At 74.0% G+C, this 55484-nt stretch carries 53 protein-coding genes and 1 riboswitch (2 of these 54 cut by a window edge); of the genes, 31 read left to right on the forward strand and 22 right to left on the reverse strand.

Features of this window, described 5'->3' with window-relative positions:
• The 5 genes from D1350_RS02985 to D1350_RS03005 form a co-directional block, all read left to right on the forward strand.
• Window positions 1-1174 carry the 3' portion of a bifunctional ADP-dependent NAD(P)H-hydrate dehydratase/NAD(P)H-hydrate epimerase gene (locus D1350_RS02985; protein WP_125773646.1) on the forward strand. The gene continues 542 nt to the left of window position 1, outside the view, so 1174 of the gene's 1716 nt are visible here — the last part of the coding sequence; its start codon lies beyond the left edge, outside the window; the stop codon is at window positions 1172-1174.
• Between the two features lie 114 nt (window positions 1175-1288).
• Window positions 1289-2392 carry a hypothetical protein gene (locus D1350_RS02990; protein ID WP_125773648.1) on the forward strand — a complete coding sequence of 368 codons (1104 nt, stop codon included), beginning with the start codon at window positions 1289-1291 and terminating at the stop codon, window positions 2390-2392.
• A 24-nt stretch (window positions 2393-2416) separates the two neighbouring features.
• Window positions 2417-3688, forward strand: coding sequence for a sensor histidine kinase (locus D1350_RS02995; RefSeq protein WP_125773649.1), 1272 nt, complete (start codon window positions 2417-2419; stop codon window positions 3686-3688).
• On the forward strand, window positions 3685-4341 hold the full coding sequence (locus tag D1350_RS03000) for a response regulator transcription factor (protein ID WP_125773651.1): 657 nt from the start codon (window positions 3685-3687) through the stop codon (window positions 4339-4341). The genes D1350_RS02995 and D1350_RS03000 overlap by 4 nt, the downstream gene beginning before the upstream one ends.
• A 25-nt stretch (window positions 4342-4366) precedes the next feature.
• Window positions 4367-4831 carry a hemerythrin domain-containing protein gene (locus tag D1350_RS03005; RefSeq protein WP_125773653.1) on the forward strand — a complete coding sequence of 155 codons (465 nt, stop codon included), beginning with the start codon at window positions 4367-4369 and terminating at the stop codon, window positions 4829-4831.
• Window positions 4832-4850: 19 nt separating this feature from the next.
• Here D1350_RS03005 and D1350_RS24275 read toward each other — a convergent pair whose 3' ends face one another.
• Window positions 4851-5111 (reverse strand): hypothetical protein, encoded by a 261-nt coding sequence (locus D1350_RS24275; protein WP_240643834.1) that lies wholly within the window; start codon window positions 5109-5111, stop codon window positions 4851-4853.
• On the reverse strand, window positions 5030-5881 hold the full coding sequence (locus D1350_RS03010; RefSeq protein WP_240643835.1) for an NAD-dependent epimerase/dehydratase family protein: 852 nt from the start codon (window positions 5879-5881) through the stop codon (window positions 5030-5032). The genes D1350_RS24275 and D1350_RS03010 overlap by 82 nt, the downstream gene beginning before the upstream one ends.
• Window positions 5882-6093: 212 nt before the next feature.
• On the opposite strand from D1350_RS03010, the gene D1350_RS03015 reads away from it, so the two are divergent.
• Entirely contained in the window at window positions 6094-6438 is a 345-nt protein-coding gene (locus tag D1350_RS03015) for a hypothetical protein (RefSeq protein WP_125773655.1), read from the forward strand.
• A 3-nt stretch (window positions 6439-6441) separates the two neighbouring features.
• On the opposite strand, the gene D1350_RS03020 is transcribed toward D1350_RS03015, so the two are convergent.
• Window positions 6442-6924: a glutathione peroxidase gene (locus tag D1350_RS03020; protein ID WP_125773657.1), complete on the reverse strand. Its 483-nt coding sequence runs from the start codon at window positions 6922-6924 to the stop codon at window positions 6442-6444.
• A gap of 74 nt (window positions 6925-6998) precedes the next feature.
• Between D1350_RS03020 and D1350_RS03025 the strand changes: the two genes are divergently transcribed.
• The 8 genes from D1350_RS03025 to D1350_RS23550 all read left to right on the forward strand — a co-directional run bounded on the left by D1350_RS03025 (window position 6999) and on the right by D1350_RS23550 (window position 13199).
• A complete protein-coding gene (locus tag D1350_RS03025; protein ID WP_125773659.1) occupies window positions 6999-7955 on the forward strand; it encodes a pseudouridine synthase in 957 nt (318 codons plus the stop codon).
• 9 nt (window positions 7956-7964) lie between these two features.
• Window positions 7965-9284, forward strand: a complete 1320-nt coding sequence (gene alr, locus D1350_RS03030; RefSeq protein ID WP_125773661.1) for an alanine racemase — start codon at window positions 7965-7967, stop codon at window positions 9282-9284.
• Complete coding sequence (gene tsaE / locus D1350_RS03035) at window positions 9281-9874, forward strand: tRNA (adenosine(37)-N6)-threonylcarbamoyltransferase complex ATPase subunit type 1 TsaE (RefSeq protein WP_125773663.1); 594 nt, start codon at window positions 9281-9283, stop codon at window positions 9872-9874. Before alr ends, tsaE begins: the two co-directional genes overlap by 4 nt.
• A gap of 9 nt (window positions 9875-9883) precedes the next feature.
• Window positions 9884-10627, forward strand: a complete 744-nt coding sequence (gene tsaB / locus D1350_RS03040; RefSeq protein WP_125773665.1) for a tRNA (adenosine(37)-N6)-threonylcarbamoyltransferase complex dimerization subunit type 1 TsaB — start codon at window positions 9884-9886, stop codon at window positions 10625-10627.
• Entirely contained in the window at window positions 10624-11271 is a 648-nt protein-coding gene (gene rimI, locus D1350_RS03045; RefSeq protein ID WP_125773667.1) for a ribosomal protein S18-alanine N-acetyltransferase, read from the forward strand. The genes tsaB and rimI overlap by 4 nt, the downstream gene beginning before the upstream one ends.
• Window positions 11268-12146: a sulfurtransferase gene (locus D1350_RS03050; RefSeq protein ID WP_125773669.1), complete on the forward strand. Its 879-nt coding sequence runs from the start codon at window positions 11268-11270 to the stop codon at window positions 12144-12146. Before rimI ends, D1350_RS03050 begins: the two co-directional genes overlap by 4 nt.
• 144 nt (window positions 12147-12290) lie before the next feature.
• Window positions 12291-12641, forward strand: coding sequence for a PadR family transcriptional regulator (locus D1350_RS03055; protein ID WP_206074394.1), 351 nt, complete (start codon window positions 12291-12293; stop codon window positions 12639-12641).
• Between the two features lie 27 nt (window positions 12642-12668).
• Window positions 12669-13199: an HAAS signaling domain-containing protein gene (locus D1350_RS23550; protein ID WP_164544999.1), complete on the forward strand. Its 531-nt coding sequence runs from the start codon at window positions 12669-12671 to the stop codon at window positions 13197-13199.
• 4 nt (window positions 13200-13203) lie between these two features.
• Here the strand turns inward: D1350_RS23550 and tsaD are convergent, their stop codons facing one another.
• The 3 genes from tsaD to D1350_RS03075 are packed head-to-tail and all read right to left on the reverse strand — an operon-like array spanning window position 13204 to window position 16703.
• Window positions 13204-14247, reverse strand: a complete 1044-nt coding sequence (tsaD, locus tag D1350_RS03065; RefSeq protein WP_125773671.1) for a tRNA (adenosine(37)-N6)-threonylcarbamoyltransferase complex transferase subunit TsaD — start codon at window positions 14245-14247, stop codon at window positions 13204-13206.
• A 36-nt stretch (window positions 14248-14283) separates the two neighbouring features.
• The gene (locus D1350_RS03070; protein WP_125773673.1) at window positions 14284-15429 is read right to left on the reverse strand and encodes a glutamate--cysteine ligase; all 1146 of its coding nucleotides are present in this window, start codon (window positions 15427-15429) and stop codon (window positions 14284-14286) included.
• Complete coding sequence (locus tag D1350_RS03075; protein ID WP_125773675.1) at window positions 15426-16703, reverse strand: class I SAM-dependent methyltransferase; 1278 nt, start codon at window positions 16701-16703, stop codon at window positions 15426-15428. The genes D1350_RS03070 and D1350_RS03075 overlap by 4 nt, the downstream gene beginning before the upstream one ends.
• A gap of 444 nt (window positions 16704-17147) precedes the next feature.
• On the opposite strand from D1350_RS03075, the gene groES reads away from it, so the two are divergent.
• A complete protein-coding gene (groES, locus tag D1350_RS03080; protein ID WP_125773677.1) occupies window positions 17148-17444 on the forward strand; it encodes a co-chaperone GroES in 297 nt (98 codons plus the stop codon).
• Between the two features lie 184 nt (window positions 17445-17628).
• Here groES and D1350_RS03085 read toward each other — a convergent pair whose 3' ends face one another.
• Entirely contained in the window at window positions 17629-17916 is a 288-nt protein-coding gene (locus D1350_RS03085; RefSeq protein WP_125773679.1) for a WhiB family transcriptional regulator, read from the reverse strand.
• A gap of 202 nt (window positions 17917-18118) precedes the next feature.
• Here D1350_RS03085 and D1350_RS03090 point away from each other — a divergent pair, with 202 nt between their 5' ends.
• Both D1350_RS03090 and guaB read left to right on the forward strand, forming a co-directional pair.
• Entirely contained in the window at window positions 18119-19312 is a 1194-nt protein-coding gene (locus D1350_RS03090; protein WP_125773681.1) for a MerR family transcriptional regulator, read from the forward strand.
• A 72-nt stretch (window positions 19313-19384) separates the two neighbouring features.
• Window positions 19385-20908: an IMP dehydrogenase gene (gene guaB / locus D1350_RS03095; protein ID WP_125773683.1), complete on the forward strand. Its 1524-nt coding sequence runs from the start codon at window positions 19385-19387 to the stop codon at window positions 20906-20908.
• Window positions 20909-20977: 69 nt separating this feature from the next.
• On the opposite strand, the gene D1350_RS03100 is transcribed toward guaB, so the two are convergent.
• Window positions 20978-22531, reverse strand: a complete 1554-nt coding sequence (locus tag D1350_RS03100) for a helix-turn-helix domain-containing protein (RefSeq protein WP_125773685.1) — start codon at window positions 22529-22531, stop codon at window positions 20978-20980.
• A 73-nt stretch (window positions 22532-22604) separates the two neighbouring features.
• The gene (locus D1350_RS03105) at window positions 22605-23327 is read right to left on the reverse strand and encodes an exonuclease domain-containing protein (RefSeq protein WP_125773687.1); all 723 of its coding nucleotides are present in this window, start codon (window positions 23325-23327) and stop codon (window positions 22605-22607) included.
• 160 nt (window positions 23328-23487) lie between these two features.
• On the opposite strand from D1350_RS03105, the gene D1350_RS03110 reads away from it, so the two are divergent.
• The 3 genes from D1350_RS03110 to D1350_RS03120 all read left to right on the forward strand — a co-directional run bounded on the left by D1350_RS03110 (window position 23488) and on the right by D1350_RS03120 (window position 26762).
• Entirely contained in the window at window positions 23488-24612 is a 1125-nt protein-coding gene (locus D1350_RS03110; RefSeq protein WP_125773689.1) for a GuaB3 family IMP dehydrogenase-related protein, read from the forward strand.
• A complete protein-coding gene (locus tag D1350_RS03115; protein WP_125773691.1) occupies window positions 24609-25064 on the forward strand; it encodes a GNAT family acetyltransferase in 456 nt (151 codons plus the stop codon). The genes D1350_RS03110 and D1350_RS03115 overlap by 4 nt, the downstream gene beginning before the upstream one ends.
• A gap of 87 nt (window positions 25065-25151) precedes the next feature.
• A complete protein-coding gene (locus D1350_RS03120; protein WP_125773693.1) occupies window positions 25152-26762 on the forward strand; it encodes a succinic semialdehyde dehydrogenase in 1611 nt (536 codons plus the stop codon).
• Between the two features lie 42 nt (window positions 26763-26804).
• On the opposite strand, the gene D1350_RS03125 is transcribed toward D1350_RS03120, so the two are convergent.
• The 5 genes from D1350_RS03125 to D1350_RS03145 form a co-directional block, all read right to left on the reverse strand.
• A complete protein-coding gene (locus tag D1350_RS03125; protein ID WP_164545000.1) occupies window positions 26805-27404 on the reverse strand; it encodes a SanA/YdcF family protein in 600 nt (199 codons plus the stop codon).
• Between the two features lie 135 nt (window positions 27405-27539).
• A complete protein-coding gene (locus tag D1350_RS03130) occupies window positions 27540-28562 on the reverse strand; it encodes a DUF4031 domain-containing protein (protein WP_125773696.1) in 1023 nt (340 codons plus the stop codon).
• Window positions 28559-29758 (reverse strand): acetate/propionate family kinase, encoded by a 1200-nt coding sequence (locus tag D1350_RS03135; protein ID WP_125773698.1) that lies wholly within the window; start codon window positions 29756-29758, stop codon window positions 28559-28561. Before D1350_RS03135 ends, D1350_RS03130 begins: the two co-directional genes overlap by 4 nt.
• On the reverse strand, window positions 29755-31875 hold the full coding sequence (gene pta / locus D1350_RS03140) for a phosphate acetyltransferase (protein ID WP_125773700.1): 2121 nt from the start codon (window positions 31873-31875) through the stop codon (window positions 29755-29757). Before pta ends, D1350_RS03135 begins: the two co-directional genes overlap by 4 nt.
• 10 nt (window positions 31876-31885) lie before the next feature.
• Complete coding sequence (locus tag D1350_RS03145; RefSeq protein WP_125773702.1) at window positions 31886-34387, reverse strand: phosphoketolase family protein; 2502 nt, start codon at window positions 34385-34387, stop codon at window positions 31886-31888.
• A gap of 208 nt (window positions 34388-34595) precedes the next feature.
• Here D1350_RS03145 and D1350_RS03150 point away from each other — a divergent pair, with 208 nt between their 5' ends.
• A complete protein-coding gene (locus tag D1350_RS03150; protein WP_125773704.1) occupies window positions 34596-35489 on the forward strand; it encodes an SURF1 family protein in 894 nt (297 codons plus the stop codon).
• A gap of 117 nt (window positions 35490-35606) precedes the next feature.
• On the opposite strand, the gene D1350_RS03155 is transcribed toward D1350_RS03150, so the two are convergent.
• A complete protein-coding gene (locus tag D1350_RS03155; RefSeq protein WP_125773706.1) occupies window positions 35607-36251 on the reverse strand; it encodes a YceI family protein in 645 nt (214 codons plus the stop codon).
• Window positions 36252-36447: 196 nt separating this feature from the next.
• A complete protein-coding gene (gene thiE, locus D1350_RS03160; protein ID WP_240643857.1) occupies window positions 36448-37059 on the reverse strand; it encodes a thiamine phosphate synthase in 612 nt (203 codons plus the stop codon).
• A gap of 164 nt (window positions 37060-37223) precedes the next feature.
• A riboswitch (TPP riboswitch) is annotated at window positions 37224-37328 on the forward strand.
• On the opposite strand from thiE, the gene thiO reads away from it, so the two are divergent.
• The 3 genes from thiO (at window position 37320) to D1350_RS03175 (ending at window position 39786) form a co-directional block, all read left to right on the forward strand.
• On the forward strand, window positions 37320-38717 hold the full coding sequence (gene thiO, locus D1350_RS03165) for a glycine oxidase ThiO (protein ID WP_240643836.1): 1398 nt from the start codon (window positions 37320-37322) through the stop codon (window positions 38715-38717). It overlaps the preceding riboswitch by 9 nt.
• Window positions 38714-38962 (forward strand): sulfur carrier protein ThiS, encoded by a 249-nt coding sequence (thiS, locus tag D1350_RS03170; RefSeq protein WP_125773708.1) that lies wholly within the window; start codon window positions 38714-38716, stop codon window positions 38960-38962. Before thiO ends, thiS begins: the two co-directional genes overlap by 4 nt.
• A gap of 5 nt (window positions 38963-38967) precedes the next feature.
• Window positions 38968-39786, forward strand: a complete 819-nt coding sequence (locus tag D1350_RS03175; RefSeq protein ID WP_125774017.1) for a thiazole synthase — start codon at window positions 38968-38970, stop codon at window positions 39784-39786.
• A 112-nt stretch (window positions 39787-39898) separates the two neighbouring features.
• Here the strand turns inward: D1350_RS03175 and D1350_RS03180 are convergent, their stop codons facing one another.
• The gene (locus D1350_RS03180) at window positions 39899-41188 is read right to left on the reverse strand and encodes a ThiF family adenylyltransferase (protein ID WP_125773710.1); all 1290 of its coding nucleotides are present in this window, start codon (window positions 41186-41188) and stop codon (window positions 39899-39901) included.
• Window positions 41185-41577, reverse strand: coding sequence for a DUF3817 domain-containing protein (locus tag D1350_RS03185; RefSeq protein WP_125773712.1), 393 nt, complete (start codon window positions 41575-41577; stop codon window positions 41185-41187). Before D1350_RS03185 ends, D1350_RS03180 begins: the two co-directional genes overlap by 4 nt.
• Window positions 41578-41696: 119 nt before the next feature.
• On the opposite strand from D1350_RS03185, the gene D1350_RS03190 reads away from it, so the two are divergent.
• From D1350_RS03190 to guaA, 3 genes are read left to right on the forward strand one after another with little or no spacing between them, the layout of a single operon-like run.
• Window positions 41697-43481, forward strand: a complete 1785-nt coding sequence (locus tag D1350_RS03190) for an ABC transporter ATP-binding protein (RefSeq protein WP_125773714.1) — start codon at window positions 41697-41699, stop codon at window positions 43479-43481.
• Window positions 43478-45256 (forward strand): ABC transporter ATP-binding protein, encoded by a 1779-nt coding sequence (locus tag D1350_RS03195; RefSeq protein WP_125773716.1) that lies wholly within the window; start codon window positions 43478-43480, stop codon window positions 45254-45256. Before D1350_RS03190 ends, D1350_RS03195 begins: the two co-directional genes overlap by 4 nt.
• Window positions 45257-45278: 22 nt before the next feature.
• On the forward strand, window positions 45279-46889 hold the full coding sequence (gene guaA / locus D1350_RS03200) for a glutamine-hydrolyzing GMP synthase (RefSeq protein WP_420807793.1): 1611 nt from the start codon (window positions 45279-45281) through the stop codon (window positions 46887-46889).
• 77 nt (window positions 46890-46966) lie between these two features.
• On the opposite strand, the gene D1350_RS03205 is transcribed toward guaA, so the two are convergent.
• Window positions 46967-47545: a prepilin peptidase gene (locus tag D1350_RS03205; protein WP_125773718.1), complete on the reverse strand. Its 579-nt coding sequence runs from the start codon at window positions 47543-47545 to the stop codon at window positions 46967-46969.
• Between the two features lie 134 nt (window positions 47546-47679).
• Between D1350_RS03205 and D1350_RS03210 the strand changes: the two genes are divergently transcribed.
• The gene (locus D1350_RS03210; protein WP_125773720.1) at window positions 47680-49209 is read left to right on the forward strand and encodes an alpha-N-arabinofuranosidase; all 1530 of its coding nucleotides are present in this window, start codon (window positions 47680-47682) and stop codon (window positions 49207-49209) included.
• Window positions 49210-49342: 133 nt separating this feature from the next.
• Here the strand turns inward: D1350_RS03210 and D1350_RS03215 are convergent, their stop codons facing one another.
• Window positions 49343-50512: a glycosyltransferase family 4 protein gene (locus D1350_RS03215; protein ID WP_125773722.1), complete on the reverse strand. Its 1170-nt coding sequence runs from the start codon at window positions 50510-50512 to the stop codon at window positions 49343-49345.
• Window positions 50513-50573: 61 nt separating this feature from the next.
• On the opposite strand from D1350_RS03215, the gene D1350_RS03220 reads away from it, so the two are divergent.
• The gene (locus D1350_RS03220) at window positions 50574-51029 is read left to right on the forward strand and encodes an aromatic ring-opening dioxygenase LigA (protein WP_125773723.1); all 456 of its coding nucleotides are present in this window, start codon (window positions 50574-50576) and stop codon (window positions 51027-51029) included.
• Window positions 51030-51082: 53 nt separating this feature from the next.
• Here D1350_RS03220 and D1350_RS24280 read toward each other — a convergent pair whose 3' ends face one another.
• Entirely contained in the window at window positions 51083-51727 is a 645-nt protein-coding gene (locus D1350_RS24280; RefSeq protein WP_125773725.1) for a hypothetical protein, read from the reverse strand.
• Entirely contained in the window at window positions 51727-53322 is a 1596-nt protein-coding gene (locus D1350_RS03230) for a PspC domain-containing protein (RefSeq protein WP_164545001.1), read from the reverse strand. The genes D1350_RS24280 and D1350_RS03230 overlap by 1 nt, the downstream gene beginning before the upstream one ends.
• A gap of 137 nt (window positions 53323-53459) precedes the next feature.
• Here D1350_RS03230 and D1350_RS03235 point away from each other — a divergent pair, with 137 nt between their 5' ends.
• Together D1350_RS03235 and D1350_RS03240 are read left to right on the forward strand one after the other, a co-directional pair.
• Entirely contained in the window at window positions 53460-54851 is a 1392-nt protein-coding gene (locus D1350_RS03235) for an ATP-binding protein (protein ID WP_125773729.1), read from the forward strand.
• On the forward strand, window positions 54848-55484 hold the 5' portion of the coding sequence (locus tag D1350_RS03240) for a response regulator (RefSeq protein WP_125773731.1). Its footprint extends 50 nt past the window's final position; the window shows 637 of its 687 coding nt (coding positions 1-637); it begins with the start codon at window positions 54848-54850; the stop codon falls past the right edge of the window. Before D1350_RS03235 ends, D1350_RS03240 begins: the two co-directional genes overlap by 4 nt.

Here is a 55484-nt window from a genome sequence, read left to right on the forward strand (position 1 = left end):
TGCGCTCGCCGACGCGCGGCGGGAGGCCGAGTCGTCCGGCGCCGGCTGGCCCTGGGTCGTCGCGGTGGACATCCCCAGCGGCATCGGGGTCGACGACGGCACTCTGCCCGGCCCGGTGCTGCCCGCTGACCGGACGGTGACCTTCGGCGCGCTCAAGCCGGGCCTCGTGCTGCCGCCCGCGGTGCACCTCGCGGGCGAGGTGGAGGTCGTCGACCTGGGCCTGCGCCTGGGTGCGCGCCGCCCCGGAACGGCCGGTGCGCCCGGGCGGGGCGCGTCGTCGTCGGGCAGCGTGAAGACGCTCGATGGTGGCGACGCCGCCGCCCTGCTGCGGGTCCCGGGGCCGCGCGACCACAAGTACACGCGGGGTGTGGTGGGCGTCGTCGCCGGGACGGCGGCCTACCCGGGCGCGGGCGTCCTCGCCACGTCCGCCGCGGTGCGCGCCGGGGCGGGCATGGTGCGCTACCTCGGGCCCGCACCGGTGAGCGACCTCGTGCTCGCCCGCCGACCCGAGGTCGTGACCGCCGGAGGCCGCGTCCAGTCGTGGGTGCTCGGCCCGGGCATCCCGGCCGAGGGCGACGACGACGGTCAGCACCGGCGCGTCTTCGGGGCGCTCGCGGCCGTCACCGGTGTGCTGTCCGCGGACGTGACCGGCGGAGCGGTCCCCGCCGTGCTCGACGCCGGGGCGATCGACCTGCTCGAGCACCGGTGCCCCGCCTTCGTCGTGCTGACCCCGCACGCGGGCGAGCTCGCGGCGCTGCTCACGCGGGTGGGCCACGACGCCGACCGGGCCGCCGTCGAGGCGGAGCCGCTGCGCTGGGTGCGCGTCGCGCACGAGGCGACCGGGGCGACGGTGCTCCTCAAGGGGTCGGTCACCGTCGTGGTCGGCCCGGGCGGCACCTTCGCCCAGGCCGACGGGCCCGCGTGGCTCGCCACCGCGGGCACGGGCGACGTGTTCGCCGGTCTCCTCGGGACCCTCCTGGCCGCACGCTGCGACGAGGTGCTGGCCCGGCCGGCGCTCGCGGCCGAGCTCGCCGCCGCCGCGGCCCTCGTGCACGGGCGCGCCGGGTGGATCGCGGCGCGGAAGGCGGGCGGCGGAGGAGAAGGCCCCATCGTGGCGCTCGACGTCGCCGAGGCGCTCCCGACGGCGATCGCCGAGGTGCTCGCAGGGGTCTGACCAGGGGTGGAAGATCCCCCGAGCGGGGTGCGGGTTCCCCCGCACGGGGGAGGGGCGGGAGGCGGCGTTCCAGGAGGGTTGGAGACACCAGCCCCTGTGACGAAAGGATCTCTCATGGACCGCCCCAACCGCCTCGCGCTGATCGGCGCGACAGCGCTCAGCGGAGTCGCCGCCGTGCTCGGCGTCGTCTGGCTCCTCGGCTCCTTGGCCGGCTACTACGCCGACCCGATGCACTCCGTCGTCGGCACCCTCGCGGGGGCCACCGCCGCGAACGTGCTGCACACCGTCGCCGCCCTCGTCGGTCTGGCCGCCGGCGTCGCGGCCCTGGCCGGTGCCCTGCCCCGCCGAGCGGTCGTCGTCACGGCCGTTGCCGAGGTGCTCGTGTTCGGGTTCGCCCTGGCGGGCCTCAGCACCCTCTCTACCGTCGGCTACCTGGTCGCGATGGCCATGCCGGTGGCGGTCGTCGTCATGCTGGTCCAGGTGGTGCGCCGGTACCCGGTGGCACGCTGGACGGCCGGTGTGCCGGCCCTCCTGCTCCTCGTGGTCGGCGTGGTCGTCGGGCGCGACTCGCTCGTGGGACTCTTCGGGGAGCTCACTCCGGCGCTCGTCCGCGAGCTGCCCAACATTGGTGCCACCCTCCTGCTGGTCGGTGTCGGGGCCGCCTGGGCGGCCACCGCGTCGACGGCGCTCTCCGGATCGCAGCCCCTCGAGCGGGCGACCGCCTGGGTGGTGCGTCACCGCGTCGCCATCACGATCGCCGCTGCCTGCGGCCCGCTGCCGTACGCGCTGATCCGGCTCACGTGGCTCTCTCCCTGGCCGATGTTCGGCCAGGGGGTCATTGACGACCTGCCCACCCGCATCTGGGGCGTGGTCCTCTCGAGCGGCGCCTGGCTCGGCTTCGCGCTGACGCTCGGTCTCATCCGTCCCTGGGGCGAGGTGTTCCCGCGATGGATGCCCGGTCTGGCCGGAAGGACCGTCCCCGTCGCGGCGGCCGCCGTGCCCGGCGGTGCCATCGCTGCGGTGCTCACCTTCTCCGCTGTGCCGCTGCTGACCATGATCCCGTCCGACGGCGTGGTCCAGACCCTTGCTTCGGCGGTCCTGTTCCCCTGCTGGTTCTGGGGCCCGATGCTCGCCCTCGCGGTCTGGGGCTACGTGGCGCACCGCCGAGGTGTCGACGGCTCGCTGCCCGAGATCCCGCGCGTGACGTCGGCTGCCTGACCAGCAGTGAGAGAGGATGACGGCATGCCGAGCACGCTCCGCCGCCTGGTCCACAGGTCCGCCTGGCTCATGCTGGGCGCTGCCATCGGGCTCGCTCTGGTGCTGCTCGGCGTGACCGTCGTCCAGTCCGTCCTCCGTGAGGCGCCGGTGTGGCTCGTCGCGGTCGTGACCGTCCTGGCCGGTGCCGCCCTGGGGCTCGTCCCCGGGGCGCGCGAGCTCGAGGTCACCGCCGCGCGGTCCATGCTCGACACGGGTGCCGAGCTCGTCGTACCGCGCCGTACCCGGCTCGTGCACCGCGCGCAGACCGCCGCCTGGGTGCTGTTCCACCAGGTCGCAGGCCTCCTCGTGGCGGCGGCGATCTTCGCCGGGGTCCCCTACGCGGTGCTCGTGGCCGTGGAGGCGTTCACCGGCAGCACCATCGGCTCGACCCTGCCTGCTCCGTCGAGCGCGGCGGAGGCCGTCGTCCGGGTGGTGGTGAGCGCCGCCGTCGGCCTGGGCCTGGCGCTCGTCGCGTGGCCGACCGGGATGCTCGCCGCCCGCCTCGCCGGACGGGCCCTCGGGCCCACCGCCCACGACCGGCTCGAGGTCGCGCTCGACCGGGCGGGCCGCGAGGCCGAGCACACCCGGCTCGCCCGCGAGCTCCACGACGGGATCGGGCACGCCCTGACGATCATCAGCGTCCAGGCCGCCGCCGGGCGGCGCGTCGCCGGACGCGACCCCGCTCTCGTCGGCGAGGCGCTCGCGGCGATCGAGGACACCGCCCGCGGCGCGCTCACCGAGCTCGACGAACTGCTCGCCGTGCTGCGGGAGGACCGGGACGGCGGGGGGTCCGACGGCCGCCCGACGGCCGGGTCGCGCGCCGACCTCGCGACCGTCGTCGACCTCGACGGGATCGTCGCCGCGCACCGCCGGGCCGGGCTCGAGGTCGAGGCGGCCGTGGACGCGCCCCCCGCGCTGCCCGCCCTCCTGCGCCGCACCGTCGACAGGATCGTCGCCGAGGCGCTCGCCAACGCGCACCGGCACGGGGGAGCGGGCCCGGTCCGGCTCGTCGTCGGGCACACGGACGAGGAGGTCCGCGTGGAGGTCACGAACCCGCTCCCGGGCGGCGCGGGGTGGTCGAGACCGTGGCGGGAACGCGCGGGGGGCCGCTCCGGCGGTCGCGGGCTGGCGGGGGTCCGCGAGCGTGTGTCACTGTTCGGCGGCACGGTCTTCGCCGGGCCCGACGGCGACCGCTGGACCGTCCGCGTGACCCTGCCCCGGCTCGCCCCGGGAACCACACCGGAGGAGGACCGATGACCGCGGAGAGCGGGAGGCCTGTGACCGTCGTGATCGCGGACGACGAGCCCCTCGTCCGAGGGGGTCTCCGGCTCATCCTCGACAGCGAGCCCGACCTGGAGGTGGTGGGCGAGGCGGCCGACGGGTCGGAGGCGGTGGCCCAGGCGCGCCGCCTGCGGCCCGACGTCGTCTGCATGGACGTGCGCATGCCCGGCGTCGACGGCCTCCGCGCCACCGAGCTGGTCCTCCGGCTCCCCGACCCGCCGAAGGTGCTCGTGGTGACCACCTTCGAGCACGACGACTACGTGCTGGACGCCCTCACGGTGGGCGCGTCGGGCTTCCTGCTCAAGCGGGCGAGCGCCGACGAGATCGTGCAGGCGGTGCGCACCGTCGCCGTCGGGCAGAGCCTGCTCTTCCCCGAGGCCGTCCGTTCCCTGGTGCGCGGCGGGCGAGGCGCCGCCGCCCGCTACGCGGGCCCGCCGCTGACGCCTCGCGAGTCCGAGGTGCTCGGGCTCGTGGCGCAGGGCATGACGAACGCGGAGATCGCCGCCGAGCTCGTCGTCGGGCTGGAGACGGTCCGCACGCACGTGGCCTCCGTGCTCGGGAAGCTCGGCGCCCGGGACCGCACCCAGGCGGTGGTGACCGCGTACCGGACGGGCCTCGTCGAGGTGTGAGCGGTGGCCCGCTAGGGTGGCCGCGATGGACGAGCGAGTGGTGGCCTGGGGCCAGGAGCTGACGGCCGTGCACGAGCGGCTCCGCGACGCCCTCGAGGTGGCGCGTGCGGCGGTGCTCGACGGCGGCGTCACGCCCGAGGCGGCCCGGGAGCTCCGGCTGTTCTGCCGGGGTTTCTGCGCGGCACTGACCGGTCATCACCGCAGCGAGGACCGGAACCTCTTCGAGGTGGTCCTCGCCGAGCGTCCCGACCTTGGCCCCGTCGTCTCGGCGCTGAAGCAGGACCACAACGTGCTGGACCACCTGCTCGGTGACCTCGACCGGGCGATCACGTCCGGTCTCCCGGCCGACGACCTGCTGCGTCACCTCGACGGGATCGACGCCATCATGGAGACCCACTTCCGGTACGAGGAGAAGATGCTTGTTCGGGTGCTCGACGCGACGGCCCGTGAGGACCTGGACCGGACGGAGCTGTTCGGCCCGCTGGGCTGACGGGGACGGTGCCGCGCTGTCACGCGGACGCCCGGGCCGCCAGGTACAGGTCCTCGGCGGCGTAGTCGAAGCGGCCGCCGAAGAACGGGTGGTCGAGCGCGCGCTGCTCGGCCTGGGTGCGGACCAGCCAGTCGACGGTCTCGCGGACCGTCTCGGCGTACGTCCCCGCCGGGACGTATCCCAGGGACCGCGCCGCCCTCAGGTCGAGGACGATCGGCGTCGGCGTGCTCCAGGGTGTCCTGCCGATGTCGGTGGTGGAGGCCGGCTCGTCGAGCAGCACCTCGTCCCAGGAGTGGCCCAGGAGCCCGGCGATGGTCCGGGCGATCGTGCGGGCGCGTCCGGCGCGTCGGGGTCGGCGCTGTTGAGCACCCGGGCGGCGGGCCGTTCCGCCACGACCTCCACCACGGCGGCCAGGTTGGCAGCGGCGGTCGGGTGGTCGACGCCGCGGCCCCGGTCGGCGAGGAGGAGGGTCCGCCGCCCGTCGAGCGCGCGCCGGACGAACACCCACTCCCGCGCCGGAGCGGCGCCCTCGCCGTGGACCTTCGACGCGCGGAGCACGGTGACCGGGTGGCCGGACCCGAGGAGCTCCTGCTCGGCGGCGACCTTGTTGGCGCCGTAGCCGGCCGGGGAGTCGAAGTCACCGCTCAGGTCGGGCGCCACGGTGGGCGTGTCCTCGCGTACGGGTCCGTCGAACCGCGGCTTGACCGGGGAGTTCACATGGTTGCCCGCGGCGTCGACGTAGACCGCCTTGCTCGACACCATGACCGTGGACGAGACGTCCGGCAGCAACGGCAGCAGGCTGCGTGCGTCTGCGGCGGTGAAGCACAGGCAGTCGACGAGCAGGTCCGCACCGTCGCCGAGCAGGCGGGCGGTGGCCGCGTCGTCGGACCTCTCCGCCGTGTGGAAGACCGCGCCCGAGGCCGCGAGGTCGGCCGGGATGCGGGCCACGTCGCGGCCGGTGAGGTCCACCCTCCACCCCGCCCGGAGCAGTCGCCGAGCCACCGCCCGCCCCACCAGGCCTGTCCCACCAAGGATGACTGCTCGACGCATCCGCCGATCCTAGGCCTGCGGCCCAGACATGAGCGGGCCGCCCACGGTGCTGGAACCCGCAGTGAATCTGATAAACCTACGAAGATCGGCCCTGGATTAGATGGTTTCGACGATCCGTGTCGCGACTACTGCCGGCCGTCGCCCCGGGCCGAGTGTGGGCAGCGTCACGTCCGAGCGCTGTGACTTTGTGCTCCGTCGAGCGTCAAGGGTGCATGAGCACCAAGACAGACCTGACTTCCGTCATCGACCACCTGGCGGGGTTGGACACGATCGCGCTGCGCGTCACGCGTGGTGTGCCGGACCTCGTGGACCGGTTGCTGGGTGGCACGGAGGACCGCGCCACCCCTCGGGACGTGGACATCGTCACGATCGACGTGGTGACGGGCTCCCGGTCCGTGACCGACGAGGTGGTCTCCCGGTACGACCTGCAGGCGCAGGCCTCGCCGGGAGACCACGGGCTGGCCGGGACCTGGGTCTGGGCGGGGCCGGTCTCCGACCTTCCCGGCACCACCCCGGTCCTGGTGCGCCTGCGCCTCGTGGAGGACGTGAGCGGCTGACGCTCAGCGCGGCAGGTGCGCCTCGATCGCGCCGACGATCGCCGGGTCGTCCGGCGTGGTGCTCGGCGCGAACCGCTGCACGTCGCCGCCTGGGAGCACGAGGAACTTCTCGAAGTTCCAGCGCACGCGGCCGGTGTGGCCCTCGCTGTCGGCCGCCTTCTTGAGCTCCGCGTACAGCGGGTGGGTGTGCCGCCCGTTGACCTTGACGCGGGACACCACGGGGAACGTCACGCCGTAGGTCATCGAGCAGAACTCGGCCACCTTCTCGTCCGTGGACAGCTCCTGGAAGAACTGGTTGCTGGGAAAGCCGATGACCGTGAAGCCGCGGTCGGCGTACGTCTTCTGCAGCTCCTCCAGCGTGGCGTACTGCGGCGCCAGGCCGCAGCGGGACGCCACGTTGACGACGAGGACCACGTCGTCTCGGTGGGCCGCGAGGGTCGTCTCGCTGCCGTCCATGGTCAGGAACGGGATGTCGTAGAGAGTCACGCGGGCCATTGTGCGCCCTCCTCCGGTCCCCACGACAGTGCGGGGGCGACCACCGCGCCGGGTTACCGTGAAGCGTGACGTACGCCCCGCCGCCGTCGGCCCCCAGGGGCGCCCGGCATCCCCTGCCCGTCCGCGACGGGCTCAACCCGACCCGGCTGGTGCTGCCGCACGACGTGGCGACGGTGGCCCGGTACGAGCGGGCGCTCGACTACCTCCTGGACCGGTTCCCCGCCGACGTGGCGCGCCTGGAGGAGAAGGTGGCGGCAGGCGAGGTGGTCACGGGGCGGGGCGAACCGGTGACGGCGAGCACCGCGTACGAGCCGCGCGGCTTCCTCTACCTCTACCGGGACCCGCCGCGGGAGGACACGATCCCGTTCGAGGTGGAGGTGCTCCACCGGGACGAGAACCTGCTCGTGGTCGACAAGCCCCACTTCCTCGCGACGATGCCGCGGGGCCGCTGGATCACCCAGACCGTCCTCGTCCGGCTGCGCCGACAGCTCGACCTGCCCGAGCTCTCGCCCGCGCACCGCCTCGACCGGCCCACCGCGGGCGTCCTCGTGCTGACGGTGCGGCCGGAGGTCCGGGGCGCCTACCAGGAGGTCTTCGCCCGGCGGGAGGTGACCAAGGTGTACGAGGCGGTCGCGCCGCTGCGCGACGACCTTGCGCTGCCGCGCACCGTCCGCTCCCGGATCGTGAAGCTGCGGGGCGTCACCCGCGCCCAGGAGGAGGCTGGCGCTCCCAACGCCGAGTCCCGCGTGGCCCTCGCGGCCCGCGACGAGGCGCGCGGGCTCGGCCTGTACCGGCTCGAGCCCCACACCGGGAAGACGCACCAGCTCCGGCTGCACATGGCCTCGCTCGGGGTCCCGATCCTCCACGACCCCTTCTGGCCCGACCTCCGGGACACTGATCCCGACGACCACGCCCGGCCGCTCCAGCTCCTCGCGCGCTCGCTCGAGCTGATGGACCCCTTTACGGGGGAGCGGAGGCGCTTCGAGTCCCGCCGCACCTTGTCGGAGTGGCCTCCGCGCTGAGCGGAGAGGATGCGAGAATCGGTGATCGTGAGCACCACCCACCTCTCGGACGGGACAGCCGCTTTCCCCGCGGACTATCCGGCGCGTGCCGTGATCGACCTCGCGGCGATCCGGGACAACGTCGTGGCGCTGCGGGAGGCCGCTCCCACGGCGGCGCTGATGGCTGTCGTGAAGGCCGACGCGTACGGGCACGGGCTCGTGCCGAGCGCCTGGGCGGCGCTCGCGGGCGGGGCCACCTGGCTCGGCACCGCGCAGGTGGCCGAGGCGCTGCAGCTGCGCGCGGAGGGCGTGGGGCCCGCGGCAGCGCGGATCCTGACCTGGCTGTACGCGCCCGGCGCTCCGTTCGAGCAGCTCGTCACGGCCGACGTGGACGTCGCGGTCGGCGCCGCCTGGGCGCTGGACGAGGTCGCCGCGGGCGCCCGCGCCGCGGGTCGGCCCGCGCGCGTGCACCTGAAGGTCGACACCGGCCTGGGCCGCAACGGGATCATGCCGGCGGACCTGCCCGCGGCGCTCGCGCGGGCCGGCGCTCTCCAGGCCGAGGGGGTGGTCCAGGTGGTCGGCGTCATGTCGCACTTCGCCGTGGCCGACGAGCCCGCGCACCCGACGGTCCTCGCCCAGGCGGCAGCCTTCGACGGCATCGTGAAGGAGGTCGAGGCCGCCGGCTTCGACCTCGAGGTGCGCCACCTCGCCAACTCGGCCGCGACCCTCACGAACCCGACCATGCACTACGACCTCGTGCGGCCGGGCCTCGCCGTCTTCGGCCTGTCGCCCGTGCCGCAGATGGGCGCGCCCGGCCGGTACGGCCTCACGCCCGCGATGACGCTCGAGGCGCGGCTCGCCACGGTCAAGCGCATCCCGGCGGGCAGCGGCGTCTCGTACGGCCACTACTACACAGCCCCTCAGGACACCGTGCTCGGCGTGGTGCCCCTCGGCTATGCCGACGGGATCCCGCGGCACGCGTCCGGTGGCTCGCTCGGCGAGGGCGGGCCGGTCCTGGTGGGCGGCGGCGTGGGCGACGTCGCCGCGCCCGACGCCGGACCCGGCACCGTCCGCGTGCTGCGGATCGCCGGCCGCGTCTGCATGGACCAGGTCATGCTCGACCTCGGCCCTTACGCCACCGAGCAGGCCGGCGACGTGGTCACCCTGTTCGGCGCGTCCGACGGCCTCGCGCACGCCGGCGCGCCGAACGCCGAGGACTGGGCCCGCGCCGCGGGCACCATCAGCTACGAGATCGTCACCCGGCTGGGCGTGCGCGTCCCGCGCGTCTACCGGGGTCAGGATGCGCTCGGCGCCGGTGTGGCGCTCGGAGCGCGGGGAGCGTGGTCATGAGCGGCAGTACTCCGGGACTCACCACCGTGGAGCTCGACCTGCCCGACGCGGAGTCCACCCGTGGGCTCGGCCGGGCGCTCGCGGGCGTCCTGCGGGCGGGCGACCTGGTCATCCTCACGGGTGACCTGGGGGCGGGCAAGACCACGCTCACCCAGGGGCTCGGCGCGGCCCTCGGGGTGCGTGGCCAGGTGGCGTCGCCCACCTTCATCGTGGCGCGCGAGCACCCGCCGCTGCCGCAACCCGACGGCACCCTCGGCCCGGCCCTCGTGCACGTCGACGCCTACCGGCTCGGCTCGCTCGCGGAGCTCGACGCGCTCGACCTGGACTCCACGCTCGACGAAGCGGTGACGGTCGTCGAGTGGGGCCGGGGCCTGGCCGAGGCGCTCACGGACGACCGCCTGGAGATCGACCTGGTCCGGCCTCGTGGGGCAGGGGACGGGGCGAGGTCCGTCGCGGGGGCCGACGGCGTGGCTGTCCTCGACCTCGGCGAGGACCCGGAGGCCGGCGTGCGGCGGGCGACGGTCCGCGCCGTCGGGCCGCGCTGGGCCGGGGTGGACCTGGCAGGGCTGCTCGGGGCCCGGCCGAACTAGGCTGGGACCGTGCCAGTTCTTGCTCTCGACACCTCAGCAGCCGTCGCCGTCGCCCTGGTGGGCGAGGACGGGGCGCGCCTCGCCTCCCGCACGTCGGACGAGCGCCGCCGCCATGCGGAGTCGCTCGCGCCGCTCATCGCCGAGGTCCTGGCCGAGGCAGGGGTGGACCGTGCCGACCTGACCGCCGTGGTGGCGGGCACCGGCCCGGCGCCGTTCACCGGCCTCCGCGTGGGCCTCGTCACCGCCCGGACGCTCGCGCTCGCGCTGGGCATCCCCGTCCTCGGCGTACCCAGCCTGGACGCGCTCGCCGTGCAGGCGGTGAGCGACCTGGGCCTCCAGCCGGGCGACGAGGTGCTCGCCACGTCCGACGCACGCCGCCGCGAGGTCTACTGGGCCCGGTACCGGGTCGTCGCGCACGAGGGCGCCGGGGGCGTCCCGGTCGTGGAGACCGTCGCGGGGCCCGACGTCGCCCGGGCCGGGTTCGTCGCGCAGGCCCAGCTGGGCGAGGGGACGAGCGAGGCAGCGGGCACCGCCGCCGTGCACGTCGTGGGGGAGGGCGCGATGCTCTACCCCGACTTCCTGCCGGTCGCGGAGGACGCACCCCTCGTGCCCGACGCGACGGTGCTGGCCCGCATCGCGCTCGTGCGCCGCGCGCAGGGCCTCGACCAGCCGTCCGAGCCCCTGTACCTCCGCCGCCCGGACGTGCAGGAGCCCGTCGGCCGGGTGGTGCCCGCGACGGGAGCCTCTGCATGAGCGGCCCGGGCTGGGGCGGGCCGGCCGCCCGGGGTGCGCGACCGGCGTCGGGCATCGTGCTGCGACCGCTGCGCAACAGCGACTTCGACCGCGTGCTCGAGCTGGAGCGGGTGCTCTTCGGCCGGGGTGCCTGGACGTACGGGATGCTCGCCGACGAGCTGGCCGGCCTGGGTCGCTGGTACGTCGTGGCGGAGCCCGACCCCGAGGACGCGGTGGGGCCACAGCCGGTCGTCGGGTACGCCGGACTGTGGTTCGACGGCGACGTCGCGCAGGTGATGACCATCGGCGTCGACCCGGCGTGCCAGCGGCAGGGGGTCGGCAGGCTGCTGCTCGAGGCGCTCATCGACCGGTCGCGGGCCTTGCGGGCCGAGGCCGTGCTGCTGGAGGTCCGGGTCGACAACTGGGCCGCGCTCGCGATGTACGAGCGGTTCGGCTTCGAGCGGCTCGGCGTCCGCAAACGCTACTACCAGCCCGAGGACAAGGACGCGTACACGATGCGTCTGCCGTTGCGGTACGAGGACGAGCCGGTCGTGGGTGCGGGGCCGGGGGCCCAGCCGGGGCCGGGGCCGGGGGCCCAGCCGGGGCCGGGCGACGGGGTCGACCAGGACGGTCGGCCCGACCACGAGACAGGAGACGCCGCATGACGCGCGAGCTGGTGCTGATCGATGCCGAGGAGCTGGCGGCCGACCTGGGGCTCGGGGGCGGTCTGGGCCGCACCGACCCTGTGGAGGGAGCGCCGGTCGTGCTCGACGTCCGCTGGGCGCTGGGGATGACCGACGGCCACGCGCAGTACCTCTCGGGTCACGTGCCGGGGGCGGTCTACGTGGACCTGGAGACGGAGCTGGCCGCTCCGGCGTCGGCCGAGGAGGGCCGGCACCCGCTGCCGTCCGCCTCGGCGTTCCAGGCGGCGGCGCGCGGCTGGGGCGTGAGCGAGGGCTCGCGCGTGGTCGTGTACGACACGGTGGGCGGCACGTCCGCCGCACGCGCCTGGTGGCTCCTGCGGTACTTCGGGGTCGACGACGTGCGGATCCTGGACGGGGGGCTGCAGGGCTGGACGGCGGAGGGCCTCGGCACCGAGGTGGGCGAGGTCGAGCCCGAGCCGGGCGACGTCGTGGTCCAGCCGGGCGCGCTGCCCGTGCTCGACGCGGACCAGGCGGCGTCCCTGGCGGCGGGAGGTGGCCTGCTCCTCGACGCCCGCGCCGTGGAGCGATACCGCGGCGAGGTGGAGCCGGTCGACCCCCGGGCCGGGCACATCCCGGGCGCGATCAGCGCGCCCACCATGGGCAACCTGTCCGACGGCGGCCGCTTCCGCCCGCACCGCGAGCTCGTCGAGCGCTTCGCTGGGCTCGGGCTCCGGGCGGGCAGACCCGTCGCCGTGTACTGCGGCTCCGGCGTGACCGCGTCCCACGAGGTCGCGGTGCTCGCCACGCTGGGCGTCGAGGCCGCGCTCTACCCGGGCTCGTGGTCGCAGTGGTCGAACGACCCGGCCCGCCCGGCGGCGACGGGCGAGGCGGCCTGACCTCCTCTCCCCCGTCTGGCTGTGGTACGCAGATGGTCGCCTCCCGGACCCGGGAGGCGACCATCTGCGTACCACAGCCAGACGGACGGAAACTGGTGGCGGCAGGTAGTTGGCAAAACCAGGTAGCGGGCGTAGCCTTCTTCTATGACCGGTGACACACAGCTCCTCAAGGGCGTGCTGCCCATGCTCGTGCTCGGCGCCCTGCGCGCCCGGGGCGAGTCGTACGGGTACGAGCTCGTCACGACCCTCCGTCAGGCCGGCCTCGACGGCCTGACGACAGGGACGCTCTACCCGGTGCTCAACAGGCTCGAGCGGGACGGGTGGGTCAGCTCCCGCCTCGTCGCCTCCGCCGCGGGGCCCGCGCGCAAGTACTACACCCCCACCGACTCTGGCGCCGCCGAGCTCGCGCGCGCCCACGGTGCGTGGCTCGACCTCGCGGACGTCGTCGTCGGGCTGCTCGGTGCCCGGGCCGACGACGAACCCGCCGCCCGCTGACCGTCCCCATCCCACCTGGAGGAACTCATGGACACCGCCTTCACCCCCACCCGCTCCGCGACGTTCGGCGACCGGCTCCGGCTCGAGTGGTACCTGCTCCGCCTCGAGACCGCCCTGCAGGACTACCCCGGCCGGCGTCGGCGGCAGATCCTGCGCGAGCTCCGGGCCGAGCTGGCCGCCACGGCCCAGGAGACGGGCATGGCTACCGCACTCGCCGACCTGGGCCGCCCGGGCCGGCTCGCCGCGCAGTACCTGAGCGAGCTCGACGTCCCGACGCCGCGCTGGAACGACGGCGCTGTCGTCGCGGCCCTCGTCGCGTTCGGGCTGCCGCTCTACTTCTGGTTCGGCGTCGGGATCGGCGCCACCGAGGCGCTGGGCGTGGCGGGCAGCGGCGCGGCCGAGGTCTCGATCTTCGGCGTGACCCTGGACCTCGTGAACACGCCCGAGGAGCTCTCGGTCGCCTGGCAGGTCCACTGGGGCTGGGTGCTCGGGTGCGCCCTCGTGGGTGTCGTGGTGTTCCTCGTCGCCGCCCGCGCCTGGCGGGCGCTCGCGCGCTGACCTGTCAGACGGTCACGGTCGTCAGCGGCATCGACGAGTCCACCGGGATGTCGAGGGCCGACGGCGCCACGCCCGCCCGCACCACGGCCGAGCCGAGGGCCGCGATCATCGCCCCGTTGTCGGTGCAGTAGCGGATCGGCGGGATGCGGAGGTTGATCCCGGCCTCCGCGCAGCGCTTCGCGGCCATCTCCCGCAGCTGGGAGTTGGCCGAGAAGCCGCCGCCGACCACGAGGGTGTCGACGTCGTGCCGATGGCAGGCCGCGATCGTCTTGGCGGTCAGCACGTCGGCGACGGCCTCGGCGAACGACGCGGCGACGTCGGCCAGGGGGATCTCCTGGCCGACGTCGGTGCGCGCCTCGACCCAGCGCGCGACGGCGGTCTTGAGGCCCGAGAACGAGAAGTCGTATGCGTGCTTCTCCTGGTCCTTGCGGGCGGTGAGACCGCGGGGGAAGCGGATCGCGTGCGGGTCGCCCTCACGGGCCAGGCGATCCACGTGCGGCCCGCCGGGATAGGGCAGGCCCAGGAGGCGGCCGACCTTGTCGAACGCCTCGCCCGCGGCGTCGTCCAAGGTGGAGCCCAGCTCCGTCACCCGCGTGGCGACGTCCTCGACGAGGAGCAGGGAGCTGTGCCCGCCGCTGACGACGAGGGCCATGGTGCGCTCGGGGAACGGGCCCTCGACCAGCTGGTCCACCGCGGCGTGGCCGATGACGTGGTTGACGCCGTAGAGCGGTCTGTTGAGACCGATGGACAGGGCCTTGGCGGCGCTCGCGCCGATCGTCAGCGGCCCCACGAGGCCGGGGCCCGCGGTGACGGCGATGGCGTCGACCTCGCTGAGGTCCACGTCTGCCTCGCCCAGCGCCCGCTGGATCGTGGGCACCATCGCCTCGAGGTGGGCGCGGCTCGCGACCTCGGGGATGATCCCGCCGTAGCGGGCGTGCTCGTCCATCGAGCTCGCGACAGCGTCGACCAGGAGCTCGTTCCCGCGGACGAGAGCGATGCCGGTCTCGTCGCAGGAGGTCTCGATGCCGAGGACGAGGGGATCAGCCATGGACCCATTATCCCGCGTCCTGCGCTCGGGCGGTCCTCAGCCGAGAGGGCGGCCCGCCCGCATCTCCGCCACGAGGCCGTGCACCACGGCCTCCAGGTCGCCGTCGTGCCGGGCGGCCATCGCGCGCTGCCTCTGGTACGACGCTCCCGAGCGGAGGATGTCGCGCACGCCCGCCAGCTCGGCGCTGCAGCCGAGCCGCTCCGCGACCGGCTCGAGCTCGACCAGCAGCTTCCCCACTGAGTCCGTGACGAGCTCTTCCTCGCCGTCGGCGTCCGTGATGACGATCGCCTCCATGCCGTAGCGGGCCGCCCGCCACTTGTTCTCCCGGACGAACCAGTGCGGCATCGTGGGCAGGGTGCGCCCGTGGTCGAGCTGTGTGGACAGGTGCTCCACGAGGCAGTGCACCAGGGCGGCGAGGGCCAGGAGCTCCGCAAGGTTCGTGGGCCCGTCGCAGACGCGCACCTCGAGCGTCCCGTAGGTGGGCGACGGCCGGATGTCCCAGTGGATCTCGTTGAACTGGTCCACCACGCCCACGTGGAGCATGTCGCCGGCGTACGCCTCGAGCTCCTCCCAGCTGTCGAACTGGTAGGGCAGGCCGGCCGTCGGGATCTGCTGGAACAGGAGGGTGCGGGTCGAGGCGTAGCCGGTGTCGACCCCGCCCCAGTACGGCGACGACGCCGAGAGCGCCTGCAGGTGCGGAACGTAGGGCAGCAGACCGGCCAGGAGCGGCAGCGCCTTCGCGCGGTCCTCGACCCCCACGTGCACATGCAGCCCGTAGATCAGGAGCTGCCGGCCCCAGAACTGCGTGCGGTCGATGATGCGGGTGTAGCGGTCCTTGTCGGTGACCTTCTGCGCCTCCCAGCTCGCGAACGGGTGCGTCCCCGCGCACATCAGCTCGACGCGCTGGGGGTCGGTGATGCGGCGGATCTCCTCGACCGAGCGCTGCAGGTCCGCTCCCGCCTCGCCGACGGTGCGGCTCACGCCGCTGACCACCTCGACGGTGTTGCGGAGGAACTCGGACTTGAAGCGCGGGTGGTCGCCGTCGGGCGCGAGGGCCTCCAGCACCGTCCCGGCGGTCTGCCGCAGGTCTCCCGAGTCGGTGTCGACCAGGGCGAGCTCCCACTCCAGGCCGACCGTCGACCGCTCCGACCTGGCGAACGGCAGTCGCGCAGGCGTGCTCATCCACGGCCCCCGAGCGGCTCGACCACCAGGATCTGCTGCGATCCCGCGACCCGCGTGAGGATGATGGTGGCCTCTTCGCCGCCGGTCAGCACGAGCTGCGACCGGAGCTGCTCCGGCACCACGGCGGTCCCCCGCTTCTTGATGGTGATCCGGCCGACGTTGCGCTCACGGAGGTAGGCCTTGAGCCGCTTGAGCCCGAACGGCATCGTGTCGAGGACCCGGTACCCGGTCGCGACCGGTGCCTCGGCGCCCCCGTCGCCCGAGTGCAGGGCGGCCGGGTCGGTCGGGGGCAGCGCTCCCGGCGTGTCGGTCGTGATGTACGCGATCGTGGGGTCGACGAGCCGCCCGCCCAGCTCGGCGGCGACGTGCGCGACCAGGCCGGCCCGGATGATCGCGCCGTCCGGCTCGTAGAGGTACTGACCCACGGCGCCGACGTCCGGCACGACGACCGTGGCCGGGTCCTCCCGGACGGTACGGCTCAGGGTGTGCTCCTTGCCCTCGGCGTCCGTCACGGTGCGGAGCACCAGGGCGGACCGGCCGGGCCCCGCGGGCGCGAGGGGGCCGAACCAGAGGCCGGCCTCGACCACGTCGCCGTCGACGGAGACCCACTGCGTCTCCGCGTCGGCGGGCAGCCCCTCGTGGGGGATGCCCGGGCCGACCTTGATACCGACGGCCGGGACGACGTCCCGCAGCGCCCACACGGCGTCGAGCGGGGGAGCGTACGCGCGGGGGTCGAAGATGCGGGACCCGGCGCGGGTACGGCGTGCGGGGTCGGCGTAGACACCGTCGACGCCCTCGGCGAGCAGGTCGAGCGTGAGGCCGTCCGTGTGGCGTACCTCCGCCTCGGGGAAGTGGCGCAGGTTGACCGCGGCGATCGCCGCCGTCACCTCGTCCACGTCCGTGGCCAGCACGCGCAGGCCCGTGGCGGCGAACGTCATGGCGTCGGCGCCGACACCACAGGTCAGGTCGGCCACGAGGGTGGTGCCCGCGTCGCGGTACCGGCGGGCGTGCACGGCCGCGACCAGCAGCCGGGTGGCCTGCTCGAGTCCGTCGGGGGTGAAGAGCATCCCGTCGGCGAAGTCGCCGAACTTGGCCCGGGCCTTGGCGCGCAGGCGCGACTGGGTCAGCGCGGCTGCGGCGAGGTCCGGTGCGATGCCGCCCTCGCGCAGCCTGGTCGCGGTCCGCATGGCGAGTCGTTCGTCGTAGGGCGGGAGGGCGCCAAGCAGTGCCCAACCTTCCGGGCTGAGAAGTTTGCTCAGAATCGCCGCATCCATGGGCAGATCTTTCCATGCGAGTCGGGGGGCTGGCGAGACCTCGGGAGGGTCCTTTTCGCGAACTTTGCCTAACGGGGGTGGGTGGTTGGCGTTCTGGGGCCGTCCGAGTGCCGGTGGGGGCGTGCGCTCTGGAGCGTCCGGACCGGAGGCCCCGTCCCCCCAGCACATCACGGATCGGCCGTCGACCGCGAGACGGCTCGCATGTCGAAGGGGCCGGACGGTCACCGCCGCCCCGCGGATTGGCACTCGCCTTGACCGAGTGCTAGCGCCGACCTAGATTTGGGGGTGTCACCGCCGCCCCCGGCTCTGCCGGGCCGGCGGCGGTGCCGTGAGATGTTCCGTGCCCGCCGGCACCCGCGACGACGGCGGAACGCCGAACGCTCGACCCGCTCAGACAACCACCGCAGCTGATCAACGATCTGCTCACGAAAGAGGAGGTCCGACGTGTCGGTCCCCATCAAGCCGCTCGAGGACAGGATCGTGGTCAAGGCTCTCGAGGCCGAGACCACGACCGCTTCCGGCCTGGTCATCCCGGACACCGCCAAGGAGAAGCCCCAGGAGGGCGAGGTCCTGGCCGTGGGCCCGGGCCGCGTGGACGACAACGGCAACCGTGTGCCGCTGGACGTCACCGTGGGTGACAAGGTGATCTACTCGAAGTACGGCGGCACCGAGGTCAAGTACGCGGGTGAGGAGTACCTGGTGCTCTCCGCTCGCGACATCCTCGCCGTGGTCGTCAGCTGACGCTCGGCTCACAAGCCTGAGCGCGGCTCGCACCGCGATCGCCGAAGGCCCCGCACCGTCATGGTGCGGGGCCTTCGTGCGTCACGCGGAGGGCTCGTGCTGCGGACGTGCTCACTGCTACGTGCTGGGAATCAGGGTTGTCGGCTGCTCGCGAGGGGGCGCGGCACAGCCATCGGTGTGGTGCTCAGGCGCTGACAGCCTTGCCGGCCAGGATCGCGGCCCGCTCGTCCTCGCTCAGGCCGCCCCACACGCCGTAGGGCTCGCGCACCCGGAGCGACTGCTCCCGGCACTGCATCATCACGGGGCAGCTGCGGCAGATCGCCTTGGCTGCCTCTGCGCGGCGGCGCCTGGTGGAGCCCCGCTCGCCTTCTGGGTGGAAGAACAAGGTGTCGTCCGCATCGCGGCACGCCCCCTGGTACTGCCACTCCCACAGTTCCATCACCGGTCCGGGAAGCCTCGAGATCTCCGTCATGCCGAACAACCTACAAGTTGTGCAGAAGTTGTTCAAGGGGCGTGTCGAAGTGATCCGGACCGATTCGATCGTGACTGAAACGTGTCAAGGCTGGCTCGGTTTGTGACCGGATTTGTTCAGAACTGCAACGAATTGGCCGCAGTTCCGCGGCGCGCCGGGGTTCGCGGTGGCGACAGCCTGTCCCGCTCGGCAGAATCGAGGCATGACATCCTCGCGACCTGCCCCGTCCACGGGCGGGTCACGCGCGTCCAGTCCCGGCCTTGCTGTCGCTGCCGTAGCCAGGAGACTCGGGGTCGCTCCGGCGACCCTTCGTACCTGGGACCGCCGCTACGGGCTCGGGCCTTCGGGCCGCACCGCGGGCTCGCACCGCCGCTACACGCCCGACGACGTCGCGCGGCTCATGGTGATGCGCCGGCTGACGCTCGAGGGTCACGCGCCCGCGGACGCGGCGCAGCTCGCCAAGGAGGCCGGTGCCGAGGAGCTCATCACGGTCGGCGACCTGCGGGCCGACGCGGACGGACCCGACGCGCAGGACGACCGGCGCACCCCCGACCAGGGCGGGGCGCCGCTGACGGCACCGCCCGCCGTCCTCGGCGACCGGGGCCGTGGCGAGACGCCCGCCGAGGCCGGCCCGCCGGCGTCGGGCAGCGAGGAGGACACGATGCGGCGCGGGCACCTGCGTGCCCTGCCGGGCGGCGCGGGCGCCGGCGCCGTGGCCACCCTGCGGTCCGCGCCCGCCGGGCCGACGCCCGGCCGGCTGTCCGCGCTCGTGGACGCGGCGCTGGCCTACAACCGCACGTCGTGCGACGCCCTGCTGGCCCTCGGGCCGGACAGCGACCCCGCCGCCTGGTGGACCGAGCTGGTCGAGCCCGCGTGGCGTCGCGTGGCGGAGCGCACCGTCCTGGCGACGCCGGGCGAGGTCCCGGAGGTGGTGCTCGCCACGGCCGCCCTGCGGGCCCTGCGCAACTACACCGAGGAGTTCGAGCGGGCCATCGTCGAGGCGGGCGGCCCTCCGGCGAACCACCCGAGCAGGATGCGCAAGATCGTGCTGGTGTTCGCGGCGCCGGACGAGGTGGTGCCGCTGTCCGCGCACGCGCTCGCCGCGGCGCTGGCGGCACAGGGGTCGATGGCCAAGATCGTGACGGGGCCGGCGAGCACGCACCGCTCCGTGGAGCTCGTCACCATGGTCCGGCCCGCCGCCCTCGTCCTCGCCACCACCCAGGCGCGGCCCGATCTCGACGTGGTGCACGCCGTGCACGAGAGCTACCCCGAGCTGCCGATCTTCGTCGGCCTGCGACGGGACGCCGCCGCGTCGGACCTGCCGTTCGGGCCCACGGTGCAGCAGCTCCGGTCGTTCAACGGGCTGCTCCACGAGGTGCTCGCCGTCCTGCGGTGACCGGTTCGCGTGACGCACGCGACCTGTGGACCCCCTGGCCGGGTGCCAGGGGGCTCGGCGTAGACTCTTGACATGACGGACTCGACCTCTGGGGTGCCTGTGCGCGACCCGTTCGCCTTCCTCGGCCTCACGTACGACGACGTGCTGCTGCTGCCGAACGAGACCGACGTCATCCCCAGCGAGGTCGACACCACGTCGCGCCTGACCCGGGAGATCGACGTGCGGGTCCCGCTCCTCTCGGCCGCGATGGACACGGTGACCGAGTCGCGCATGGCGGTGGCCATGGCGCGGCAGGGCGGCATCGGGATCATCCACCGCAACCTGTCGATCGAGCGCCAGGCCAGCCACGTCGACCGCGTCAAGCGGTCGGAGTCCGGGATGATCACCGACCCTGTGACGGTCGGCCCCGAGGCCACCCTCGCCGAGCTGGACCGGCTGTGCGGCACCTACCGGGTGTCTGGTCTGCCGGTGGTCGAGCCCGACGGCAAGCTGGTCGGCATCATCACCAACCGCGACCTGCGCTTCGTGAACCAGGGCGACTTCGAGACCCGCAAGGTGCGCGAGGTCATGACGCAGATGCCGCTCGTGACCGCGCCCGTGGGCATCTCGCGGGACGACGCGGCGGCGCTGCTCGCCAAGCACAAGATCGAGAAGCTTCCCCTGGTGGACGGCATGGGCCACCTGCGCGGCCTGATCACCGTCAAGGACTTCACCAAGGCGGACCAGTACCCGCACGCCACCAAGGACGGCGAAGGCCGTCTGCGCGTGGGCGCGGCGATCGGGTTCTTCGGGGACGCGCTCGACCGTGCCGCCGCCCTGCGAGACGCGGGCGTGGACGTGCTGGTGGCCGACACGGCCAACGGCCATGCGCGCCTCCTGCTGGAGATGATCACCAAGCTCAAGAAGGACCCCGCGTTCGCGGGCGTGCAGGTCATCGGCGGCAACGTCGCCACGCGAGCGGGCGCCCAGGCGCTGGTCGACGCGGGCGCGGACGCCGTCAAGGTGGGCGTGGGCCCGGGTTCGATCTGCACCACGCGCGTCGTCGCGGGCGTGGGCGTGCCGCAGGTCACGGCCATCTACGAGGCGTCCCTCGCCGCGCGGCCCGCGGGCGTCCCGGTGATCGGCGACGGCGGCCTGCAGTACTCGGGCGACATCGCGAAGGCCCTCGTGGCCGGCGCCGACACCGTGATGCTGGGCTCGCTGCTCGCCGGCTGCGACGAGTCGCCGGGCGACCTGGTGTTCGTCAACGGCAAGCAGTTCAAGCACTACCGCGGCATGGGCTCGCTCGGGGCCATGGCCTCGCGCGGCAAGAAGTCGTACTCGAAGGACCGCTACTTCCAGGCGGACGTGGTGGCCGACGACAAGATCGTCCCCGAGGGCATCGAGGGGCAGGTCCCGTACCGCGGTCCGCTCTCCGCCGTGGCCTACCAGCTCGTAGGCGGGCTGCACCAGTCGATGTTCTACGTGGGCGCGCACACCATCCCGGAGCTGCAGGAGCGCGGGCACTTCGTGCGCATCACGGCCGCCGGCCTCAAGGAGTCGCACCCGCACGACATCCAGATGACGGTGGAGGCGCCCAACTACGGGCGCGGCTGACCAGACGCAAGAGTGATCCCTGCCAGGCTCCGGCGAGAGAGCCTGGCAGGGATCACTGCGCTCACGGTATCAGTCCCGGAACGTCTCGATGTGCGCGCCCAGCTCGATGAGGCGCTCGGTGAGCTGCTCGTAGCCGCGGGCGATGATGTCGACGCCGCGCAGCTCGGAGGTGCCCTTCGAGGCGAGCATGCCGAGCAGGATGACGACGGCGGGCCGCAGGGCGGGCGGGCAGCTGATCTCGGCGCCCGAGAACCGGGTGGGGCCCGTGACCTGGAGCCGGTGCGCGTCGAGCAGCCGCACGTCGGCACCCAGGCGCGTCAGGTCGGTGAGGTGCACCGCGCGGCCCTCGTAGACCCAGTCGTGGATCAGCGTGGTGCCGGTGGCGCACGCGGCGATCACGGCGAAGAACGGCAGGTTGTCGATGTTCAGGCCGGGGAACGGCATGGGGTGGATCTTGTCGATCGGGGCCCGGAGCGTGCTCGGGTGCACCGTGACGTCCACGAGCCGGGTGCGGCCGTTGCGGGCGAGGTACTCGTCGCTCAGCGTGTACTGCAGGCCCATCTCGCTCAACGTGGCGAGCTCGATCTCCATGAACTCGATCGGGACCCGCGCGACGGTGATCTCCGACCCCGTGACGATCCCGGCGGTGAGAAGGCTCATCGCCTCGACCGGGTCCTCGGAGACGGCGTACTCCACGTCGGCGTCGATCCGCGGCCGGCCGTGGACGCGGAGCGTCGTGGTCCCGATGCCGTCGATCTTGACGCCCAGCAGCTCGAGGTAGAAGCACAGGTCCTGGACCATGTAGTTCGAGCTGGCGTTGCGGATGGTGGTGACGCCGTCGCGTCCCGCCGCGGCCATCAGGGCGTTCTCGGTGACCGTGTCGCCGCGCTCGGTGAGCACGATCGACAGGTCGCCGCTCGCCGGGGAGACGGTCGCGTGGTAGCGGTTCGCCGTGGCCGTGACATCCAGGCCGAAGGGCCGCAGGGCGATCATGTGCGGCTCGACGGTGCGGGTGCCGAGGTCGCAGCCCCCGGCGTAGGGGAGCTCGAACCGCTCCTCGGTGCCGAGCAGCGGGCCGAAGAACATGATGATCGAGCGGGTGCGGACCGCCGCGTCGACGTCGATCCTGCTCAGGTCCAGCGTGGCGGGCCGGACGACCTCCAGGTCCCGCCCGTCGGCGGACCACTCGGCGCGCACGCCCACGGACCGGAGCACGTCGACGATGCGGTCGACCTCGACGATGCGGGCCACGCCGCGCAGCACGGTGCGGCCGCTGTTGAGGAGCGACGCGCACAGCAGAGCGACCGCGCCGTTCTTGGAGGAGTTCACCTCGATGCGGCCGGAGAGCTGGTGGCCGCCCTCGACGCGGAGGTGCGAGTGCTTGGGCGCACCCACGCTGATGAGTGCCGACTCGAGGGCCGCGCTGATCCGGCCGATCATCTCGAGGCTGAGGTTCTGCTGGCCCTGCTCGATCCGGTGCACCGCGCTCTGACTGGTTCCCAGCCGTTCGGCGAGCTGTGCCTGGGTGAGTCCCCGGTGCCGGCGGGCGGAGCGGACGAGCCCTCCGACCTGCGCGGCGTCCACCGTAGGAATCTCGCTGACGGTCGTCGTACCGATGGTCATGACAACGAGCGTATCTCACGTATGAGATACGCTCGCGTCAGGTTCGCGAAGATGGCCGTGACCTGCGATGCGCTTATGCGCTCCGTGCGTTCTGGACCGGCCAGAGTCCCGAGGCGCCGGGCCCGTCGAGGCCCTGCCGGGTCCGCCACTCGTTGAAGCCCTCGGCCCACTCGCGGTGTGCGCCCGCCTGCTCGTGATGAAGCTCGAGCAGCGACATCTCGGCGAGCTCGGGGAACCGGCGCACCAGCGCCTGCAGCACGTCCAGCGTGGCGAGCACGTCCACGTCCGCGGAGTGCAGGTCGCCCTCGTTGGTCACGCCGTACCACTCGCTCAGGTCACCGAGGCGGCGCTTGCCCTGCCGGAAGCGGTCCTTCCACCGGTCGATGACGAGCGGGTCGACCACGGGCCCCACCGAGGTGCCGAGCCGTTCCGGCAGCGTCGGCAGGCCGTGCCGGGTCAGCTCGGCGTCGAGGAGGGACAGGTCGAACGCGGCGTTGTACGCGACGACGGGCACCCCCTGCCGGAGGTGGAGCGCCAGCTCGGCGGCGATCTCCTCGAGCGCCTTGCGCGGCTCCTCGCCGTGGGCGCGTGCGTGCTCGGTCGTGATCCCGTGGATCGCGGCCGCCTCCTCGGGGATCTCCACCCCCGGGTCGAGCAGCCAGGTGCGCACGTCCGTGCTCACCCCCGGCACGCGCAGCACGAGCGCGGCCGTGACGATGCGGTCGCCTGCGACGTCGACCCCCGTGGTCTCCGTGTCGAAGCCCAGCAGCGGCCCCCGTGTCCAGTCCTGGTCCATCGGTGCGCTCCTCCCCGTTCGTGTGATCTACGCCGCGTCGGCGCCCGTCCGTGCAGGTGACCGGCGGTCTTGGTGCCCCGTCCGGTCTCTGCACCCCGAACTGTGCCACCCGTCACCGACATCCACGGCCGCTGCCCTCCCGGGTCGGTACGCTGTCCCGGTGAGCAACGAGATCGAGATCGGACGTGGCAAGCGCGGGCGGCGCGCCTTCTCCTTCGACGACATCGCGGTGGTGCCGTCCCGCCGTACCCGCGACCCGAAGGACGTCACGGTCGGCTGGCAGATCGACGCGTACCACTTCGACCTGCCGATCGTCGCGGCACCCATGGACTCGGTGATGAGCCCGGCCACCGCCGTGGCGCTGGGCCGCGCGGGCGGCCTGGGGGTCCTGGACCTCGAGGGTCTCTGGACGCGGTACGAGGCGCCGGAGCGTCTGCTCGAGGAGATCGCGCAGCTGCCGGCCGGCGAGGCCACCCGGCGCATGCAGGAGATCTACGCCGAGCCGGTCAAGCCGGAGCTCATCACGGAGCGCCTGCGCGAGGTCCGCGCCTCCGGCGTCACCGTCGCCGGCGCGCTGTCGCCGCAGCGCACGCAGGAGTTCTACAAGACCGTGGTGGACGCGGGCGTGGACCTGTTCGTCATCCGCGGCACCACCGTCTCGGCGGAGCACGTGAGCGGCAACGCCGAGCCGCTGAACCTCAAGCGCTTCATCTACGAGCTCGACGTCCCGGTCGTCGTGGGCGGCGCGTCCACGTACACGGCGGCGCTGCACCTCATGCGCACGGGAGCGGCCGGCGTGCTGGTCGGCTTCGGTGGTGGCGCAGCGCACACCACGCGCGTCAGCCTGGGCATCCACGCGCCGATGGCCACCGCGGTGGCCGACGTCGCCGCTGCCCGCCGCGACTACCTCGACGAGTCGGGCGGCCGCTACGTCCACGTGATCGCCGACGGCGGCGTGGGCCGCTCCGGCGACATCGTCAAGGCCGTGGCCTGCGGAGCGGACGCCGTCATGCTCGGTGCCGCGCTCGCCCGTGCCACCGAGGCGCCGGGCAAGGGCTGGCACTGGGGCCCTGAGGCGCACCACGCCCAGCTCCCGCGGGGCGAGCGGGTCGAGGTCGGGACGGTGGGCTCGCTCGAGGAGATCCTCTTCGGGCCGGGTCAGCAGGCGGACGGCACGCTGAACCTCGTCGGCGCGCTCCGGCGCGCCATGGCCACCACGGGCTACTCCGACCTCAAGGAGTTCCAGCGGGTCGAGGTCGTGGTCTCGCCCTACCAGCCGCGATGACGGTGGCGGCCGACGGCGGCCCGGTCGTCGCGGGCATCGCGTTCCGCGAGATCGCGGACGCGGACGTGGAGCCGGTGGTCGCGCTCTGGCGCGACTGCGGGCTCACGCGCCCCTGGAACGACCCGTACCGCGACGTGGCGGACGCCCGGACCGGCGAGACCTCGACGATCCTGGTGGCGCGTGACGGAGGCGCCGTCGTGGCGACGGTGATGGCGGGGCTCGACGGGCACCGCGGGTGGCTCTACTACGTCGCGGTCGCTCCCGGCCGCCAGGGCGCCGGTCTCGGCCGTGCCGCGGTCGTCGCGGGCGAGGCCTGGCTGGCGGCCCAGGGGGCGCGGAAGGTGCAGCTCATGGTCCGGACCTCGAACACAGAGGTGGTCGCGTTCTACGAACGTCTCGGCTACGCGGACCAGGAGACGACGGTCCTGGGGCGCTGGTTCGACCGTTCATGACGCCCCGGGGTGCCCGGAGCAACTGGTAAAAGTTTTTCATTCTGATGGGGCTACGGGGCCCAGGCTTTTGCGCGTAGGGTGGCGGCCATGATCGACGACGCAGCAGTCGGAAGTGTGATCGACCCGGAGCAGCCGGAGGCCACCTACGTGCTCGAGCCGGACGTCGTCGCACCGCTCGTCGCTCGCGTCGTCACGTCACACGAGGCGGGGACCCACCGGTCCATCTGCCCGTTCACGGGGGCGCCCCTGGCGACCTTCTCCCTCTCGTCGCCCGCTGACGTGGCCGGCGCGGTGGAGCGGGCCCGGGCCGCGCAGCGTTCCTGGGCGCACGTCCCGGTGCGGGAGCGGGCGGGCGTGCTGGGGAGGTTCGGGCGCATCGTCCTGGACCGCCAGTCGGAGGTGCTGGACCTCATCCAGATGGAGGTCGGCAAGTCCCGGCGGTCGGCGTTCGAGGAGGTCGCGGACGCGGCGCAGCTGGCGCGGCACTTCGCGGTACGCGGCCCGCGCTATCTCGCGCCCCGGCGGCTGGCGGGCATGCTCCCGCTGCTCACCGGCGTGCGCGTGCACCGCCGTCCGGTCGGGGTCGTGGGCGTCATCGCGCCCTGGAACTACCCGCTCACCCTGGCGCTCTCCGAGACGCTGCCCGCGCTGCTCGCGGGTGACGCGGTGGTGCTCAAGCCCGACCCGCAGACCACCCTCACCGCCCTCTGGGTCGCCGAGGTGCTCGAGGACGCAGGCCTCCCGGCCGGGCTGTTCCAGGTCGTCGCCGGGGGTGGGGACGTCGGGGCGGAGCTGATCGAGCACGTGGACCACGTCGCGTTCACCGGCTCCACCGCCACCGGCCGCAAGGTCGCGGCCCGTGCGGGGGAGCGGCTGGTGGGCGCCACGCTGGAGCTCGGCGGCAAGAATCCGCTGTACGTCGCCGCGGACGCGGACGTCCGGACGGCGGTGCCGTCGGTGATCCGCGCGTGCTTCGCCAGCTCGGGCCAGATGTGCCTGTCGGCGGAGCGGCTCGTGCTCCACGAGGACGTCGCCGACGAGTTCCTGGCGCGGTTCGTCCCCGCGGTGCGCGCGCTGCGGCTCGGTGCGGGCCTGGACTACTCCGCCGACATGGGGTCGCTCGTCTCCGCCGATCAGCTCGCGAAGGTCGAGGCGCACGTGGACGACGCCCTCGCCCTCGGGGCCCGGGTGCTCGCGGGCGGCGTGCACCGCAGCGACATCGGGCCGTACTTCTACGCCCCCACGATCCTCGACGACGTTCCGAGCGCCGCGCTGTGCACGCGCGAGGAGACGTTCGGGCCCGTCGTGTCGGTCACCCGCGTGGCGTCGGACGACGAGGCCGTCCGCGTCATGAACCAGACCGAGTACGGGCTGCACGCCTCCGTGTACTCCACCGACGTCGCCCGGGCCCGCCGGATCGCGGCGCGCGTCGAGGCCGGCTCGGTCGCGATCAACGACGGCTACGCGCTCCTCTGGGGCTCGGTCTCGGCCCCCCTCGGCGGGTGGAAGTCCTCCGGACTGGGCCGGCGGCACGGCGCGGCGTCGATCGAGGCGCTGACGGAGGCCCAGACGATCGTCGTCGACCGGGGGGCCCGGATCGGCGTCACCCTCGACGCGCTCTACGGCCTCGACGAGGGTCGCCCGAGCGAGCTGCTCACCTCGGCCCTGCACCTGATGCGGCGGCTCCGCCTGCGCTGACCGGCCTGCGCCGGGCCTGCGCCGGCCGGCCCGCGCCGAGACCTACGCGCCGACCAGCGGTCGCACCGCTGCCTTCCAGCTCGCGGGCAGCTCGCGGACGTGCCACCACGCCGACTTCAGGGGCAGCACGCTTGTGGCGCTGACCCCCAGACCCACGGCGTCCAGACCGGCCTCGACGCACGAGTACAGGGTGCGCCGCAGGTGGTAGTCCTGCGTGACGACCACCGCGCTCCGCACCCCGAACACGTCGTGGGCGCGGCGGCACGTGGCGGTGGTGTTGAACCCCTCGCCGTCGAGGACCAGCACGTCCTCGGGAACGCCCTGGCTCACGGCGTAGTCGCGCATCGAGGCGGGCTCGTCGTACCGGGTGCCGTCGGCTCGGGTGTGCGCGTCGCCGCTGAGGATGACCGTCTGCGCGACCCCCGCCTCGTACAGGGCGACCGCCCCGTCCACCCGGCGGCGCAGGAAGGTGGACGGGGTGCCGTCCTCCCTCAGCCCGGCGCCGAGGACCACGATCGCGTCCACCTTCTCGACGCCCTGGACGCTCGCCCGGACGCGGGACTGCCCCACGCCCTGCACCCAGGCGACGGGCACGGCGAACGCGAGGGCGAGCACGGCAAGGACGATCAGCGCGATCTTCACGGTCGGCACGCTACCCGGTCGGACGAGGTCACTATCTCGGCGAGACTCTCCCGTCGAGGTAGTTCCGTGGTCGGACGAAGTCACTATCTCGGCGAGACTCTCCCGCCGAGGTAGTGCCGTGCTCGGACGAGGTAACTATCTCGGCGGGCGGGCCGTCAGGGAGCGGCGCTCGGCGCGGAGGTTCGCCGTCGCCCGCTCGTTCCACCGGGCGGCTCCCGGCACCGTCCGGAACAGACCACGGCCGGCGAGCAGCTGGGTGAGCACAGCGGCACGCCCCAGACGGAACCTCAGCTCGGGCACGTCGGCATACTCCGCGCGCACCTGCTGCGCGTAGCGGGCGTAGGCGGGGGGCTCCGCGCCGAGGACCGCCAGGTCAGCGTCGCTGACCAGCGCGCCGGCGAGGTCGCCGGGAGCGGGGTCGTGCGCGGTGGTCACCAGCACGAGCCGCGCCACCTCCTCCACCAGGCTGCCGGACGCCGGCGCGTCGCCCGGGTGCACCGGGTCGCCCGGGTCGATGGCGGAGAGGGCAGTGCGGGCCAGCTCCGCGGAGCGCTCCTCGTCGCGGACCGCCTCGCCGTCGTGGACCGCGTCGTGGAACCAGAGCGCCACCCGGGCGGTCCAGGCGGTCGCCGGTTCCACCGGCGTGCCCGCCGCGGCGAGGTCGTCGAGCAGGAGGTCCAGCGCGTCGAGGGACTGCGCCAGGTGGAGCCGCGTGTGATAGGTGCGGTGCGGCTCGCTCCACCGGTCGAGGAGGCTCTCGCCCACGGCGGCCCACGCCTCGGGCGAGACGGCGCTCCCGGACGACCCGTCCGGCGTCGGCCCCACGTCAGGGCAGCCGGGCTCGCCCGGACGCAGGGCGGACCAGCGGGCACCGAGGGAGTCACGTGCGGCGTGACCGCGCTCCGCGCCCGAGACGCGCACCACCGAGCCGCCCAGGCGGCGGGCGAGCTCCCGGCCGTCCACCGGCACGGCGCCCGCGGCGACGAGCGCGTCGTAGCGGCGGGCCGGGACGTCGTAGTGGTCGAGGTCGAGCGCGCGGTCGGGCACGCCGGCCGCGCGCGCGAAGAGCCGGAGCTCGTACAGCGACTCGTCCGAGACCAGGTGCGAGAACAGCGTGCCGTGCGCGGGCCAGGCGGGCGGGTCGATCAGGACGGTCACCTGCTCACGAGCTCCATCGCCTGGCGGGCGATCGCCAGCTCCTCGTCCGTGGGGACCACCATCACCAGCGCCCCGGTGCCCGTCGGGGAGATCACGCGCGCCTCGCGCGACGGCGCCTCGTTGCGCGCCGGGTCCACCTCGAGCCCGAGGAAGCCCAGGCCCTGGACGACGCCCGCCCGCACGCGGGCGTCGTTCTCGCCCACCCCCGCGGTGAACGTCAGGACGTCGATCCCGCCGAGCGCCGCCGCGTAGGCGCCCACGTACTTGCGCAGCCGGTGCAGGTAGACGTCCATCGCCAGCCGCGCGGCCTCGTCGCCCGACGCCACCAGGCGCTGCAGCTCCCGCATGTCGTTCACGCCTGCCAGGCCCTTGAGCCCGGAGGACTTGTTGAGCAGCGTGTCCACGTCGTCCACCGACATGCCGGCGTTGCGGACCAGGTGGAAGACGATCGCCGGGTCGAGGTCGCCCGACCGCGTGCCCATGACGAGTCCCTCCAGCGGGGTGAGGCCCATGGAGGTCTCCACGGCCACGCCGTCGAGCACCGCCGACGCCGACGCCCCGTTGCCGAGGTGGAGCACCACCTGGCGGAGCGGGGAGCGGCCCAGCGCCTGGACGTCCGGGTGTGCCGCCACCGCCGCCGAGACGAACTGGTGCGACGTCCCGTGGAAGCCGTAGCGGCGCACCCCGTGCTCCTCGGCCACCTTGCGGTCCACGGCGTAGGTGGCGGCCGCGGGCGGGAGCGTGGCGAAGAAGGCGGTGTCGAACACCGCGACGTGGGGCACGTCCAGCAGCTCCCGCGCCACCTCGATGCCCGTCACGTTGGCCGGGTTGTGCAGCGGCGCCAGCGGGATCAGGGAACGGATCCCCGCCACGGCGTCGTCGTCCAGGAGGACCGGCGCCGAGAACAGTGCGCCCCCGTGCACCACCCGGTGCCCGACGGCGGCCACGCCCGCCCCCGCCAGGGACGGCCCCGCCTCGTCGAACAGGCCGAGCGCGACCTTCAGCGCGTCCGCGTGCGACGGCACCGGCTGCTCGCGCTCCACCGTGCTGCCGCCGGACTGGTGCTTGACCCGCCCCGACTCCTCGCCGATGCGCTCGATCAGGCCCGAGGCCAGCGCCTCCCCCGACGAGGGGTCCACGAGCTGGTACTTCAGCGACGAGGAGCCCGAGTTGAGCACCAGCACTGTCGAGGTCATCGGGTCGCTCCCTGCGCCTGGATGGCCGTGATGGCCACGGTGTTGACGATGTCCTGGACCAGCGCACCGCGGGACAGGTCGTTGACCGGCTTGTTCAGGCCCTGCAGCACCGGGCCCACCGCCACCGCGCCCGCCGAGCGCTGCACCGCCTTGTACGTGTTGTTGCCGGTGTTGAGGTCGGGGAACACGAACACCGTCGCGCGCCCGGCCACGTCCGAGCCGGGCAGCTTCGATGCCGCCACGGACGCGTCCACCGCGGCGTCGTACTGGATGGGCCCCTCCACGTCCAGGTCGGGCCGGCGCTCGCGGACCAGCGCGGTGGCGGTGCGGACCTTGTCCACGTCCGCGCCGGAGCCGGACGTGCCGGTCGAGTAGGAGAGCATCGCGATGCGGGGGGCCACCCCGAACTGCGTCGCCGTGGCGGAGGACGAGATGGCGATGTCGGCGAGCTCTTCGGCCGTGGGGTCGGGGATCACCGCGCAGTCGCCGTAGACGAGCACCCGGTCCTCGAGGCACATGAGGAACACGGACGACACGGACGAGACGCCGGGCTGCGTCTTGATGATCTCGAACGACGGCCGGATGGTGTGCGCGGTCGAGTGCGCGGCACCGGAGACCATGCCGTCGGCGAGGCCGAGGTGCACCATCATCGTGCCGAAGTACGACACGTCGGTGACGACCTCCCGGGCCCGTTCCACGGTCATGCCCTTGTGCGCCCGCAGCCGCGCGTACTCCGTGGAGAATCGCTCCACGCTCTCCGGGTCGGTGGTGGACAGCACCCGTGCCGCCTCGAGGTCCAGGCCCAGCTCGGTGGCGCGCCCCCGTACCGCGGTCTCCTCGCCGAGGATGGTCAGGTCGGCGATCCCGCGCGCCAGCACCGTCGAGGCGGCGCGGAGGATGCGGTCGTCGTCGCCCTCCGGGAGCACCACGTGCCGCCGCTCCTCGCGGGCCCGCTCGATGAGGCGGTACTCGAACATGAGCGGCGTGACGACCTGCGGCGGCGGCACGTCGAGGCGCGCGGCCAGCTCCTCGCCGTCCACGTTCTTCTCGAACAGGGCGCGCGCGGTGTCGATCTTGCGGGTGGAGGCGCGTGAGACCCGCCCGCGGGTCTTCGCCGCTGCGCGTGCGACGGGGTACGTGTCGCCGTCCGTGCGGATGATGGGGACCTTGGGCTCCAGCGCCGCCACCAGCTCGGCGGTCCGGCCCTCGGGGTAGAAGCCCCCGCCGAGCACGATGCCCGCCAGCGACGGGAACGTCGGCGCCGTCTGTGCCGCGAGCAGGCCGATCAGCACGTCGGTGCGGTCACCCGGGGTGATCACCACCGCGCCGTCGGACAGCCGCTCGAGCAGGTGCTCGAAGCTCATCGCACCGACGAGCACGTCCAGCGCCTCGCGGGTCAGCAGCTCGGGGTCGCCGAGCGCGAGCACGCCGTCCACGGCCTCGAGGAGCTGGCCCACCGTGGGGGCCGTGAGGAACGGCTCCTCGGGGATGACCCACACCGGGAGGTCCTCCTCGGTGCGGAGGTCGGTGAGGGCGGCACGGACGTCGTCGGGCCCCGACCCCGGCTGCGTGCCGCACCTGTTCACGACGATGCCGACCGGCTGCGCGTGGTTGGCGCGCAGCTCGGCCAGGCTCACCTCGGCGAGCGCCCGCACCGCGTCGGCGGTGCGCTCGCGGCCCGACACCACGAGCAGCACCGGCGCGCCGAGGTTCGCCGCGATGCGTGCGTTGAACGACAGCTCCGTGGGGCCGGCCACGTCCGTGTAGTCGGTGCCGAGCACCACCACGGCGTCGCAGTGTGCGGCCATGGCGTGGTAGCGGGACACGATGCGGGACAGGGCCGCCTCGGGGTCGGCGTGCACCTCGTCGTACGTGACGCCCACGGCGTCCTCGTAGGGCACGTCGACGCCGTCGTGGTCGAGCAGCATCTCCAGCACGTAGTCGCGGTCGGGGAGGTCCGGCCCGGCGGCGGGGACGCGGGAGACGGCGCGGAAGACCCCGACCCGCTGGACCTGGCGGACCAGCAGGTCGAGGACTCCCAGCGCGACCGTCGACTTGCCGGTCTCTCCCTCCGGTGAGGCGATGACGAGGGAACGGACGGTCGGGCTCGCGGTCATGGACGCATCTCTACTCGTTGTCGCCGCCCGTGTCGAGCGCGGCGGCGACGGCACCGTTGTCGGACTGGTCCTGGGCGTCCGGCCACACCCAGTCACGCACCTCGGGGATGTCCTCACCGTGCTCGCGCGTGTAGGCGCGGGCCCGGAGGCGGGCGTCCTGCATGCGCTGACGGAGCCCGGCCTGCGCGGAACCGAGCGAAGGCACCCGGTCGATCACGTCGATGACCAGGTGGTACCGGTCCAGGTCGTTGAGCATCACCATGTCGAACGGCGTGGTGGTGGTGCCCTCCTCCTTGTACCCGCGGGCGTGCAGGTTCGGGTGGCCCGTGCGCCGGTACGTCAGGCGGTGGATCAGCCACGGGTACCCGTGGTACGCGAAGATGATCGGCCGGTCCGACGTGAACAGGCCGTCGAACTCCGAGTCGGTGAGCCCGTGAGGGTGCTCCCGCGAGTCCTGGAGGCGCATCAGGTCCACCACGTTGATGACGCGGACCTTCAGGCCGGGCAGCTCCCGGCGCAGGATGTCGGCCGCCGCCAGCACCTCGAGCGTGGGCACGTCGCCCGCCGCCGCGAGGACCACGTCCGGCTTCTCGCCCGGCACCTCCGTGCCCGCCCACTCCCAGATCCCCAGGCCGCGGGTGCAGTGCTCGATGGCCTGCTCCATGGTGAGGAAGTTGGGTGCGGGCTGCTTCCCCGACACCACCACGTTCACGTACTGGCGGCTGCGCAGGCAGTGGTCGTAGGTGGACAGGAGGGTGTTCGCGTCCGGCGGCAGGTACACGCGGACGATCTCCGCCTTCTTGTTCACCACGTGGTCGATGAAACCCGGGTCCTGGTGGCTGAAGCCGTTGTGGTCCTGCCGCCACACGTGGCTGCTCAGCAGGTAGTTCAGGGAGGCGATCGGCCGGCGCCACGGGATGTGGTTGGTGACCTTCAGCCACTTGGCGTGCTGGTTGAACATCGAGTCGACGATGTGGATGAAGGCCTCGTAGCTGGTGAACAGCCCGTGCCGCCCGGTCAGGAGGTAGCCCTCGAGCCAGCCCTGGCACTGGTGCTCGCTGAGGATCTCCATCACACGGCCGGCCCGCGCCATGTGCTCGTCCACGTCCTCGCCGAGGAACTCGGCGTTCCACTGCTTGTCCGTCACCTCGTATACCGCCTGGAGGCGGTTCGAGGCCGTCTCGTCCGGCCCGAAGATCCGGAAGTTGGTCGGGTTGCGGCGGATCACGTCCGTGAGCCACTGCCCGAGGACGCGCGGCGCCTCCGACACCGACCCACCCGGCGAGGGCACGTCCACGGCGTACTTCCGGAAGTCGGGGAGCCGCAGGTCGTGCAGCAGCAGCCCGCCGTTGGCGTGCGGGGTCGCGCTCATCCGCAGCGGGCCCTCCGGCGCCAGCCCGGCGATCTCCGGCAGGATCCGCCCGTCGTCGTCGAACAGCTCCTCGGGCCGGTACGACCGGAGCCACTGCTCGAGCACCTGCAGGTGCTCCTCGGTGTCGCGCGCGCTCGCCAGCGGCACCTGGTGCGCCCGCCACGAGCCCGTCGTCTTCTTGCCGTCGATGGTGTCCGGTCCCGTCCAGCCCTTCGGCGTGCGGAACACGATCATGGGCCAGGCGGGCCGCGTCAGGTCGCCCTCGGCGGCGCGGGCCTTGATGGCCGCGATCTCGTCGAGGACCTCGTCCAGCAGCACCGCGAAGCGCCGGTGGAACTCGGCGTGCGGCTCCGCCGACTCGTCCTCCACGGTGAAGACGTAGGGCTTGTGCCCGTAGCCGACCATGAGGTCGTGCAGCTCGTCCTCCGAGATGCGGGCCAGGACCGTGGGGTTCGCGATCTTGTAGCCGTTGAGGTGGAGGATCGGCAACACCACGCCGTCCTGCGCCGGGTTGACGAACTTGTTCGAGTGCCAGCTCGTCGCCAGCGGGCCGGTCTCCGCCTCGCCGTCGCCCACCACCGCCGCGACCAGGAGGTCGGGGTTGTCGAACGCCGCCCCGTACGCGTGGCTCAGCGCATAGCCCAGCTCGCCGCCCTCGTGGATCGACCCCGGCGTCTCCGGGGCCACGTGGCTCGGGATCCCGCCCGGGAACGAGAACTGCCGGAACAGCCGCTTCACGCCCTCGGCGTCCTCCGTGATGTCGCTGTAGAACTGGGAGTACGTGCCGTCCAGGTAGGCGCTCGCGACCAGGCCCGGGCCGCCGTGCCCGGGGCCGGTGACGTAGAGCGTGGGCTGCTGCCGTGCCTTGATCGCGCGGTTCAGGTGCGCGTAGAGGAAGGTCAGCCCCGGCGTGGTGCCCCAGTGGCCGAGGAGGCGCGGCTTGACGTGGTCCCGGGTGAGCGGCTCCCGCAGCAGCGGGTTGTCGAGCAGGTAGATCTGGCCCACGGAGAGGTAGTTGGCCGCGCGCCACCACGCGTCGATCTGCTCCAGCTCCTCGGGCCCCGGCTCGGTGACGCCGGTGGCGCGCCAGGCGCCCTCCGCGGCCGCTCGGTCGGTGCTCGGGACGGTGGTCGTCGTCATCACACGCTCCTGTCTGCCAGGGCTGTCGGGTCAGCGGCGCAGTCACTCCGCCGCGGTTTCATTCGACCGCAGAACATGCCTGGGCGCACCAGGTGGCAGAGGTGAGGTCGATCTGGCGTTCGGTCAGGTCAGTAGCCGTGACGAGGACCGCACCCCGGGCGGGCCGCAGGATTCCGTCGGGGCGGCCAGGGGCGGCTACCGTGGGAGCATGCCTGCTCCCGTCGCGACCGACGCGTCCGTGACGCCGCCGCCCGAGGCGGGCGACCGGCGTCGGACCTTCTGGGAGGTGGCGCGGCAGCCGCGCATGGTGGGCATCCTGCTCTTGCTGCTGCTCGCCGCCGCCGTGTGCGGGCGTCTCGGGGTCTGGCAGCTGGACCGCGCCTACGAGCGCGCGGAGCTCGCCGACCGCCAGGCCGCCGCCGAGGCCGTGGCAGAAGGACCCGCGTGGCTGGGCGACGTGCTGGCGCCGCAGGAGTCGTTCCCGGGCGACCTCGTGAGCAGGCAGGTCCAGGTCGCCGGGGAGTACGAGGCCGACGGCCAGCGTCTGGTGGCCGGGCGCGTCCTCGACGGGCGCGAGGGCTACCTCGTGCTGACGCCGCTCCGCGTGGCCGACGACGGCACGGGCGGCGACTCGTGGGCCGGGCTCTCGGGCGCGCCGGTCGTCGCGGTGGTGCGCGGATGGGTCGCGTCGCCCGACGACGCCTCGGAGGCACCCGGCGGGGAGGTGCACGTGACGGGCTGGCTGCAGGCCGGCGAGGCAGTCTCCGGCGGAGGCCTCGAGCTGCCCGATGGTCAGGTGGACCGGGTCGCGCTCGGCGCTCTCGTGCAGGAGTGGGGCGGGCCGGTGTACACGGGCTACGTGGTGCTCTCGGACGCGACGCCGTCCCCCGCAGAGGACGGTCCCGCCCTCCTGCCGCGCCCCACGCTCGACGGAGGGTCCGGGGTCAACCTGCAGAACGCGTTCTACGCCCTCCAGTGGTGGGTCTTCGGCGCGTTCGCCGTGGCTCTCTGGGTGCGGATGGTGCGCGACGACATGGCCGGCGGACGCCGGGGCGGCGACGCGGCCGACCCCGGGACGGGGATCGCGGGCCTGCCGGGCTGAGGGGGTGGGCGTCGGGCGGGGGCGCTCCGGCGGTGCTCGACGACCAGGTAGCTGTTCCCCGTCTGCGCCGGAGACGGGGAACAACTTCCTGGTGGCGGGCCAGGCGAAGCCGAGGCGTCAGCGGGTGAGCTGGAGCTGCGCCTCCACGAAGCCCTCGTCCTCCACGGTGACGAAGCCGAGCTTCGGGGCGTTGACGCCGTAGTCCGTGAAGACGACGGGGATCTGCGCGCTCACCTCGGCACCAGCCTCGGTGAGGCGCACCTGAAGGGTCGCTGTCACGTCCTGCGACGTGCCCTTGATCGTCATGGTGCCGGGGGCCTCGACGGTGACGGTCTCGCCGTCGGCCACGGCGGAGACGTCCACGGGTGAGGCGAGCTCGAAGGTGGCCGTCGGGTGCGTGGCCGCGTCGAGGATGGACCGGAACTGCCCGTCGCGAGCGGTCTCGTCGGTCTCGATGCTCGCCATGTCCACCTCGACGGTCGCGTCGGCCAGCTCGCCGCCGGCGATCGTCGCCGAGCCGGTCACCTGGTCGGTGCGTCCCACCACGGTGACGTCCTCGCCCGCCAGCACCTCGTCCACCCGGTAGCCGGCCTCGGAGCCCTCGGTCACGGTGTACTCGCCGTCGAGCTCGTCGACGTCGGCCGCCGTGACGGGCGCCTCCGTGCCGACCGCAGGCGCCGCGACGTCGTCGCCCGTCTGCATGCTCGCGTAGAGGCGCGTCGCGCCGAAGACCGCGAGCGCGAGCACCACCAGGCCGATCATGACTTAGAGGACGATCCGGGCCGGGCTGCGGGAGCCTGAGCTCTCCGGACCGGTGCTGCCGGGGGTGCTGGGTGCGGCCACGTCTCCTCCAGGGTTCACGGGTCTCGGCGCCCGGTGGGGCGACCACCGGCGCCGGTACCAGCCTGCCCTCCCACCCTGAGAGGCGCCTGACAGGCGGCGGGATCAGCCGGCGGGATCAGCGGGCCGCGGCCGCCGCGACCCGCTCGCGCAGCTCGCGTGCCGCCCGCTCCGGGTCGGCGGCCTGCGTGATGGCCCGGACGACGACGATCCGTTCCGCCCCCGCGTCCAGCACCTCGCCGAGCCGGTCGGCGTCGACGCCCCCGATCGCGAACCACGGCGTGGCCGGGCGGCTCGCCGCGACCTCGCGGAGCAGGTCCAGGCCGACGGCGGCGCGGCCCGGCTTGGTCGGCGTGGCCCAGAGCGGACCGACGCAGAAGTAGTCGACGTCCGGGTCGGACTCCGCGGCAGCGGCCTGCTCGCGCGAGTGCGTGGACCGGCCGAGCACCGCTCGCGCGCCGACGAGCGAGCGCACCCCCGCGACCGGCAGGTCCCGCTGGCCTGTGTGGACCGCCGGTGCGTCCGTGAGCACCGCCACGTCGGCCCGGTCGTTGACCGCCCACAGGGCGCCGTGCTCGGCCGCGACCCGGGCGACCAGACGGTGCAGCTCGAGCTCGCGGGCCACGTCGAGCGTCTTGTCGCGGAGCTGGACCACGTCGACGCCGCCGGTCAGGGCGGCGTGGAGGAAGTCCTCGAGGTCGCCGTGCTCCTCGCGGGCGTCGGTGCACAGGTAGAGGCGCGCGTCCGCGAGGCGTGCCCGGGGGTCGGGCTGGGCTGCGGGCTCGACGGCGGGCTGCGCAGCGGGCTGGGCGCCCGGCTGGGCGCCCACGGTCGGGCTGGCGGTGGTTCGGGGGCCGGTCACGACGATCAGCGTAGCCAGCGGCCGGAGTAAGGTGGGCCACGCACGGGAGCCCTGGACAGGGCTGAGAGGGCGGAAGAGCGCCGACCGTCGAACCTGATCTGGGTCATGCCAGCGAAGGGAGCAGCCAGATGCCGGTGCCGTGGCACCACCCCGGTCCCCCCGAGGTCCCGTCCGCGCGCCCCCGTGGCGCCCGGCCCGCGGACGCCCGCGCCGTCGGCGTCCGCATCGTCGACGTGCTCGTCGTCGGCGGCGGGATCATCGGCGTGGCCGTGGCCTGGCGGGCCGCACGCGCGGGGCTGACGGTCACCGTCCTCGACCCCGCGCCCGGCGACGGCGCCACGCACGCCGCCGCGGGGATGCTCGCGCCGGTGAGCGAGTCGTGGTTCGGCGAGGAGGCGGCCGCGCGCCTCGGGCTCGCGGGAGCCGTCGCGTGGCCCGCGTTCGCCGCCGAGCTCGGCGCCGCGACAGGGGCCGACGCCGGACTGCGCTCCACCGGCACGCTCACCGTCGCCTACGACGCCGACGACGTGGCCGAGCTCCGCCGCTGGGCTGCCCTCCACCGACGGTGGGGCCTCGACTCGACCGAGCTCGGACCCGCCGCGGCCCGGAACCGTGAGCCGCTGCTCGGGCCCCGGGTGAGCGGCGCCGCCTGGGCGCCGGGCGACCACACCGCCGACCCGCGCGCGACGCACGCCGCCCTCGTGGCCGGGCTGACCGACGAGCCGGGCGCCGTCGTCGTGCACCGGGCTGCCGCCCGCCTGCTGCGCGGGCCGGGCGGGGCCGTCACCGGGGCCGTGGACGACGCCGGGCACGAGCACCGGGCCGGGACCGTGGTGCTGGCCGCCGGCTGGCGGTCGGGAGAGCTGGTCGCCGGTCTGCCCGTCGCTGTGCCGGTCCGGCCGGTACGCGGGCAGACCCTGCGGCTCGACGCCGCACCCGGTGGCGCGCCGGAGCACGTGGTGCGCGGGATCGTGCAGGGGCGGCCGGTCTACGTGGTGCCGCGGGATCCCGGGACCGGCGCAGCGCCGGGCGGGGGACCGGGCCACCGAGAGGTGGTGGTGGGGGCCACGAGCGAGGAGGCGCCCGACGACCGCCGCGCCACAGCCGGTGGCGTGTTCGCCCTGCTCCGCGACGCCCGGGCGCTCCTGCCCGCGCTGGACGAGGCGGCGGTCGTCGAGGTGACGCCCCGCGCCCGCCCCGCGACGCCCGACAACCTGCCGCTCGTGGGCGCCACCGAGGTGCCCGGGCTGTGCCTCGCCACCGGGCACTACCGCAACGGGGTGCTGCTCGCGCCCATCACCGCCGACGCGGTGCTCGCCGTCCTCGCCGGCCGCGAGCCGCCGTCCGCCGTGGCCGTGGCGGACCCGCGGCGCTTCGGCCCTGCCGGTCGGGCCGGCCCTGCCGGTCGGGCCCGTGCCGGTGCCCCTCCCGGGCCGGCCGGTACCGGCGCCCCTGCCGGGCCGGCCGGTACCGGCGCCCCTGCCGAACCCGCAACCGTCGTACCGACCCGAGGAGCCTCCGCATGACCTCCCTGTCCCCGACCGCCCCGACCGCGTACGCCGTGGTCAACGACGAGCCGTACGCGCTGGACCGCGGCGCCCGGATCGACCAGGTGGTGGTCGCCCTGGTGCCCGGCTGCGTGGTGGACGGCACGCCGCAGGGCGTCGCCGTCGCCGTGAACGACGCGGTGGTGCCGCGCGGCGCCTGGACGTCGACCGTCCTGTCGCCCGGCGACCGCGTCGAGCTCGTCACCGCCGTGCAGGGCGGGTGAGCACCGTGGACGCGCTGACGATCGCCGGGAAGACGCTCGGCTCGCGCCTGGTGATGGGTACGGGCGGCGCGCCGAGCCTGCTCGCGCTCGAGGAGGCGCTGGTCGCCTCCGGCACCGAGCTGACGACCGTCGCGCTGCGGCGCGTCGCCAGACCACGGCCGGGCGCGCCCGCGAGCGACGCCTCCGTCTGGGGCCTGCTCGACCGCCTCGGGATCCGGGCCCTGCCCAACACCGCGGGCTGCTTCTCGGCGCGGGAGGCGGTCCTCACGGCGCAGCTTGCCCGCGAGGCGTGCGGCACGGACTGGATCAAGCTCGAGGTGATCGCCGACGACGTCAGCCTCCTCCCCGACCCCCTCGGCCTCGTCGAGGCGGCCGAGGAGCTGGTGCGCGACGGGTTCGTCGTGCTGCCGTACACGAACGACGACCCGGTGCTCGCGCGTCGGCTGGAGGACGTGGGCTGCGCCGCGGTGATGCCGCTGGGCGCGCCGATCGGGTCGGGGCTCGGGATCCTCAACCCGCGGAACATCGCGGCCATCGCGGGCTCGGCCCGGGTTCCGGTGATCCTCGACGCGGGGATCGGCACCGCCTCCGACGCGGCGCTCGCCATGGAGCTGGGGTGCGACGGGGTCCTGCTCGCCACCGCCGTCACCCGGGCCGGGGACCCCGTCCGGATGGCGCGCGCGATGCGGCTCGCCGTCGAGGCCGGGTACGACGCCGCCCACGCGGGCCGCATCCCGCGGCGGGAGGGCGCACTGGCGTCGTCGCCGGCCGAGGGCCGGATGGCGGTGGGCAACCTGCCGGGCAACCTTGACCTGGCGCTCTGAGGTTCGGGGCGCGCGGGTTGGGGTGCGCGGGTTGAGGTGCGCGCCAGACTGCTTCCAGGTCCGTCTACGGCTCGGTAGGCGCGCCTGGAAGCGGTCTGGCGCGCACCCGCCCTCAGTAGGTGCGGAGCGTCGGGTCCACGTCGCGGGTCCACGCGACGATGCCGCCCGCCACGCTCCGGGCGTCGAGCCCGGCGTCCCGCAGCACGGCGGCGACGCGCGCCGACCGCACCCCCGACTTGCACAGCACGTGCACGGTGCGGCCGGCCGCGAGGCCGGTCACGCGTGCCGTGGCTGCCGCGACGTCGCCGCGGAGGAAGTCCCCGGACGGGACCACGTGCGCGCCCACGAGACAGGCGATTGCCACCTCCCAGTCCTCGCGCACGTCCAGGACGAAGGGCCCGTCGCCCTCCGCGGCCCCGTCGCGCAGCCCGGCGAGCTCGCGAGGCGTGACGGTGCCCGACGCCGGACGGCCGGGTCCGGCGTCGACCTCGGCCTGGGCGTCGGACGCCTGGGCGTCGGCCGGCTGGGCCGGGGGCAGGCCGCAGAAGGTGGCGTACGCGGCGTCGTCGGGCAGCGTGGTGACGGGCGCGCGCGACGGGTCCGGGCCCACCGTGAGGTGCCGCCACGTGAGGTCCAGCGCGTCGTAGACAGCGAGCCGCCCCAGGAGAGTGCGCCCGGCGCCCGTGATGAGCTTGATCGCCTCCGTCGCCATGACGGAGCCGATGGTGCCGCACAGCGCGCCCAGCACGCCGCCGGTGGCGCAGTCCGGCGCGAGAGCGGGCGGCGGCGGGTCCGGGAAGACGTCGCGGTAGGTCACCCCCGGTACTCCGCCGGTCGGCGCGGCCCAGAACGTGGCGACCTGCCCCTGGAAGCGGTAGAGGCCACCCCAGACGACGGGGACGCCGGCGAGCTCCGCGGCGTCGGACACGAGGTAGCGGGTGGCGAAGTTGTCCGAGCCGTCCAGCACCAGGTCGTAGCCGGCCAGCAGCTCCCGCGCGTTGGCGGAGCCGAGGCGCTCGCGGTGCTCGACGACCTGCGTCTCCGGGTTGACCCCGGCCAGCGTCTCGCGCGCCGAGGCGGTCTTGGGACGGCCCACGTCGCCGACCCCGTGCACCACCTGGCGCTGCAGGTTCGAGGCGTCCACGATGTCGTCGTCCACGATGCCGAGCGTGCCGACGCCCGCCGCCGCCAGGTAGAGCAGGGCCGGGCTGCCGAGGCCCCCGGCGCCCACCACCAGCACCCGGGCAGCGGCAAGGCGGCGCTGGCCCTCGACGCCGACGCCCGGCAGGGAGAGGTGGCGCGCGTAGCGGGCGAGGTCGTCGGGTGAGAGCTCCGGGCCGGGGGCGACCAGCGGGGGGAGCGTGCGGGCGCCCGCGGCGCCCGTCGTGACGGGGTCCGTCACGACAGGTAGCGCTCCTCCAGCGCGGCGAGCTTCGCCAGCGCCTCGGAGTGGACCTTCTTCTCCAGGATGAACGACATCACCGGCACGACGCCCGCGATCACCATTGTGACCAGGCGGCCGAAGCCCCAGCGCATCTTGGACCACAGGTCGGCCACCGTGACGAGGTACGCCACGTAGATCCAGCCGTGCGCGAAGGGCACCCAGGCGATGAAGGGCATGATCCCCGACACGTCGGTGAACGCCCCCAGCCCGTACTTGATCCCCATCTCGACGACCAGGACGAGGAGCATCACACCCGTCAGGAGCGCCATGAACCGGTAGCGGTACAGGGCCGCGCGCGCTTTGTGGATCGCGGTGGTCGCTGCGTCTGTGGTGATCTCGGTGCTCACGCCACGAGGATATGCCTCCGGCCGCTGCGGGCCGCCATCCGTGGGCCCGCCGGTGGCGCACCTCACGTGGGTGGCTCACTTAAAGCGTGGCCCAGTGTCAGTGGTGGCTCGTACCGTTGATGATCGTGCGCCCCCTCCCCTTGCCGGACCCCGGCAACCCACCGCTGAGCTCTCCCGCCCGCCTCCTGCTCTGGCAGGCGGGTCAGCAGCGTGGCGTGCTGAGCCTGAGCCTGCTGACGGGCACGGTGACCATGCTGGGGTCGGCGATCGGCCCGCTGCTGCTGGGCCGCGCCATCGACGACGGGCTGGTGCACGGGTTCGGCCCGGGCCTCTTCTTCTGGTGCGGCGTGCTCGCGCTGAACGCCGCGGTCATCGTCGGCACCGGCGTGCTGGACCACACGTGGGCCGTCGAGAACTGGATCCGGTCGGCGTTCTCCTTCTCGCAGCTCGTCGGCTTCAAGGCCTCGCGGGCGGGGCACGCGATCACCAAGACGCTCCCCACCGGCGAGGTGGTGTCGGCGGTGGCCAGCGACGCCCTGCGCGTCGGCGAGGTCTACGCGCACCTCGGCCGGTTCGTCGGGTCGGTGGTCTCGTACCTGGCCGTGGCCGTGATCATGCTGGTGCTGCACCCCGTGCTCGGCCTCGTCGTGGTGCTGGGCATCCCCGCCGTCGCCGGGGTCATGGCGCTGCTCGTCCGCCCGCTGCAGTCGCGCCAGATGGCGCAGCGCGAGGCCACGGGCCGCCTCACCACGCTCGGCGCGGACACGGTCTCCGGCCTGCGCATCCTGCGCGGGATCGGGGGCGAGGAGGTCTTCGCCGGCCGGTACGTGCGCCAGTCGCAGAAGGTGCGCGCCCAGGGCGTGCGCGTCGCCGACGTCCAGTCGGTGCTCGACGGCCTGCAGTTCCTGCTCCCGGGTCTCCTTGTGGCGGTCGTCCTCTGGACCGGCGCCCGGGCCGCGGTGGCGGGCGAGATCACGTCCGGCGAGCTGGTGACGTTCTACGGGTTCACGGCCTTCCTGTCGTGGCCGGTCCAGCTGGCCACCCAGATGATGCAGCAGCTGGTCCGGGGGCAGGTCTCCGCGGGCAAGATCCTCAACGTCCTCCGGGTCGAGTCCGCCACGCCGCAGCCCGCCGAGCCCGCCACCGCGCCGCCTGACGGCGCGGAGCTGGTGGACGAGGCGAGCGGACTCGTGCTGACGCCCGGCCGGGTGGTCGGCCTCGTGAGCGCGGAGCCGGACGAGTCCGCCCGTCTCGCGACGCGGCTCGGCCGGTTCGACGACGAGCTCGAGGAGCCCACACCGGTGCGCCTCGGCGGCGTCCTGCTGCGCGACCTCGACAAGGAGCACCTGCGTCATCGGGTCGTGGTCTCCGAGGCCACGCCCACGGTGTTCTCGGGAGTCCTCGGCGAGGAGATCGACCCGCGCGGACGCCGCGTCGCGGCCGAGCTGGCCGCGGCGATGCTGGTGGCCGACGCGCACGACGTGCTGGACAGCGTCCCCGGCGGGCTCGCGGGCGAGCTGCCCGAGAAGGGGCGGTCGCTGTCCGGCGGCCAGCGCCAGCGCGTGACGCTCGCCCGTGCCCTGCTCACCGAGCCCGAGATCCTCGTGCTGGTCGAGCCGACCAGCGCTGTCGACGCCCACACGGAGGCACGCATCGCCGAGCGGGTCGTGGACGCGCGCCGCGGCCGCACCACGCTGGTCATCACGGCCAGCCCGCTCGTCCTCGACCGCCTCGAGGCCGTGCACCTGCTGGAGGACGGCCGGGTCGTGGCGACCGGCACCCACCTCGAGCTCCTGGCGCGGGACGACCTGGTGGGTGCCCGTTACCGGGCGGTCGTCGGGCGCAGCATGGCAGAGGACGACGACACCGAGCTCACGAACGAGACCGTAGGAGGTGCGCGATGACCGCGACAACGCAGACGCCGGGGGCGACCCAGGCGACGTCGGGCAAGCTGCCCATCGCGGACCGGGCGCAGGTCAACCGCGCTGTGGGCGTGCTGTTCCGGAAGCACCGCGGGTCGCTCGTGCGCGTCGCGGTGCTGCACACCGGGACGGCCGTGGCGGGCCTCGCCGGCCCGTTCCTGCTCGGCCGGATCGTCGACGAGGTGGCGGCGGGGACCACCCTCGCGACCGTCAACCGGTTCGCCCTGTTCCTCGTGGCAGCCGTGGTGGTGCAGGCCGTGGTCATGCGGTTCGCCTCGCGGTACTCCCTGGTGTTCGGCGAGATGGTGTTCGCCGACCTCCGCGAGGAGTTCATGGACGCGGTGACGCGGCTGCCGCTGTCCACGGTGGAGCGCGCCGGGACCGGCGACCTGGTGGCCCGCACCACGAACGACATCAACAAGCTGCAGAACGCGGTCCGCATGGGCGTGCCGCGCGTGCTGTGGTGCATCGTCACACTGAGCATGACGCTCGTGGCGGGGTTCCTCGCGGACCCGCTCGTGGCGCTCGGTCTGCTGGTGGGCATCCCGCTCATCGTGATCGGCGCCCGCTGGTACCTGAAGCGGGCGACGCCCGGGTACCTGCGGGAGTCCGCGGCGTACGCGGCGCTCAACGGGACCATCACGGAGTCCGTCGAGGGGTCGCGCACGGTGGACGCGCTCAACCTGGGCGCGCGGGTGCGCGGCCGTGTGAACGAAGACCTGCGTGAGGCGTTCGCCGCCGAGAAGTACACCCTCGGCCTGCGGAACCGGCTGATCCCGTCGCTCGACGCGGCCGTCTCGATCGCCCCGGTCGCCGTGCTGCTGTGGGGCGGCTGGTTGCTCGCCAACGGGCACACCTCGCTCGGCGCGGTCACCACCGTGGCGGCGTTCGCCCACCAGATGGGCGGGCCGGTCTTCGACCTCATCTTCTGGCTGGACGAGCTCCAGGTGGCGGGCGTGGCGCTGGCCCGCGTGATCGGCGTGAGCCTCGTCGAGCCTGACCGCCAGGCCGGGGACACGGGCCCCGAGGACGAGCACGTGCGCGCGCACGGCGTGCGGTACGCGTACCGCGAGGGACACGACGTGCTGCACGGCATCGACCTCGACCTGCGGGTGGGGGAGCGGCTCGCCGTCGTCGGCCCGTCGGGGGCGGGCAAGTCCACGCTGGGTCGCATGCTCGCCGGGATCCACCCGCCCACGGGCGGATCCGTCACGGTGGGCGAGGTGCCCCTCGTGGAGCTGCCGCTCGAGGACCTGCGCAAGCACGTCGCGCTCGTGACCCAGGAGCACCACGTGTTCGTGGGGTCGCTGGCCGAGAACCTGCGCCTCGCCAAGGTGGACGCCGAGGAGGAGGAGCTCTTCGGCGCGCTGCGAGCGGTCGATGCCCACGAGTGGGTCGAGGCTCTGCCCGACGGGCTCGCCACCGAGGTGGGTTCCGGCGGGCACCCGCTGACGCCCGCCCAGGCGCAGCAGGTGGCGCTCGCGCGCCTCGTGCTGCTCGACCCGCACACCCTCGTCCTCGACGAGGCGACCTCGCTGCTCGACCCGCGCGCGGCCCGGCACCTCGAGCGCTCGCTCAACGCGGTGCTGGAGGGTCGCACGGTCGTGGCCATCGCGCACCGCCTCCACACGGCGCACGACGCCGACCGGGTCGCCGTCGTGGACGGGGGCCGCATCTCGGAGATCGGCTCGCACGACGAGCTGGTCGCTGCGGGAGGGGAGTACGCCCGGCTCTGGCACAGCTGGCAGCACGAGTAGCGGCAGCACCTAGACTTGGGGGGTGACGACCCCCGCCACCATCCCTGAGATCGCCTCCCCCTCGAGCCTGCCGGCGCACCGGCCTGTCCTCGTGGTGGACTTCGGCGCCCAGTACGCCCAGCTGATCGCACGCCGCGTCCGCGAGGCCAAGGTCTACTCCGAGATCGTGCCCCACACGTTCTCGGTCGACCAGATGCTCGCCAAGGATCCCGTGGCGATCATCCTGTCGGGCGGGCCGTCGTCGGTGTACGCCACCGGCGCCCCGTTCGTGGACCCCAAGCTGTTCGAGGCCGGGGTGCCGGTGCTCGGCATCTGCTACGGCTTCCAGGCCATGGCGCAGGCGCTCGGCGGCGACGTCGCGCAGACGGGCCTGCGCGAGTACGGCGGCACGGAGGTCGAGGTGTGCGCGGCAGGTGTCCTGCTCGCGGGCACGCCCGACCACCAGACCACCTGGATGAGCCACGGCGACGCGGTGCACCGCGCGCCGGACGGCTTCGAGGTGCTCGCGACGTCGTCGGGCTCGCCGGTCGCGGCGTTCGAGGACAAGGGCCGCCGGCTCTTCGGCGTGCAGTGGCACCCGGAGGTCAAGCACTCTGCGCACGGCCAGACCGTGCTGGAGCACTTCCTGTACGAGGGCGCCGGGCTGGCCCCGGACTGGACGCCCGGCAACGTGATCGCCGAGCAGGTCGAGGCGATCCGCGCCCAGGTGGGCGACGCGCGCGTGGTCTGCGGGCTCTCGGGCGGCGTGGACTCCTCCGTGGCGGCCGCGCTGGTGCAGCGGGCGGTCGGCGACCAGCTGACCTGCGTCTTCGTGGACCATGGCCTGCTGCGTGCGGGCGAGGCCGAGCAGGTGGAGCGCGACTTCGTCGCCGCCACCGGCGTGAACCTCGTGGTGCGTGACGAGCGCGAGCGCTTCCTCCAGGCCCTCGCCGGTCACAGCGACCCCGAGACCAAGCGCAAGATCATCGGCCGCGAGTTCATCCGCGTCTTCGAGGACGCGGCCCGCGACATCGTGGCCGAGGCGGGTGCGCACGGCGAGGAGGTCAAGTTCCTCGTCCAGGGCACGCTGTACCCCGACGTGGTGGAGTCGGGCGGCGGCGAGGGCGCGGCCAACATCAAGAGCCACCACAACGTGGGCGGCCTGCCGGACGACCTGCAGTTCTCGCTGATCGAGCCGCTGCGGACGCTGTTCAAGGACGAGGTCCGCGCCGTGGGCCTCGAGCTCGGCGTCCCCGAGGCGATCGTCTGGCGTCAGCCCTTCCCGGGCCCCGGCCTGGGCATCCGGATCGTCGGTGAGGTCACGGCCGACCGCCTGGAGATCCTCCGCGCGGCCGACGCGATCGCCCGCGAGGAGCTCACGCGCGCGGGCCTCGACCGGGAGATCTGGCAGTGCCCGGTGGTGCTCCTCGGCGACGTGCGCTCCGTGGGCGTGCAGGGCGACGGCCGCACCTACGGTCACCCGATCGTGCTGCGCCCGGTCTCCTCCGAGGACGCCATGACCGCGGACTGGACGCGCCTCCCGTACGACGTGCTGTCCGTCATCTCGACCCGCATCACCAACGAGGTGCGCGAGGTCAACCGCGTGGTGCTCGACGTGACGAGCAAGCCGCCGGGCACCATCGAGTGGGAGTGACCCTCCGGGGTGCGCGCCAGACTGCTTCCAGCTACGCGTAACGAGCCGTAGGCGCGCCTGGAAGCGGTCTGGCGCGTTCACGTCCCCAGGCGGGCGAGCGTCAGGGCCGCCGCGGTGCCCGCCAGCATGTAGGGCCCGAACGGGATCACCGAGTCCCGGCGGGCCCGCCGGGCGAGCAGGAGCGCCAGGGCGACGAGGCCGCCCAGAAGGAACGGCGCGACGGCGGCCACCGACCAGGCGGTCCAGCCGTGCCACGCGGCGGCGGCGCCGAGCACGGGCGCCAGCTTGACGTCGCCGAATCCCAGGCCGCTCCGGTGCAGCCGGTGGAGCAGCCAGTACGCGGCGCCGAGCAGGGCGGCGCCCCCGGCCGCGCGGGCCAGCGCGGGCCAGTCGCCGCTGCCGGCCGCGGCGCCCAGGAGGAGCGCCGCGAAGACACCCGACGCCGGCAGGCTGATCGCGTCCGGCAGCCGGTGGGTCCGGGCGTCGATCACGCCGAGGGCCGCGCCGGCGACTGCCAGGACCACCAGGGCGGGAGTGGTCCAGCCCGGCCCGCTCGCCCACACCGCCCATGCGGCGGCGGGGACGGCAAGGAACCCGACGGCACGCCGGTGCGGCTCGAGCTCGAGGGCGGCGCGGTCGCGAAGGGTGGTCGGCACAGCGTGAGGCTAGGGCTCGATACGGGTTGGTGCGCGGTGGTGCTGTGATGCGTCGTCCGGAGATACTTCTACGGGCGCCTTGTTAGCGCTCACAGGATCCGCCACCGCCTCGCCGACGAGGAGTCGACACCCCCATGACCGAGCCCACCGCCGCCCTCTCCGCCGTGATCGACCTGGACGTCCCCGGGCCTACGATCTCCCGCCACCTCTACGGCCACTTCGCCGAGCACCTCGGCCGCTGCATCTACGGCGGCTTCTGGGTGGGCGAGGACTCGCCGATCCCGAACGAGGGCGGGATCCGGGCGGACGTCGTCGAGGCCCTCCGCGCCCTGGACATCCCGAACCTCCGGTGGCCGGGCGGCTGCTTCGCCGACGAGTACCACTGGTCCGACGGCATCGGCCCGCGTGCCGACCGCCCGCGGATGATCAACACCCACTGGGGCGACGTCGAGGAGAACAACCACTTCGGCACGCACGAGTTCATGGCGTTGTGCGAGCTGCTCGGCACCGAGCCGTACGTCTCGTCCAACGTGGGGTCGGGCTCCGTCCGCGAGGCGAGCGACTGGGTCGAGTACCTGACGCGCGACGGCGACTCCCCGATGGCCCGCCTGCGCCGGGAGAACGGCCGCGACGAGCCGTGGAAGGTGCGCTTCTGGGGCGTCGGAAACGAGCCCTGGGGCTGCGGCGGCAACCTGCGGGCCGAGCAGTTCGCCCCGCTCGCGCGCCAGTACGCCACGTACGCGCGCAACCACGGCGGCAACGAGCTGTACCGGATCGCGGCCGGCGCGTCCGACGACGACTACCAGTGGACCGCCACGCTCATGAAGGAGGTCACGTCCCGCCTGGGCGACCGTGACCCGCGCGACCTCTTCCAGGCCGTCTCGTTCCACTACTACACCTTCACGGGCGAGTGGTCCGACAAGGGCTCGGCGACGAGCTTCACGCGCGACGAGCACTGGACCGCGATGAGCCGCGCCCTGCGTGTGCGCCAGTACATCGCCGGGCACGCCGCCGTCATGGACGCCTACGACCCCACGAAGAAGATCGGCCTCGCGCTCGACGAGTGGGGCACCTGGTGGAACGTCGAGCCCGGCACCAACCCCGGGTTCCTGTACCAGCAGAACGCCATGCGGGACGCGCTCGTCGCGGCCGTCCACTTCGACGCGTTCCACGACCACGCCGACCGGCTGCGCCTGGCGAACATCGCCCAGACCGTCAACGTGCTCCAGGCCATGGTCCTGACCGACGAGGACCGGCTCGTCCTCACCCCGACCTACCACGTGTTCGAGATGAACCGCCCGCACCATGACGCCCAGGCGCTCGCCGTCCGGGTCCGCGACCGTGCCGAGCGTGAGGTGGACGGCGCGTCGATCCCGACGGTCTCCGCCTCGGCGTCCGTGAAGGACGGCCGGGTGGCCCTCTCGGTGACCAACCTCGACCCGGACGCGTCCGCACGCGTCGAGCTCGACCTCCGGGGCAGGGACGTCACGGCGGTCTCCGGCCGCGTCCTCGCGGGCGCGGACGTCGCGGACCACAACACCTTCGACGGGCCGACGACGGTTGCCCCCCGTGCGTTCGACGGCGCCACGCTCGAGGGCGGTCGCCTCGTGCTCGACGTGCCGGCGGGCGCCTTCGTGGTGCTGGACCTGGCGCTCGCGGGCTGAGCCCCAGGCGTCGGCCGGCGCGGGCGACCGCGTGATCGGTAGTTCGTCGCATGATCGGCAGTTCGAATTGCCGATCGTGCGACGAACTACCGAACGCACGAAGGGCGCGGGGGCGTCGGGCGGCGGCGGGTGGTCAGCCGCCGGACCGCGCCTGCGCCGCCCGCCGAGCCGCCAGCGCGTAGGCCGCGTCCGTCGCCGCCAGGACGTCCTTCCAGTCGGCCTCCGGCGCGACGGCGCGGTTGTGCGCGATGATCCCGTCGAGGAGGGCGGCGTCGGCGGACAGCCGCACGAGGGCGTCGGCGACCGCCGCGTCGTCGGGCGCCACGAGGCCTTGCCTGCCGTCCACGACCCGCTCCGCCACGCCCGAGCCCGCCCGGGTGACCACCGCCAGGCCCGCGGCCTGCGCCTCCAGGGCCGCGAGGCCGAAGGCCTCCTGGACCGCGGGCGCGACGAACACGTCGGCGCGTGCGTAGAGGCGCTTGAGCTCGGTGGGCGTCAGCCGGCCCGGCATCGACACGACGTGCTGGAGGCCGCGCGCGGCCACCCGGCGCCGGGCCTCGGCGAGCTCCGGCCCCTCGCCGACGAGCGTCACGAAGAGGGCGCCGTCCGGCAGGCGCGAGGCGGCGTCGGACACGGCGTCCACCAGGGGCAGCATCCGCTTGCGAGGCGCGAACCGGCCGGCCGTGACCACGTGCACCGCCGCGCCCTCGGCGCGGTCGGCGCGCTCCGTGCGGGGGACACGCCACCCGGCCAGGTCGAGCCCGTTCGGGATGACGACGACGTCGCCCCGTTCGCCCACCACGCGGCGCAGCGGCGCGGCCGTCAGCTCGCTCACGGCCGACCACACCACCGGCCAGTCCGCCCAGCGGACCATCCGGTCGAGGACGGCAAAACCCCGCTCCGCGGCGCCCCACACGCTGTGCACGGTCAGGACGGCGGGCAGACCCAATCGCGTGACGGGCCGCAGAGCGGCCTGCGCCGTGGGGGCCAGCACTCCCATGTGGAGGTGCACGACGTCGGGCGCGGCTCCCGTCGCGACCGCCTCCCGCAGGCGGCGCACCACGTGCGTGGTCGAGCGGGGATGGATCGGGTATCCGCCCGGGATGCGGGCGGCGACGCGGTGGACGGTGACGCCGCCGACCACGGCGGTGCTGATGCCGTTGGCCCCGGGCGCGGCGGGGGTGGTGGTCACGACCTCCACGTCGTGCCCGGCCGCGGCCTGCTGCCCGGCCAGTCGGCTCAGCTGCGACTCGATGCCGCCGAGGAGCGGCAGGTACGAGTCGGAGACGTGGGTGATACGCACGCGGTCATCCCATCACACGTTCCACGGGCGGTGTCCGCCGCGCGTGGATAGCGTGACGGGCATGTCCAGCATCGAGACGTACCGTCCTGTCCGTGGCGTCAAGGGCGCTGGGGCCGTCACCACCCTTGCCGGCCTGGTCCTGATCGTCGCGGGCGTCCTCGTGTGGATCCTCGTGTCGACCCAGCTGGCTGACCAGCGGATCACCGTGTCGGACGACGCGAGCATGCTCGCCGGCCAGCAGGTGAGGGGGCCGTTCACCGCCTACGCGCAGGCGGAGGTGATCGACGAGCACGCCCTTGCCGCGTCCGACGGGAAGACGTACGCCGAGCTGGGCCAGGAGGACCCGGTCCGCGAGACCGTCATGAACGCGTCGTTCCTGCGGGCCTCGCTCTTCACCTCGGTGGTCGCCTTCGGCATCTGCGCGCTGGTGATCGGCCTCGGGATCGTGTTCCTCGTGGTCGGGGGTGCGCTGAGGCGGCTCGCGACCGCCGAGGCGATCGCGAGCCGCGCTCCCTGACCCTGCGCTCTCCGGCCCGCGGCCGCTGGGCGCGGCGGGTCACGTCGGGCGGGTTACTTGCGGCGCCGAAGGCTCGTCAGGATCGAGCCGACCACGAGGGCCACCCCCGCCACGCCGAGCAGCACGATCGCCGCGATGCCGAAGTCGATCCGGAAGCCGGCGACGGTGGCGAGCAGGCCGAGCCCGAACGCCACGACCACGAAGCCCCAGACGACGGTTCCCACGCGGGTGCCGGTCGGCCGGGCGGGGACGGGCACGGCGGGGGCCGTGGCCGGCGGTACGGGGGTGCCCGGTACCGCGGGCACCGCCGGGCCTGGGTCCGCCGCACCGGACGGCCCGGTCCGCTGGTCCGCCGGACCGGCCGCCCCGGTCCGCTGGTGCTCGCGCACCGGCTCGTCGAACGCGCTCGGGACGGGTTCGTCCCGGACGTCGTCGGCCACGGGGGCGGTCTCGTCGGCGGCCGTCTCGTTCGTGGCCTTGTCGTTCGCGGCGTTGCCGGTGGTAGGCCCGGACTCCGCCTTCTCGTCGGCCGCCGACGTGTCCGCCGACCGGCCGGAGAGGGCCGCGAGTCGCTCGGTGACCGACGGGTCGGCCGGCGGCGGCACGATCTGGAGCGTCTCCGTGGGCGGCGTGACCGGCAGCTGCTCGGTGCGTTGCGGGTCCTCGCGGGCACCGTCCGGCGTCTGGTTCTCGTTCATCAGTTCTCCTCGATCACGATGTCGCCGGCGCCGACGTTGATCACCAGGTGGAGCAGGGCGCCGCCTGCGTCGTCGGCCTCCTCGGTGGAGAAGGTGGTCGTCTCTCCGATGCTGCTCACGGACCGGTCTTCACCGTCCGCGCGCCAGTGGGCGGTGCCCGCGCCGATCGCGACCTCGGCGTCGACGGCGACACCGTCGGGGATGAGGACGGTCGAGCCGCCGGCTCCCACGTCGATGGGCACGCGGACCGGGTCGTCCGCAGTGACCCCGGAGAGGTCGAGCTCGGAGAGGTCGATCACCGGGTTGCCCCACGCGATCTCGAACCCTTGCTCGGCCCGACCGACGTCCGTGACCTCGATCGTGCCCTCGGTCAGGGTCATGGCGTCGTCGAAGCTCTGGATGCGGACCGGCGCGTCCTGGACGGTCATCCCGTCGTAGTTGTTCATGTCGGCGCCCAGCGAACCCCAGCCGATGACCGCGCTGATCACCCCGACCACCGCCCAGAAGTTGAGCCCGCCGCCGGTGCGGCCGCGGAGGCCCGAGATGACGAGCCCGAGCCCGACGATGACGGTGCTGACACCGACCCATGCCCCCCAGAAGGACATCTCGGCGTTCAGCCACGGGAAGGTGATCCCCAGGCGGTCCTGGATCAGGAGCACCGCGCCGGCCAGCAGGATCAGGCCGACGACGATGCCCGTCCCGGTCTGCCGCTCACGGGGCTTCGGCGGCTCGACCGGCAGGGGAGGGTGCGGGGGGACCGGGGGGACCGGGGGGACCGGGGGGACCGGCGGGCCGGGGCGGTAGGTGACAGGCGGTGCCTGGTAGAGGGGACGCGTCGCGTCCGCCGGCGCGGAGCCGTACTCGATCGGCGGGGCAGGACGGAAGGGCGCGTCCCCGCCCAGCGCCGGTCCGGGGACGGGACCGGCGCCCGGCGTCGGGAGCGCTCCGGGGACCGGCGGGCGGCGCCTGCCGTTGTTCTGGACCACCAGGTAGATCGCGAGGGCGATGGCGCCGACCCAGAAGATCGTGCCGAGCCAGCCCATGCCGCTGTCGTCCCACCAGCTCCAGGGGCCGCCCCAGGAGAGGCCGACGAGGAAGGCGGCGACCGCTCCGAGCATGGCCACGTCGAAGTTGCCGCGCAGCGCCTGCTGCAGGTGGATGCGGCCGTCGCGGCGCTCGGGGAGGAGCGCCCACCCCAGGGCGTACAGCACCAGGCCCACGCCGGTGAGGAAGAAGCTCACCAGCAGCAGCCCGCGGACCAGGAGCGGGTCGATGCGGAACCGCTCGGCGACGCCGGCGGCCACGCCGCCGACCCACCGGTCGTCGGACCGGGAGAGGCCGCCGCGCCGGACGCGGTCGTAGAAGCCGTCCTGGCCGGGCGGCGGCGCGGGCTGGGCGCCCGCGGTTCCGGGCCCGGGCTGGGCGGGCCCCGGTCCCTGCTGGGCGCCGGGTGCGGTGCCGCCCGGTGCGGCCGGGTCGGCCTGGGGTGCCGGGCCGGCGCCCGGGCTGCCCCAGGCAGGCGCGGTGCGTCCGTCACCCGTGTGCTCGCTACGGGCCGGCTCGGGCCCTGGCTGCGGAACGTCGTCGGTGGTCATGGATTCATCCTGATCCCGGCGGGGTGCCCCGGTCATCGGGGATCCGCCCTGAGACCCACCCTGGTTCGGGGGCCGCGGGACCCTGATTTCCGGCCGATACGTCCCTCGGGGGCGCCAGAGCATGCCACGATCGGTAGGTGACCTCAACCGACCGTGAACGCCTGCCGTTCCTCCGCCCGCAGCGCGGGCGCGTGGTCGGAGGCGTGGCCGCGGGCCTCGCGGCCCACCTCGACACGCGGCCCTGGCTCGTCCGCGCGGTGCTGGTCATGCTGACCCTCGCGGGCGGCGCCGGGATCGTGGCCTACATCTTCTGGTGGGTCACCGTGCCCGCCGGGGACCCGACGGCGCCCGTGGCGCCGCCCGCCGACCGGGGCCGCCTGGCACGCCCGCTCGACACCGGGGCGGCCGGTCCGACAGCGCCCGGCTCGATCCTGTCCCGCTGGCGGCTCGCAGGTCCCGTCACCCGGCTCGCCCTGCGCGACATCCTGGTCGGCGTGGTCCTGCTCAGCGGTGCCGCGCTCCTCCTCGCCCTCCGCGCGGGCTGGGACCCGGTGTCCTCCTGGGTGCTTCCCGCGCTGATCGCGCTCGGCGGTGTGGCGCTCGCCTGGAGCCAGCTCGACGCCGCGCAGAAGGGTCAGTGGCTCGGCCGACCCGGTGACGGAGTGGGCCTGCGCAGCCGGGCCGGGGTGCTCCGGCTCGCCGGCGGCGTGGTCCTCGTGATGCTCGGCGTCCTCCTGCTCGTGGGGCAGGGGGTGCCGATCACCACCATGATGCGGGCCACCACCGCCTCGCTCGCGGTCCTCGCCGGCGTCGCCCTGGTGCTCGCGCCCTGGTGGCTGCGGCTCATGCGCGAGCTCGGCGACGAGCGTGCGGCCCGCGCCCGCGAGGCCGAGCGGGCCGACATCGCCGCCCACCTGCACGACTCCGTGCTCCAGACGCTCGCCCTGATCCGGGCGCGCGCGAGCGACCCCGACACCGTGTCGCGCATGGCCCGCGCCCAGGAGCGCGAGCTCCGGGAGTGGCTCTACGACGACCGGCACGAGCCCGGCACCTCCCTCGCCTCCGAGCTGCGCACCCTGGTGGGCGCCGTCGAGGACACCGCGCCGCGCGGCGAGACGCCGAGCGCGACGCCGGTCACCGTCGACACCGTCGTGGTGGGCGACTGCGTCCCCACCGAGGACACGGCCGCCCTGCTGCAGGCCACCCGCGAGGCGCTCGTCAACGCCGTGACGCACGGCCGCCCGCCGGTGTCCGTCTACCTCGAGATCACCGACGCGGCCGCCGAGGTCTTCGTCCGCGACCGCGGAGACGGCTTCGACCTCGACACCGTCGCGTCCGACCGGTTCGGGGTCCGCGAGTCGATCCTGGGCCGCGTCCGCCGCCGCGGCGGCACCGCCGAGGTGGCCAGCCGCCCCGGCTGGGGCACGGAGGTGCGGCTCAAGATGCCACGCACCGAGCGCTACGCCCCACCACCGGCGACGCCGCCCCCTGCTCCCACGACCACCACCACGGAAGGCGCGCTGACATGACGACCCAGGCTCCGGCGTCGGGCACCACGGGCGAAGCCGTACCCGTGGTGCTCGTGGACGACCACCATCTCTTCCGGACCGGCGTCCGGGCGAGCCTCGACGGGCGCGTCGCCGTCGTGGGCGAGGCCGCCGACGTGGACCAGGCGGTCGCGGTGGTGCACCAGCTCCAGCCGCCCGTGGTGCTGCTGGACGTGCACCTGCCCGGCGGGAACGGCGGCGGCGGTGCCGAGGTGGTGCAGCGGTGCGCAGACCTCCGCGACCACGTGAAGTTCCTCGCCCTGTCCGTCTCCGACGCCGCCGAGGACGTCGTCGCGGTCATCCGCGCGGGCGCTCGCGGCTACGTCACGAAGAACATCTCCGGGCCTGAGCTGTCGGCGGCGGTGGTGCAGGTGGCCGGCGGCGACGCGGTGTTCTCGCCGCGCCTCGCGGGCTTCGTCCTCGACGCGTTCGGCACGGGCGCGGGCGACGTGGCCGTGGCCGACGACGAGCTCGACCGCCTCTCCCGGCGCGAGCAGGAGGTCATGCGGCTCATCGCGCGCGGGTACTCGTACCGGGAGGTCGCGTCGGAGCTGTTCATCTCGATCAAGACGGTCGAGAGCCACGTGTCGGCGGTGCTGCGGAAGCTGCAGCTGT

Source organism: Antribacter gilvus, from assembly GCF_003946865.1.
In the GTDB taxonomy this organism is placed as follows: Bacteria; Actinomycetota; Actinomycetes; order Actinomycetales; family Cellulomonadaceae; genus Antribacter; species Antribacter gilvus.

Excerpts from the sequence above, each read along its gene's own strand:
- D1350_RS03220 (WP_125773723.1), top strand. The coding sequence starts at position 50,574 with ATGTCCAGCATCGAGACGTACCGTCCTGTCCGTGGCGTCAAGGGCGCT.
- D1350_RS24280 (WP_125773725.1), bottom strand. The coding sequence starts at position 51,727 with ATGAACGAGAACCAGACGCCGGACGGTGCCCGCGAGGACCCGCAACGC.
- D1350_RS03150 (WP_125773704.1), top strand. The coding sequence starts at position 34,596 with ATGCCTGCTCCCGTCGCGACCGACGCGTCCGTGACGCCGCCGCCCGAG.
- D1350_RS03195 (WP_125773716.1), top strand. The coding sequence starts at position 43,478 with ATGACCGCGACAACGCAGACGCCGGGGGCGACCCAGGCGACGTCGGGC.
- tsaE (WP_125773663.1), top strand. The coding sequence starts at position 9,281 with ATGAGCGGCAGTACTCCGGGACTCACCACCGTGGAGCTCGACCTGCCC.
- alr (WP_125773661.1), top strand. The coding sequence starts at position 7,965 with ATGCGAGAATCGGTGATCGTGAGCACCACCCACCTCTCGGACGGGACA.
- D1350_RS03230 (WP_164545001.1), bottom strand. The coding sequence starts at position 53,322 with ATGACCACCGACGACGTTCCGCAGCCAGGGCCCGAGCCGGCCCGTAGC.
- D1350_RS03210 (WP_125773720.1), top strand. The coding sequence starts at position 47,680 with ATGACCGAGCCCACCGCCGCCCTCTCCGCCGTGATCGACCTGGACGTC.
- D1350_RS03120 (WP_125773693.1), top strand. The coding sequence starts at position 25,152 with ATGATCGACGACGCAGCAGTCGGAAGTGTGATCGACCCGGAGCAGCCG.
- D1350_RS03100 (WP_125773685.1), bottom strand. The coding sequence starts at position 22,531 with ATGACCATCGGTACGACGACCGTCAGCGAGATTCCTACGGTGGACGCC.
- D1350_RS03005 (WP_125773653.1), top strand. The coding sequence starts at position 4,367 with ATGGACGAGCGAGTGGTGGCCTGGGGCCAGGAGCTGACGGCCGTGCAC.
- D1350_RS03075 (WP_125773675.1), bottom strand. The coding sequence starts at position 16,703 with ATGGATGCGGCGATTCTGAGCAAACTTCTCAGCCCGGAAGGTTGGGCA.
- D1350_RS03050 (WP_125773669.1), top strand. The coding sequence starts at position 11,268 with ATGACGCGCGAGCTGGTGCTGATCGATGCCGAGGAGCTGGCGGCCGAC.
- D1350_RS03115 (WP_125773691.1), top strand. The coding sequence starts at position 24,609 with ATGACGGTGGCGGCCGACGGCGGCCCGGTCGTCGCGGGCATCGCGTTC.
- D1350_RS03055 (WP_206074394.1), top strand. The coding sequence starts at position 12,291 with ATGACCGGTGACACACAGCTCCTCAAGGGCGTGCTGCCCATGCTCGTG.
- D1350_RS03015 (WP_125773655.1), top strand. The coding sequence starts at position 6,094 with ATGAGCACCAAGACAGACCTGACTTCCGTCATCGACCACCTGGCGGGG.
- D1350_RS03135 (WP_125773698.1), bottom strand. The coding sequence starts at position 29,758 with ATGACCTCGACAGTGCTGGTGCTCAACTCGGGCTCCTCGTCGCTGAAG.
- D1350_RS03105 (WP_125773687.1), bottom strand. The coding sequence starts at position 23,327 with ATGGACCAGGACTGGACACGGGGGCCGCTGCTGGGCTTCGACACGGAG.
- thiO (WP_240643836.1), top strand. The coding sequence starts at position 37,320 with ATGCCGGTGCCGTGGCACCACCCCGGTCCCCCCGAGGTCCCGTCCGCG.
- D1350_RS03010 (WP_240643835.1), bottom strand. The coding sequence starts at position 5,881 with ATGCGTCGAGCAGTCATCCTTGGTGGGACAGGCCTGGTGGGGCGGGCG.
- D1350_RS03000 (WP_125773651.1), top strand. The coding sequence starts at position 3,685 with ATGACCGCGGAGAGCGGGAGGCCTGTGACCGTCGTGATCGCGGACGAC.
- D1350_RS02990 (WP_125773648.1), top strand. The coding sequence starts at position 1,289 with ATGGACCGCCCCAACCGCCTCGCGCTGATCGGCGCGACAGCGCTCAGC.
- D1350_RS03145 (WP_125773702.1), bottom strand. The coding sequence starts at position 34,387 with ATGACGACGACCACCGTCCCGAGCACCGACCGAGCGGCCGCGGAGGGC.
- D1350_RS02995 (WP_125773649.1), top strand. The coding sequence starts at position 2,417 with ATGCCGAGCACGCTCCGCCGCCTGGTCCACAGGTCCGCCTGGCTCATG.
- D1350_RS03070 (WP_125773673.1), bottom strand. The coding sequence starts at position 15,429 with ATGAGCACGCCTGCGCGACTGCCGTTCGCCAGGTCGGAGCGGTCGACG.
- D1350_RS23550 (WP_164544999.1), top strand. The coding sequence starts at position 12,669 with ATGGACACCGCCTTCACCCCCACCCGCTCCGCGACGTTCGGCGACCGG.
- thiS (WP_125773708.1), top strand. The coding sequence starts at position 38,714 with ATGACCTCCCTGTCCCCGACCGCCCCGACCGCGTACGCCGTGGTCAAC.
- D1350_RS03190 (WP_125773714.1), top strand. The coding sequence starts at position 41,697 with ATGATCGTGCGCCCCCTCCCCTTGCCGGACCCCGGCAACCCACCGCTG.
- rimI (WP_125773667.1), top strand. The coding sequence starts at position 10,624 with ATGAGCGGCCCGGGCTGGGGCGGGCCGGCCGCCCGGGGTGCGCGACCG.
- pta (WP_125773700.1), bottom strand. The coding sequence starts at position 31,875 with ATGACCGCGAGCCCGACCGTCCGTTCCCTCGTCATCGCCTCACCGGAG.
- D1350_RS03155 (WP_125773706.1), bottom strand. The coding sequence starts at position 36,251 with ATGATCGGCCTGGTGGTGCTCGCGCTCGCGGTCTTCGGCGCGACGCGC.
- tsaD (WP_125773671.1), bottom strand. The coding sequence starts at position 14,247 with ATGGCTGATCCCCTCGTCCTCGGCATCGAGACCTCCTGCGACGAGACC.
- D1350_RS03090 (WP_125773681.1), top strand. The coding sequence starts at position 18,119 with ATGACATCCTCGCGACCTGCCCCGTCCACGGGCGGGTCACGCGCGTCC.
- guaB (WP_125773683.1), top strand. The coding sequence starts at position 19,385 with ATGACGGACTCGACCTCTGGGGTGCCTGTGCGCGACCCGTTCGCCTTC.
- D1350_RS03085 (WP_125773679.1), bottom strand. The coding sequence starts at position 17,916 with ATGACGGAGATCTCGAGGCTTCCCGGACCGGTGATGGAACTGTGGGAG.